The 57671-nt window shown below is 34.9% G+C and carries 51 protein-coding genes (1 of these 51 running past the window's edge); 8 read left to right on the top strand and 43 right to left on the bottom strand.

Translation table 11 applies throughout. The features are described 5' to 3' along the window. On the top strand, window positions 1-101 hold the final stretch of the coding sequence (locus tag BMW39_RS14115; RefSeq protein WP_034974384.1) for a response regulator transcription factor. The gene continues 259 nt to the left of window position 1, outside the view; the window shows 101 of its 360 coding nt (coding positions 260-360); its start codon lies beyond the left edge, outside the window; its stop codon occupies window positions 99-101. Window positions 102-201: 100 nt separating this feature from the next. Here the strand turns inward: BMW39_RS14115 and BMW39_RS14110 are convergent, their stop codons facing one another. The 10 genes from BMW39_RS14110 to BMW39_RS14065 form a co-directional block, all read right to left on the bottom strand. Further along, window positions 202-546 (bottom strand): helix-turn-helix transcriptional regulator, encoded by a 345-nt coding sequence (locus BMW39_RS14110; RefSeq protein WP_034974383.1) that lies wholly within the window; start codon window positions 544-546, stop codon window positions 202-204. Window positions 547-742: 196 nt separating this feature from the next. Continuing rightward, window positions 743-1969, bottom strand: a complete 1227-nt coding sequence (locus BMW39_RS14105) for an McrC family protein (RefSeq protein WP_034974382.1) — start codon at window positions 1967-1969, stop codon at window positions 743-745. 1 nt (window position 1970) lies between these two features. Continuing rightward, the gene (locus BMW39_RS14100; RefSeq protein WP_051879869.1) at window positions 1971-3485 is read right to left on the bottom strand and encodes an McrB family protein; all 1515 of its coding nucleotides are present in this window, start codon (window positions 3483-3485) and stop codon (window positions 1971-1973) included. Between the two features lie 147 nt (window positions 3486-3632). Beyond that, window positions 3633-4214, bottom strand: a complete 582-nt coding sequence (locus tag BMW39_RS14095; protein ID WP_034974381.1) for a hypothetical protein — start codon at window positions 4212-4214, stop codon at window positions 3633-3635. 2 nt (window positions 4215-4216) lie between these two features. Then, window positions 4217-7360 carry a type I restriction endonuclease subunit R gene (locus BMW39_RS14090; RefSeq protein ID WP_034974379.1) on the bottom strand — a complete coding sequence of 1048 codons (3144 nt, stop codon included), beginning with the start codon at window positions 7358-7360 and terminating at the stop codon, window positions 4217-4219. Window positions 7361-7368: 8 nt separating this feature from the next. Next, window positions 7369-9078 carry a DUF262 domain-containing protein gene (locus BMW39_RS14085; RefSeq protein ID WP_034974377.1) on the bottom strand — a complete coding sequence of 570 codons (1710 nt, stop codon included), beginning with the start codon at window positions 9076-9078 and terminating at the stop codon, window positions 7369-7371. 27 nt (window positions 9079-9105) lie between these two features. After that, window positions 9106-11541, bottom strand: a complete 2436-nt coding sequence (locus tag BMW39_RS14080) for an AAA family ATPase (RefSeq protein WP_034974376.1) — start codon at window positions 11539-11541, stop codon at window positions 9106-9108. A 37-nt stretch (window positions 11542-11578) separates the two neighbouring features. After that, on the bottom strand, window positions 11579-12802 hold the full coding sequence (locus BMW39_RS14075) for a restriction endonuclease subunit S (RefSeq protein ID WP_074719354.1): 1224 nt from the start codon (window positions 12800-12802) through the stop codon (window positions 11579-11581). Beyond that, window positions 12792-14357 (bottom strand): type I restriction-modification system subunit M, encoded by a 1566-nt coding sequence (locus BMW39_RS14070; RefSeq protein WP_034974374.1) that lies wholly within the window; start codon window positions 14355-14357, stop codon window positions 12792-12794. The genes BMW39_RS14075 and BMW39_RS14070 overlap by 11 nt, the downstream gene beginning before the upstream one ends. Before the next feature lie 213 nt (window positions 14358-14570). Then, window positions 14571-14804 carry a helix-turn-helix domain-containing protein gene (locus tag BMW39_RS14065; RefSeq protein ID WP_034974373.1) on the bottom strand — a complete coding sequence of 78 codons (234 nt, stop codon included), beginning with the start codon at window positions 14802-14804 and terminating at the stop codon, window positions 14571-14573. A 380-nt stretch (window positions 14805-15184) separates the two neighbouring features. On the opposite strand from BMW39_RS14065, the gene BMW39_RS14060 reads away from it, so the two are divergent. Beyond that, on the top strand, window positions 15185-16000 hold the full coding sequence (locus tag BMW39_RS14060; RefSeq protein WP_051879868.1) for an RNA polymerase sigma factor: 816 nt from the start codon (window positions 15185-15187) through the stop codon (window positions 15998-16000). Between the two features lies 1 nt (window position 16001). Further along, window positions 16002-17096, top strand: a complete 1095-nt coding sequence (locus BMW39_RS14055) for a hypothetical protein (RefSeq protein WP_034974827.1) — start codon at window positions 16002-16004, stop codon at window positions 17094-17096. Window positions 17097-17441: 345 nt separating this feature from the next. Here BMW39_RS14055 and BMW39_RS14050 read toward each other — a convergent pair whose 3' ends face one another. The 14 genes from BMW39_RS14050 to BMW39_RS13985 form a co-directional block, all read right to left on the bottom strand. Next, complete coding sequence (locus BMW39_RS14050; protein WP_074719353.1) at window positions 17442-18545, bottom strand: Fic family protein; 1104 nt, start codon at window positions 18543-18545, stop codon at window positions 17442-17444. Window positions 18546-18704: 159 nt separating this feature from the next. Next, on the bottom strand, window positions 18705-19271 hold the full coding sequence (locus tag BMW39_RS14045; protein ID WP_034980125.1) for a hypothetical protein: 567 nt from the start codon (window positions 19269-19271) through the stop codon (window positions 18705-18707). Window positions 19272-19294: 23 nt separating this feature from the next. Then, complete coding sequence (locus tag BMW39_RS14040) at window positions 19295-20443, bottom strand: relaxase/mobilization nuclease domain-containing protein (protein WP_074719352.1); 1149 nt, start codon at window positions 20441-20443, stop codon at window positions 19295-19297. After that, a complete protein-coding gene (locus BMW39_RS14035; RefSeq protein ID WP_034980123.1) occupies window positions 20436-20885 on the bottom strand; it encodes a plasmid mobilization protein in 450 nt (149 codons plus the stop codon). The genes BMW39_RS14040 and BMW39_RS14035 overlap by 8 nt, the downstream gene beginning before the upstream one ends. Window positions 20886-21032: 147 nt before the next feature. Further along, window positions 21033-21911, bottom strand: a complete 879-nt coding sequence (locus BMW39_RS14030; RefSeq protein ID WP_051880116.1) for a toprim domain-containing protein — start codon at window positions 21909-21911, stop codon at window positions 21033-21035. A gap of 221 nt (window positions 21912-22132) precedes the next feature. Beyond that, window positions 22133-23362 (bottom strand): primase-helicase family protein, encoded by a 1230-nt coding sequence (locus tag BMW39_RS14025; RefSeq protein WP_034980143.1) that lies wholly within the window; start codon window positions 23360-23362, stop codon window positions 22133-22135. Further along, window positions 23359-23736, bottom strand: a complete 378-nt coding sequence (locus BMW39_RS14020; protein ID WP_034980145.1) for a helix-turn-helix domain-containing protein — start codon at window positions 23734-23736, stop codon at window positions 23359-23361. The genes BMW39_RS14025 and BMW39_RS14020 overlap by 4 nt, the downstream gene beginning before the upstream one ends. Before the next feature lie 112 nt (window positions 23737-23848). Further along, window positions 23849-24640: a DUF2214 family protein gene (locus BMW39_RS14015; protein ID WP_034980146.1), complete on the bottom strand. Its 792-nt coding sequence runs from the start codon at window positions 24638-24640 to the stop codon at window positions 23849-23851. 2 nt (window positions 24641-24642) lie between these two features. Beyond that, complete coding sequence (locus tag BMW39_RS14010) at window positions 24643-25884, bottom strand: site-specific integrase (RefSeq protein ID WP_074719351.1); 1242 nt, start codon at window positions 25882-25884, stop codon at window positions 24643-24645. Next, entirely contained in the window at window positions 25881-26450 is a 570-nt protein-coding gene (locus BMW39_RS14005) for a helix-turn-helix transcriptional regulator (protein WP_034979916.1), read from the bottom strand. The genes BMW39_RS14010 and BMW39_RS14005 overlap by 4 nt, the downstream gene beginning before the upstream one ends. Before the next feature lie 131 nt (window positions 26451-26581). Beyond that, on the bottom strand, window positions 26582-27802 hold the full coding sequence (locus tag BMW39_RS14000; RefSeq protein ID WP_034979919.1) for a tetratricopeptide repeat protein: 1221 nt from the start codon (window positions 27800-27802) through the stop codon (window positions 26582-26584). A 138-nt stretch (window positions 27803-27940) separates the two neighbouring features. After that, window positions 27941-28510, bottom strand: coding sequence for a hypothetical protein (locus BMW39_RS13995; RefSeq protein WP_034979922.1), 570 nt, complete (start codon window positions 28508-28510; stop codon window positions 27941-27943). 68 nt (window positions 28511-28578) lie between these two features. After that, window positions 28579-31047 (bottom strand): GEVED domain-containing protein, encoded by a 2469-nt coding sequence (locus tag BMW39_RS19415; RefSeq protein ID WP_221406063.1) that lies wholly within the window; start codon window positions 31045-31047, stop codon window positions 28579-28581. 109 nt (window positions 31048-31156) lie between these two features. Continuing rightward, window positions 31157-31777, bottom strand: coding sequence for a hypothetical protein (locus BMW39_RS13985; RefSeq protein ID WP_034979928.1), 621 nt, complete (start codon window positions 31775-31777; stop codon window positions 31157-31159). 1031 nt (window positions 31778-32808) lie between these two features. Between BMW39_RS13985 and BMW39_RS13980 the strand changes: the two genes are divergently transcribed. Next, window positions 32809-33432 (top strand): DUF421 domain-containing protein, encoded by a 624-nt coding sequence (locus tag BMW39_RS13980; RefSeq protein ID WP_245750492.1) that lies wholly within the window; start codon window positions 32809-32811, stop codon window positions 33430-33432. A gap of 77 nt (window positions 33433-33509) precedes the next feature. On the opposite strand, the gene BMW39_RS13975 is transcribed toward BMW39_RS13980, so the two are convergent. Then, the gene (locus tag BMW39_RS13975; RefSeq protein WP_131474377.1) at window positions 33510-33923 is read right to left on the bottom strand and encodes a hypothetical protein; all 414 of its coding nucleotides are present in this window, start codon (window positions 33921-33923) and stop codon (window positions 33510-33512) included. Between the two features lie 343 nt (window positions 33924-34266). On the opposite strand from BMW39_RS13975, the gene BMW39_RS13970 reads away from it, so the two are divergent. Continuing rightward, the gene (locus BMW39_RS13970) at window positions 34267-35454 is read left to right on the top strand and encodes a glycosyltransferase (protein WP_051880107.1); all 1188 of its coding nucleotides are present in this window, start codon (window positions 34267-34269) and stop codon (window positions 35452-35454) included. On the opposite strand, the gene BMW39_RS13965 is transcribed toward BMW39_RS13970, so the two are convergent. The 5 genes from BMW39_RS13965 to BMW39_RS13945 all read right to left on the bottom strand — a co-directional run bounded on the left by BMW39_RS13965 (window position 35427) and on the right by BMW39_RS13945 (window position 40628). Continuing rightward, the gene (locus BMW39_RS13965) at window positions 35427-36008 is read right to left on the bottom strand and encodes a class I SAM-dependent DNA methyltransferase (RefSeq protein WP_034979935.1); all 582 of its coding nucleotides are present in this window, start codon (window positions 36006-36008) and stop codon (window positions 35427-35429) included. The two genes, BMW39_RS13970 and BMW39_RS13965, sit on opposite strands and share 28 nt — an antisense overlap. Next, window positions 36008-36733, bottom strand: a complete 726-nt coding sequence (locus tag BMW39_RS13960) for a PIG-L deacetylase family protein (RefSeq protein ID WP_034979938.1) — start codon at window positions 36731-36733, stop codon at window positions 36008-36010. Before BMW39_RS13960 ends, BMW39_RS13965 begins: the two co-directional genes overlap by 1 nt. An 18-nt stretch (window positions 36734-36751) precedes the next feature. Further along, entirely contained in the window at window positions 36752-37915 is a 1164-nt protein-coding gene (locus BMW39_RS13955) for an acyl-CoA dehydrogenase family protein (RefSeq protein ID WP_034979941.1), read from the bottom strand. 258 nt (window positions 37916-38173) lie between these two features. Continuing rightward, window positions 38174-39271 carry a slipin family protein gene (locus BMW39_RS13950; protein WP_034979943.1) on the bottom strand — a complete coding sequence of 366 codons (1098 nt, stop codon included), beginning with the start codon at window positions 39269-39271 and terminating at the stop codon, window positions 38174-38176. Between the two features lie 793 nt (window positions 39272-40064). Further along, window positions 40065-40628: a metallophosphoesterase family protein gene (locus tag BMW39_RS13945; RefSeq protein WP_034979979.1), complete on the bottom strand. Its 564-nt coding sequence runs from the start codon at window positions 40626-40628 to the stop codon at window positions 40065-40067. A gap of 1298 nt (window positions 40629-41926) precedes the next feature. Between BMW39_RS13945 and BMW39_RS13935 the strand changes: the two genes are divergently transcribed. The 3 genes from BMW39_RS13935 to BMW39_RS13925 all read left to right on the top strand — a co-directional run bounded on the left by BMW39_RS13935 (window position 41927) and on the right by BMW39_RS13925 (window position 43719). After that, entirely contained in the window at window positions 41927-42226 is a 300-nt protein-coding gene (locus BMW39_RS13935; RefSeq protein ID WP_051880108.1) for a hypothetical protein, read from the top strand. 352 nt (window positions 42227-42578) lie between these two features. Next, window positions 42579-43106, top strand: coding sequence for a helix-turn-helix domain-containing protein (locus tag BMW39_RS13930; protein WP_083391933.1), 528 nt, complete (start codon window positions 42579-42581; stop codon window positions 43104-43106). A 73-nt stretch (window positions 43107-43179) separates the two neighbouring features. Further along, entirely contained in the window at window positions 43180-43719 is a 540-nt protein-coding gene (locus BMW39_RS13925) for a dihydrofolate reductase family protein (RefSeq protein WP_034979949.1), read from the top strand. Window positions 43720-44010: 291 nt separating this feature from the next. Here BMW39_RS13925 and BMW39_RS13920 read toward each other — a convergent pair whose 3' ends face one another. From BMW39_RS13920 to BMW39_RS19620, 13 genes are all read right to left on the bottom strand, one after another. Then, on the bottom strand, window positions 44011-46233 hold the full coding sequence (locus tag BMW39_RS13920) for an outer membrane beta-barrel family protein (RefSeq protein WP_051880109.1): 2223 nt from the start codon (window positions 46231-46233) through the stop codon (window positions 44011-44013). Between the two features lie 97 nt (window positions 46234-46330). After that, complete coding sequence (locus tag BMW39_RS13915; RefSeq protein ID WP_034979987.1) at window positions 46331-46747, bottom strand: EamA family transporter; 417 nt, start codon at window positions 46745-46747, stop codon at window positions 46331-46333. Window positions 46748-46768: 21 nt separating this feature from the next. Beyond that, on the bottom strand, window positions 46769-47563 hold the full coding sequence (locus tag BMW39_RS13910) for a phosphatase PAP2 family protein (RefSeq protein ID WP_034979952.1): 795 nt from the start codon (window positions 47561-47563) through the stop codon (window positions 46769-46771). Window positions 47564-47590: 27 nt separating this feature from the next. After that, window positions 47591-48172 (bottom strand): HD domain-containing protein, encoded by a 582-nt coding sequence (locus tag BMW39_RS13905; protein ID WP_051880110.1) that lies wholly within the window; start codon window positions 48170-48172, stop codon window positions 47591-47593. Window positions 48173-48252: 80 nt separating this feature from the next. Continuing rightward, window positions 48253-49290 carry a sulfite exporter TauE/SafE family protein gene (locus tag BMW39_RS13900; RefSeq protein WP_034979955.1) on the bottom strand — a complete coding sequence of 346 codons (1038 nt, stop codon included), beginning with the start codon at window positions 49288-49290 and terminating at the stop codon, window positions 48253-48255. Between the two features lie 80 nt (window positions 49291-49370). Beyond that, a complete protein-coding gene (locus BMW39_RS13895) occupies window positions 49371-50036 on the bottom strand; it encodes a phosphatase PAP2 family protein (RefSeq protein ID WP_034979958.1) in 666 nt (221 codons plus the stop codon). Window positions 50037-50196: 160 nt separating this feature from the next. Next, a complete protein-coding gene (locus BMW39_RS13890) occupies window positions 50197-52158 on the bottom strand; it encodes an LTA synthase family protein (protein ID WP_034979961.1) in 1962 nt (653 codons plus the stop codon). Continuing rightward, complete coding sequence (locus BMW39_RS13885; RefSeq protein ID WP_034979964.1) at window positions 52155-52523, bottom strand: diacylglycerol kinase family protein; 369 nt, start codon at window positions 52521-52523, stop codon at window positions 52155-52157. The genes BMW39_RS13890 and BMW39_RS13885 overlap by 4 nt, the downstream gene beginning before the upstream one ends. Window positions 52524-52651: 128 nt before the next feature. Next, entirely contained in the window at window positions 52652-53938 is a 1287-nt protein-coding gene (locus tag BMW39_RS13880; RefSeq protein WP_034979967.1) for a sensor histidine kinase, read from the bottom strand. Between the two features lie 6 nt (window positions 53939-53944). After that, window positions 53945-54622, bottom strand: a complete 678-nt coding sequence (locus BMW39_RS13875) for a response regulator transcription factor (RefSeq protein ID WP_034979970.1) — start codon at window positions 54620-54622, stop codon at window positions 53945-53947. 313 nt (window positions 54623-54935) lie between these two features. Further along, the gene (locus tag BMW39_RS13870) at window positions 54936-56477 is read right to left on the bottom strand and encodes a recombinase family protein (RefSeq protein WP_074719349.1); all 1542 of its coding nucleotides are present in this window, start codon (window positions 56475-56477) and stop codon (window positions 54936-54938) included. 18 nt (window positions 56478-56495) lie between these two features. Then, entirely contained in the window at window positions 56496-56657 is a 162-nt protein-coding gene (locus BMW39_RS19170) for a DUF2624 family protein (RefSeq protein WP_117590505.1), read from the bottom strand. Window positions 56658-56745: 88 nt separating this feature from the next. Next, on the bottom strand, window positions 56746-57636 hold the full coding sequence (locus BMW39_RS19620) for a Fic family protein (RefSeq protein ID WP_034979996.1): 891 nt from the start codon (window positions 57634-57636) through the stop codon (window positions 56746-56748). Between the last annotated feature and the right edge of the window lie 35 nt (window positions 57637-57671).

Below are 57671 nucleotides of genomic sequence, written 5' to 3'. Positions count from 1 at the left end.
TTGACCAAATGAAAAATCTCTGTGATCCTGATGATTTCATATCAAAACCTTTTGATATCGATATGATGCTTGATAGGATCAGATTGGCAATTCCAGTCTAATTTATTTTCGATCTCTAGAATTTTTTAATCTTTTGATCAATCTAATGAAACAATGGCTTCTGCTTGCAATTAATAGCATTCCTTAAAATAAATACTGTTCTCAGAGATTTTTAAACCAAAGGTCAAAACTCTCATCGGTCGGAACATTGAGTTTGTTTCTTAGATTTTGTCTGCGATTTCTCACCGTGTGCACAGATTTGAAAGTGTACAGAGCCACATCTTTTGGCGTAAATCCGAGAAAGAAGTAAGCGCATAAGGTCAGCTCCGTCACCCTGAGTTGAGGATCTATTTGTAGAATTTTTGTTACCACATGAGGATACACTTCTTTGAAACGGGTAAAAAACTCCGGGCTGTTGTCTTTTGCCAATTGCACCACTTCTTCGAAAGATTCATTTACTTTTTGCTTTAGATTCTGGTTTTCTTCGTCCTTTTGAGAAAGCAACATTTCTTTTTCTATGAGAAGTTCTCGATTTTTATCAGAAGTTATTTTTCTTTTTCAAAAATAACTACTACTGATAATGAATTAGTTATGATTTAATGGTACAAATAAGGTATTAATAAAAGACCGTGAACATCTTCTGCTTTTCAAATAACTATTGTTCAACCCCAAAAAAACTTACTAACCTTCAATTTTTTTCATTCTAAACTAAATTAAGTATACTTTGTGCAATATTAGAATCCAAATCCCCTAATTTATTGATAACTGTAATTTTACCTAAAGAACATGAATGTATTTTATCATCAAACAAAACGAAAGATTCATTATTTAACTCAGCATTTTGAGAAGGATATAAAAGTAAAGATCTTGAAGAATCCCAATAGTCGTTATAAACATACATCTGCCTTAGATCTTGTGTTGATGGTTTTGAATTGTCTATATTTTTCCACTTCGTATCAATAATCAAAACAACCTTACTATTTTTTTTCAAAATAATGTCTGGACGAATGGTAATGCTGTTCCAGAAAGGTTTAGAATTTTGACCGTAAACTGTAATATCATTATCCTGACAAGCTTGTTTTAATCTTACCAAAACATATTCCTCCCATAGACTGTTCATATCAAAAAGCAAAGCCAACATTTTTTCTGAACCACTTGAAATATTCGGAGCATAGTTGAGAATAATCAGTCTGGCAATCGCTAACGCATTTTCATAAGGTGCCGTCTTTCTCGATTTGGGAACTTTCGTAAAAGTATTTTCATTGGCTTTGATGGATTTTACTTCAGGAAAATCCAGCTGTACCGTTTTACATTTGCTGTAGAGATAATTCCCTTTAGATAAGGTGGATATAATTTCCAAAGCCTGTCCCAGAATCTGATGAATCAAGTGGTCTTTGTCATAAACTTGATGCGTGGTGTAGAATCTTTCTTTGTGAACAAGATTTTTTTGAATATGTCCCGCAAACTCCAATTTTCCTTTCAACGCTTTTACGTTTCCAGTTTCTTTGTAATATTGTTTGATTAAACCTTGATGAATTAGCAATTGCACTTCATTCAGAAACCATTCGAAATAAATATCGAGGAGATGGATGGATTGTTTGGTGACATTTGCCTGACCAACCTGTTGAATTTTCAGTTTTTTGGTCACACGCAACATTTCTATCAGAACTTTCTGCCACTTTGTTTTATTGTCCTTATTTTCATTTTCATAACGGTCAATCTTCGGCAGAATTTCTATCGTAAGATTATCCACTTGAATGACTCCTACAAATTGCTTAAACACTACTCCATTATGTTTTAAATCAAAATATTGATAATCGTGTAAAGCGTTGAGCTTCGACAACGCTACGAAATGACGTTGCTCAAAACCTCCTTTCTCAATGGGTAAAAAGCTATGTTCGAAAACTTGTATTGTGTCTTTTTTAAGCATCTTAAGCAAGTAACAAGTCTAAAGCATTTTCAAAATCTATTTCCTCGAAAGGAATCAATTCGTATGATTTGATGACTTCAATTTCATTTCTTGTATCAAAATCAGCAAATATTGTTTGATGGTTAACTTTCGAAATTTCTTTCTCTCTTACAAAACCTCTTCCTAAAATCAATCCGATTTTACCACAGTCATTGTAGAAATATTCCTGCAACAGAGGAATAATCTCATTTTTAAAAGAAGTCTTAAAATCATTTTTAATAAAATAAGAATGTCCCAAAGTATAATTTCTGTCCAACAGCAATTCAATTCTCTGATTGATTTTTTTCATAATCGCAACTCTCTGATGATCTGTAAAATCACCTTCTTCAACAATACTTGAATCCGGCATCATTTCTACAAAACTGAATCTGCGTCGCAATGCTGTATCCAATGCTTCCACACTTCGGTCTGCTGTATTCATTGTGCCAATAATGTAAAGGTTTGAAGGAACACCGAATTTCTTTTTGCTGTAAGGAAGTGTAACCTGTAATTCTTCTGAATTTCCTAATCGCTTACTTTCTTCAATTAATGTAATGAGTTCGCCGAATATTTGTGAGACATTTCCGCGATTTATTTCGTCAATGATTAAAACGTAATTCCTTTCTTTGCTCGCATTTTGTTTTTTGTCGTTATTTTCTCTGTAGTCAGATAACTGTAAATTTGCCTTCATATAATTGACAACATCTTCCATATCTTTCTGAAAAGCACCAGAAGGTCTTGCTTGCTTATTCTGATAAGTGTCCAGAATATTTTGCTTTGTTATTGTAAAAGTATATTGAGATGGAGAATTTAATGATGAATATTTTAGGGATTCCTTTGTTGAAAGTCCATACTCCCACGATCCAATTTTAACAAGTTTATCGTCAGCTATATTTTCTTTAACTACCTCGATAAGTTTTCCCCAACTATCTTCAAAATTATCAACAACTGTAATTTCGTTTACCTGTGAAGCCGTTTTACAAATTTCTTTGAAGATTCCATCTTGAATTTCATAATTTACTTCACCCTCATCTTCTGTCATAACTGGTTTTATTCCTTCAATAAAATCTTCATAAGACATACTTTGATGAAAAGTGGTAAACACAATTTGTTCCGCTTCTACCAATCGGTCATATTCTTTCTTTAAGATTTCCCTATGTTCATTTAAATTAAACTCAGGATTGGCAATGCTGATAGCTTTATTAATGGTGTTAAATGTTTTTCCGGTTCCTGGTGGACCGTAAAGTATTTGATTAAGCGGCTTATTTTGCATTGTACTTTTTATTTTTTCTTCTTCAATACTTTTTTCTTTGGAATAAAAATCTCTAACTATTTGTCCAAATTTTTCTTCTATCTTAGTAATTCCACTTTCCAGTTTGGGAAATAATTCTGCATCATTGAAATCCATATTTTTTTTCAATGCTAAGCTCAATTCCTCTCCGTGTTCGCTATTCCAAAATAAATCATCATCTAACAAATAATTGAGATTTTTTTTCATTTCTTTTTTTAATCTCTTATCAAAATGAAGTTCTATCCAAATTTTTTCAGGATATTTATCTCTAGTTATTAATTCATAGTGACAAAAACTACTTTGTCCAATTATTCTCTCTGCATCTGAAATCCATACATATTTTTGATAAATCTTTTAAATTTCAAAATTATTTAATTTTGAATCCTCACTTTTAATATACTCCTTAAAATCAATTATTATCTGTTGAAACTTTGAATAGCTTTCTATAGGATCCATTAAATATTTGTCTAATAATTCGCTCTTTGTTGCAATGTTAAAAAGCTCTGGCATATGATGTTTTCGATATTGAGATCTTTGCTGGCTTGGCAGATATTCTTTACAGCTTTTTAACCAATATTTTGTAATCAAATCTCTATTTTCAACCACTTCATCGAAAGAGAAAGTTACAAGAAATGCAGCAGGCTCGTATTTTTCGAAAGATTCCTTTTTTGTAATAGTAATATTTTCAAAATTTTTCCAATCCTCTTGATCAATCATAAAACCGAACTCATATCCACCATTAATGTAAAGAATCATACGACTATTTAAATTAACAGAAAACCTCTTTCTATTATCATTCCTTACATTTAAGACGAATCTTTCATCAGTTTCAGAGATAACATTGTTTTTAATAAATTGATTGATTAAAGCAAAAAATAATTTAATTGCTTCGGGGTGCGCAATAGAATCAATGCGTTTCTTAATATCTAAATTCATATTTACCTATTCCTCTTAAAATTCTCCGCCTGCTCCAGCACATTCTTATAAACCTCATCCTGCGTAATCGGTGGATAACCGAACTGATGAAGCTTGACGATAATTTCCATTTTCAACTGAGCTTTGATATCATCTCTATCGCTCCAGTCCGGAAATTTGGCGGTGTCGTCTACTATCTTTTTGATTTCTCTGGCTAGTTCCAGCATTTTGTCTTTGTCAAATTCAAAACCGTATTGCTTACAGATCATATCCAGAATATCGTAGAAAGCTTTCTCTTCGTAGTTAATGCCGAGATCTTCAAACGATGCCATTTCGGTACGAAGTTTTAAGATCAGGTCGAGAATCTGTTCCGAAGTATCAGCTTGGATGCCGTCGTAATCCAGCAGGTCGGCTTCACTTCGCTCGTTGTAGCTGTTGATGATTTTTTGAAGCCTTTCAGAAAACTCAATGCCTTTTACCTTGTTTACTTTTTTAAAATCAGAGATGGCTTGTTTCAGCAGTCTCTCAAGGATTTTGATTTTTGTATTCGGCAGTTCCAGGGCATCTATTTTCTCCAAAAACTTATCATTAAACAAATCAATTGCATTGGCTTTGTTGTCGTCCAGTTTAAAAATTTCTTCCACACCTTCTGAAACGATGGCATCTTCCACCATTTTGCTCACTTTCGCATTCATCTGTGCGGTATCAGGAGCATCGCCTTTGGTCAGTTTTACAACAATTGATTTAATGGCAAAGTAGAAATGAATCTCATCGGTTTCTTTTTCATTAAAGATTTCAGAACCGCAAGTGAGATTGTAGGCTGCTTTCAGTTTCTTGGTCACATCTACAAAGAACTTTTCAGACTTTTCTGTCATCAACACAACTTCAGAAGCGCGGTTCAGGCAATTTAACTGTTCAATTGGCGAACCTGTAAAATAATCTGTCGTATCGAACTGGTAGAAAAACTGTCGCAAAAGTTCCAGTTGATCTTTTACGATTATCACAGCTTTGTCAATTTCTTCAAAATCATCGGCTGCTGTTGTGTTGTTAAACATTCCCAAAGCGTGGTTCAGGTTTTTCTTGATGCCGATATAATCTACCACCAAACCTTTGTCTTTCCCTTCAAACTTTCTGTTCACTCGGGAAATCGTCTGAATCAAATTATGCGTCTGCAAAGGTTTATCAATGTAAATCGTGTCGAGAAACGGAACATCAAAACCTGTGAGCCACATATCCACCACAATGGCTATTTTGAAGTTGGAGTGCATCTGTTTAAACTGTCTGTCCAGTTCCTTTCGGTCTTCTTTTGTTCCGAGAAGATTCCACAGACTTTCTTCATCATCTTTGCTTCTGGTCATCACCATTTTGATGCGTTCGATGGGTTTTATTTCCTTTTGTTCTTTCTCGCTCAGATGTTCCGCAATGGCTTGCTCATTCCATTCCGGTCTTAGTTTGATGATTTCTTTGAATAATTTATAAGCAATCTCCCGCGAAGCACAGACAAACATCACTTTTCCGGCTACGGTCGCTTTCTCCTCGATTCTTTTTTCATAGTGGCCAATAAAATCCTGTGCAATGGCTTCAATTCTTCCTGGGTCACCCAGAATCACTTCCATTTTGGCAATCGCTTTTTGGCTGGCTTCCACGTGGTATTCCGAAGCGCCTTCTGCAACCGCATTTTGATAATACTGTTCAATTTCCACCACTTTAGAATGGTTTAGATTTACTTTTGCAGCACGACCTTCATAAACTAAACGAACTGTGATTTCATCTACCACAGATTCAAACATCGTGTAAGAATCTACCACCGGACCAAAAACATCCAGTGTTTTATCAATCGGTGTTCCTGTAAATCCTACATACGTTGCGTTGGGAAGCGAATCGTGAAGGTATTTGGCAAAACCATAGGATTTTTTCACGCCGTCTTCATCGATGCGGACTTTCAAATCCAGATTGACCTGCGAACGGTGCGCTTCATCGGAAATACAGATGATATTGGTGCGGTCGCTCAAAATCTCGCTGTCTTCTGCAAATTTCTGAACAGTCGTCAGAAAAACACCACCACTTTCTCTGCCCCGCAATCTTGTGCGAAGATCGGTTCTTGATTCTATATTAATGATGTTTTCATCGCCAATAAAATCTTTGGCGTTGGTAAAATCTCTTGATAACTGATCGTCCAGATCGGTACGGTCAGAAATAATAATGATCGTCGGACTTGCCAATTGCGTAGACCGCATCAACAGTCTGGAAAGGTAAAGCATTGTGTAACTCTTTCCGCAACCTGTAGCTCCAAAATAAGTTCCGCCTTTTCCGTCGCCTTCCGGTTTGCGGTGCTTTTGAATATTGTCAAACAGCTTGTTGGCAGCATAGTACTGCGGATAGCGGCACAGGATTTTTTCTTCTTTTTTAGTCGTATCGGGAAACCAAATGAAGTGATGCAGAATGTCACAAAGCCTTTGCTTGTTCAGCATTCCGTGGACGATGGAGGTGGCGGTATGAATTCCCGTCAGTGCTTTCTTTTCTTCGCCTGTTATTTTATGCCAACCGTAGAAAAAGTCGTAAGGTGCAAATATAGAACCAGCTTTGTTGTTCACGCCGTCGCTGATGATGCAGAACGCATTGTATTTCATCAGTTCTGGAATATCTCTTCGGTAGCGGATACTCAGTTGTTTGTAAGCATCATAAATCGTAACCTCTTCTTCTATCGTTGTTTTAAACTCAAAAACCACCACCGGAATCCCATTGATATACAGAATCAAATCCGGAATCCGTAATTCTTTTCCCTGAATCTCCAGCTGGTTCACAATCTTAAAGCGATTGGTTTTTAAAAGACTGGTTGAATCTATATCGATGTAGCGGATGTGCAAATCTTTTTTAGCCGGATTGTTTCTCTTAAAAATCAGACCGTCTGCCAAGAGTTTGCCAATGTATTTATTGCTGTCATACAGATTGGATGCAGGTTGGTACGCCAATTCATTGATAAGGGTTTCCAGTTCTATCGTTTCCAAATCGGGATAACGTGACAACAGAAAATCACTCAGGTCTTCCCGAATCAAAACCTCCTGATGCGATGCCCGAACTACATCTTTGCCATTCACATACACATAACCTTCTTCTTTCAAAAGATGGATGAATGATTTTTCTAATTGGGATTCGTTGTATTTCATTTTTCTGTCTATATTGCCCAAACTTTTTCTGCTATCTCATAAAGGTCTTTTGCTCTAGTATTTATAGCATTCTCATCCCAGATGCTTAGTGTTAAATACTTGTTCATCGTTTCAAGACCTGACGCGTAGTCCTCTAATCCTTTTTTATCACCTTTTCCTTCTTTTTTTGTTTGCCAATCTGAATCCCGTATTGACGAATTTAAGGACTGCGTGATGATCGTTAAGTTACCGAGTGTCAACAATTTTCGACTCCTTTTGATGGTATCATCTTGGGTTGGTAATATTCCCCAGTTTTTAGACCAGTTTTTTGGCATTAAGTGCTCTAAACTGTATTTGTTAATTCCTAACAAAGCTGTAGAATGCAGATGAGATTTTCGATGCTTAGATTCTAATAAATATAAAATTCCCGCAGACTGTTTATTGATTAAAATTGATTTATTAAAGCCTTCTAAAACTTCTTCATTTGTCGGAATAAACGTAGATGTATCTGTACTTTTTTCAATAAATTCTTTAATACCTTGAACAGTCAGAATCTTGTTACCTATGAATCTTTCCGTAAATAACTGATTATAATTTTTATTCGTTGTATGTGCAACCATCCTTCTCATTATGTATGACTCTAGAAACTGGAATATATCATCTTGTTCTACGGTATTTGATACATTTTTTAAAACATAGAGTACATACGAAATCAATGTGCTGTTATCTAGTCCGAAAATTATAGCATTTAATCTTTCTATATGGTTGCTTGAAGATATCTCTCTATTAATGATTTCGTAATCAAAGTTTTTTGCAAATATTTCCGCATACTCTTTAATTTCATTTAGTAATATATTATTGTTTCCATCGAGATAATTTTTAATGAAGTCTTTATATGATTCAAACAAATGTTCGCCACGAGCATAAGCAATTTTATCTTCAGTTTTTACGCCGAAACTTTTGTCTTGTATCTTGATTTGAAGGAATGCATCAAAAAATAAATCTATAAATGTTCTCTTTACTCGACCAGCTGTTATCTCACGATCCCAATATTTTTTTACATCTTCATCCTTTTCAAAAAGGTTTTTCCAGTACTTTTCGTAAAGTTTAATATCACGGTTGAAAAAATAATTTTTCAAAAGCTCAGCAGTTGTCAATGTTACCCCCAAAGAATTAATTGTGTCAAATATTTGTTGTTCATCTTCATTTGGATCTAAGTCGATTCCAACAAATAATATATTTGCAAGTATTTTTTGAAAATCTAAATTGTCAACATTGATTGACTTTTTAAAATAGCCATAGCATTTAGTAATATTATCTTCTCCAGGCAAATCAACTAAATCATTTACAGACAAAACTTCGGTAAACTTATCTATATCATTATGACTGTGTGATAAGGCTAATTCATCGGTCATTAATCTGAAAGTCCTATCAAACATTGCATTTTTACCACTTTTCAAACACAGAACTTTAAAAAAAATATTTAATGTTGTTAACCTTTGTTGACCATCGATTAAAGTTCGAATATCGCCAACTTTACTTGCTGACGAGGTTTGTTGTTGTTTAAGAATTACGGAACCTAAAAAATAAGGTTTGTTCGTTTTTGAAACTGCTTCCATATCTTCTAAGAGTCTCTCCCATTGTTTTTCACCCCAAACGTAAGCTCTCTGAAAAAAGGGAATTTCTAAAATACGGTTACCGTTAAAAATATCATTGATTGTTTTTTTTGATGCGTCCATTATTGGTTCTTTCTTTTAATTCTTACTTTAATTTAAATTTGGATTTACGGTCACTTGTTCAATCACTTGAGCTATACCTATACTTTCCAAAAGAGCGTTATATTGTTCTTCATCTTTTAGTCTAATAGATGATAAAATAAATTCCGCAACTGTTTTCATTTCAGGCACATCTATTGGTTGCGTACTTCTACCAGAGTTTTCTTCTAAGTGCGAGAATTCATTTGTTATTCTTTCAATTAACAAAACAGTTTGGTTTTCACCAAAAAATTTAATTAATCTTTTATTATTGCTCGAATTACCATCCGAACTATTTAGCTTACTTGGATATTTGTAGAATAAATATACCTCCAAAAATTTTCTCAAATTATTACCAAAATTATAGAATACATCAAGATTTAGATCTGAAACTGTATCGTGTTTAGCACACTTATATATTTGATGAAATAAATAATTGAATTCAGTTACATAATCTTTTAAATACGAAGGCATTAAACTAATATTGCATTTGTTTTCAAATCTATTGACTAAAAAATACTCGCTTTGTGTCTGCCTATCAACTTTTGAAAATTTCAACATTTTTAAATATTTAAAAAATTCCAAATTATGTGTAGAAATAAAAATTTGTTCAAAACGTTTTTTTACAAATAGTTCATTATTTATAAGGCTATAAACGTAAAAAATATGATTTGAGTCTAAACTTGATATAGGATCATCAATCAATATTATGGGTTTTTCACCAGCAGTATGAATATCATCTAATTTAGCCATAAAGTAGCAAAATGAAATAATGCTACATTCCCCTTCGCTCAAGTGATAGGCAATATTACCATCCCGTACTATGTTAAACCTAATCTTTTTATCCGAATCTACTTCTTCTTCAATTGCTTGTAATTCCAAGTTTTGATGACCAAAATAATTTTGTAGATAATCATTTACTTTTCTTGCTCCTTCTTCTTCATTATTCAATTGACGTGATAATTCAATAATTTCTTTCTCTTTTAATTTTATATAATCATCTACTTCTTTTCTTTCTGTTTCTTTACTTGTATATTCTGTTTCTTTACTTGAAATATTTTGTAATTGGGTGCTATATTGAATAGTATTTACAAAACGTTTAACCTCTAAGAGTCTAAGCTCTTTTTTTGCTTCAGAAATTTTTCCTGATAATTCAGTTGAATATGTGTTGTTGCGATTCTTAATATCATCATAAAGTTCTATTGTAGCTGAAAAATCGGTTTGCGAAAAAGTTGTAGTGTAGTCATATATAATTGGAATATGAATTGAAAGTAAACGTTCATCAATTTTAGAAAGTAAGAACTCTAAATCTGCTTTATAATTTAAAATTTGAGTATTAAATGATTCTGAACATTCATTAAGTTCATTATGAAAACTAATATAGAAGAGCTCTTTATTTGCTAATTTAATATTACTAAGAGAATCTATTTCTCTTGCAATTTTTTCTTTAAAAACGTTTAAAGTTTCTTCAAGCTTTTTTGACTCTTCATCAAAATGATTATCTAATTCTGTCCAACGAGATTCTGATATAAGATTACCACAAAACTTACAAGTACAATTTCTATCTTCTGAATGAATATCATATCCTTTTTTAACCCACTCATTTATACTAGAATTTGCTAATAGTTCCGCAATTTTATTATTATCTAATAAAGTTTGTTCTAAAGCTATTTTTATTTCTGGTAACTCACTTTCATAAGCATTTATAAAATTGACAGAGTGTGCAACACTTATTTTTTCTATTTCATTAATCTGCTCAAGATTTGTAGTTTCTTTATTTGCATCAATAGATGTAAATGCTGGTAAAAGAACTTCATTAATTTCGTGTAGTAGTTTCGTTTTATTATAATTGATGTCACCAAACTTTAAATGCTGTTGTTTTATACTATCGGTATTTCCAGTTGCTTTATTTGTCAATTGAGTGTCTAACGTTCTTTTTAACCCTATCAAATCTGTATTATGCGTGCTAGCCAATTCAGACAAATCAGCTAATTCTTTGTATTTTATAGTTTTAGAATCTTCATTACTGTCGCCCAATTCATTTTTAATAGCTTCTATTTGTGCTTCTATTTCGCTATTTTCTCCAAGAATAGCGAATGGTTTAATCTCTGAATCAGGATTAATAATAAAACTTAAATTTTCCTTTATAAAGTCCTCATTAAAACATCTTACGTTTAATGTATTCTCATGAAAATTAGATTGATCAATCGTTGAATTATCAGTTAGTATAATTTCAAATTCTGGATTAAGGTATTTTGGCGATAGTTCTTTGGTTTCTAAAGCTCTAATTATTCTTGACAGAGTAGTTTTTCCGGAATAATTTCTTCCATAAAGAATGTTTTCTTTATTCAATGGGATAATATTATTGCCAGGATTACTTCGAATTGCAACATCCCATTGAAAATTTTTAAATAATCCAAGATTATTAATATTAATTTTCTTGATCATATTTTAGTTTTTATAGTTATCAGTTTTTGTTTTTTATTTACGCACTCACTTCCTCTCCAACCGCCAACCGCGACAACAACAAACTTTGCAGTTGTGTGAGTTTTTGGGTTTGGATATCTAAAATTTCTTTAAAATGTACTACTGGTAAAATTTCTTCATTGAATTTTTCATACTCTTCACTGGTAGCAACTAAGCAATCCATTTTTGTAAGAATGTTTGCATTTGCTTGTGGTTGTGCAGAGCCTTCTGAATTTGATAAAACAAAATCTTTATAGAATTTGCTTATAATTAAACAATATAGATATGAAATATAGACAGTGGATTTTGGTTTAAGTCTAACAAGAAATGACGCAAAGACAGCCAAGGGCGTATGTTTTCCAATCATTTTTCCATACCCAACATTTGCACCAGTTCGGCTAATCAAGAAATCTCCAAATTCAACAGAATATTTATAAATATCTTTTGTTAGTATATTACAATAAGGAACATCATCCCATTTTATATAATTTCCCACTATATCAGTGATTCTTAAAAACTTTGCAGTACCTTTAGATGGATGTGCACTATCAGTAAATCCATATTGAGTATCAACTAAATCTCCAATAGTTCCAACTTCCCATCCCTCCGGAATCTCCTTCCCAAGCTCTTCATTCCAAACCATTTGTCCACCAGAAGATTTATACGGTTTTCCCTCTTCATTTGGAAACTCAAAATCTACAAACCAATTTTTATACAAGGCCTGCGCAGTCGCTTCCAGTTTTTCGCAAATCTGCTCGTTGACTTTTATTTTGTTAGCTATGCTTTGGTATTGCGCAACAATTTGTCGCTGTTCTTCGATGGAAGGAACTTTTATTTCAATAGACTTTAATGCATCCAAATGAAGTCCTCCTCTTACATCCGCATCGGTGTAGAACCAACATTGTCTGTCAAATTCTTTACGTCTAAACCATAACATCAGATATTCTGGCAAAACATTAGAAGAAATTACTTCAAAAACATCATAAGCTGGAGAAACTATAAAATCATAATCAAAAGTTGACATCGAAATAGGCAGTCTTTCATCACGACCAACGTGCATTCGGTTGCAAGCAAATTGATATTTTTTTACAACTTTATATTTTTTTAAATCAACACCAATAATATTTGCCACAGATGGCATAAAAAATTTATCAATATTAATCCCAAATAATATTGTTGCGTTTCCATCAGTATTTTTGTTACTGATAAATTTGACAAGATCGCCCAACTTTCTATAACTCATAACCTAAAGTTTTAAAAACATTATAAACTTCATTTTTCAATTGGTTTTCCTGTTCAAATAAATCTTTCAAATCTGTCTGCAAACTTTGCATCTGCTCGTTATAATCCAGACTTTCATCACGGTTGACGAATTCAATATATTTACTGGGTACTAAAGAATAATCTTTATTGCGGATGTCTTCCAGAGTCGCACTGTAAGAATATTCAGGAATATCCTGATAGGTTACTTTCCAGTCTTGCTGTTGCCAGTTATGATAATGGGTAGCAATAGCCGTAATCTCTTCTTCGCCAAACTGAATAAATTTCTTTTCAAATGGTTCTCCTTTCTGTCGCAGATCCATAAACAGCACTTCGCCTTTTCGGTTACGGTAATTTTTTACACCATCGTTCACTTCAAAAGTTCGCTCATTTTTATTGCGGTTCAGAATCCAGAGTGTTACCGAAATATCGGTAGAATAAAACATACTTTGAGGTAAAATCACAACGGCTTCCACCAAATCATTTTCGATAATCTGTTTCCTTATTTTATATTCTTCGCCACCGCCACTCAAAGCACCGTTGGCCAAGATAAATCCGGCAACGCCATTCTGAGAGAGTTTAGAAATCATATTCAGAATCCACGCATAGTTGGCATTGGATTTTGGGGGTACTTCATAACCTGCCCATCTTGGGTCGGTAGTCAGTTCGTTTTCTGCACGCCAGTCTTTTAAATTAAAAGGCGGGTTTGCCATGATGTAGTCGGCTTTCAGATCTTTGTGCTGGTCGTCGCCAAAAGTATCTGCCGCTTTGTTCCCCAGATTAGAAGAAATTCCACGGATGGCGAGGTTCATCTTAGCCAATTTGTAGGTGGTATTGGTAAGCTCCTGACCGTAGATAGAAATATCTTTTTTGTTTCCTTTATGCTTCTCAATAAACTTCAGCGACTGTACAAACATACCACCTGAACCACAGGAAGGATCATAGATTTTCCCTTTGTAAGGCTCTATCATTTCTGCAATCAGATTAACAATCGATTTCGGGGTATAAAATTCTCCTTTTCCTTTCCCTTCAGCAATGGCAAATTTGCTCAGGAAATATTCGTACACACGTCCTACAATATCGTGGGCTTCATCTTTCAGGGTATCAATATTGTTAATGGTATCCAACAAAGCAGAGAATTTAGATTGATCCAGTCCAAGACGGGAAAAATAATTATCGGGTAACGCACCTTCCAGAGATTTGTTGGTACGTTCAATGGTTTTCAGGGCGGAATCTACTATCAATGTGATATTTTCCTGCTTGGCATTTTCCATAATGAAAGTCCAACGGGATTCTTCAGGAAGATAAAACACGTTTTCCGCCTGATAAAATTCGGGAATATCTAAGAAGGCTTGTTTACCTTCTGCAATCAATTCTTCTCTACGTTTGATGAATTTATCACTCGCAAATTTTAAGAAGATTAAACTCAGTACAACATGCTTGTATTCTGAAGGTTCTACAGAACCACGTAATTTATTTGCGGAATCCCAAAGGATTTCTTCTGTGCTTTTTGTTTTTGCAGCTGTTTTCGTTGCCATTATATCTTTTCTGATCAGGTTATTTTAATTAATCGTTAAATATAACTAAAGGACAACAAAAGAAAAAACGGGAATCCGCATATTGATTATTTTTTTGCATTTCTATCTCAAAAAACACTCTGCTGGTTGTAATTGAAGATACATCCTTGGTAAAGGATTATATAAAACACCCACACATTTTCTTATAAAAAAATACCAACTCTCGTCGGTATTTTATTCATTTATAAGTTTAAAAAATTCTTCAAGAGTTATTTTTCTCGCTTTGCAAATCCTGTAAAGTGTTTCAACTGGAATTCTATAAGTATTATCACTTTTTATTTTTCGTATAGTACTTTCTTCAACATCGTGATTTTTAGCAAACGAGTTCTGCGACTTATTTTCTTTAAGCCACGGAATTAGCCAGTTTATAGTTATATAAGAGCAAACTTTCTCGTTAATGTCAATCATATAACAAAAGAAATATTTTGTTATTAAAAAATTACGGTCGAACGACCGTAATTAAATTATTTTTATTATATTTGTAAGACAAGTTACAAGGATGTAATTTTGCGATAGTTCAAAAAAACATAGAAGCTATTGCTTAGATTCTCGATTGGAAAACTGGCACTTTTCAAAAAGCAACGAGTTGATAAGTAAATGTGCCCACGACTTCGGCGTGGGCTCGCTTATCGTTGCTTGGTATGCCAGTACCACTAGTCGGTAAGTTGAGTTCCACGCTTTTTCTTTTGTGCTAAACTAAAAGAAATAAGGTTCAGATGTAAGTAGAATTCTTCTTAACAGATATAAGCAGTTCCTTCCAGCAATAATTTTGCTAATACAGATTGCTTATGAAAAGAACAAACTCTTTGCCCCGAAAGTTGACCAATCTTCAGTTATATGAACTGCTGAAAAAGGGCAACCCGATCGCTCTGGAACACATTCATCTGCGCTACAAAAGACTTCTTTTCTGGGTCGGAGGGCAGGTGTTGAAAGATGATTTCGTAGTGGACACGATTGTTCAGGATACCTTCCTCAAACTGTGGCTGCACCGCGACACCATTGAATCGCCTGATCACATTACAGGCTTTCTACGCTTTGTGATGAAGAGGGATTGCATCGCCTATGTAACTGCGCCCAGAAATAAATTCACCCGACTTATGGCATCTCTTGACAGTTTTGAGAATTATCAGGAATATCTTGCAGGTTACGATCCCTTGAAAGATAAAGAGTATTTACATAGCCAGGAATCCGATCAAAATAAATTCGATGAAATCACAAAGGTGTTACCCGTTCTGAATTCCAAAAGAAAACACCTGATAGAACTTTGCCTTGAATATGGATTCCAGTACAAACCCATCGCGGAGGCTATGGGAAGCAGCGTGACAGGAATCAGCACGGAGGTAAGCAAAGCCATAGATGAGCTTCGGAAAATTCTTAAAGTCACCTCGTTTGAGCATCCGGAGGAAAAACCTTCACTTAAAAAAGAGAAGTCAGAACAACTCAGTAGCCAGCAGCTCGAGATCATCAAAAGACGGTTTGAACACAAATCTTCGTTTGCGCTGATTGCACAAGAGCTCAAACTACCGGAAAAAGAAGTCCATCGGGAATTTCTGTATGCATATCAACATTTACAAAATCAAAACACTTCTGAAATACCTCTTTGAAATGGAAAAATCCACGATGACATTGACCCGAAGAATTCAGCTGCTGATCGATCTTCCTGCAAATGAACAAAAAGAGATGTGGGAAAAACTCTATCGGTATCAAAACCGCTGTTTCCGGGCAGCTAATTTAATTGTTTCTCATCTATATGTTCAGGAAATGATCAAAGATTTCTTTTACCTCACAGAAGATGTCCAATACAAACTAGCGGATGTAAAGAAAGATGAAATGGGAATATTTACAAGATCAAAAACACACACAACTGCACGTATGGTTTTTGATCGCTTCAAAGGAGAGATTCCTACTGACATTTTGGGAAGTCTGAACAATACGATTCAATCAACCTTTTCCAAAAACAAAGTAGATTACTGGCAGGGATCAAAATCGTTGCGAAACTTTAAGAAAGATATTCCAATTCCGCTTCCTGTTAAATGCACTACTAAAATGAGATATGATGTCGAAAAGAAAGCATTTTGCTTCAATATGTTCGCGATTCCTGTTAAAACGTATTTAGGAAAAGACTTCTCAGATAAGCGGTTGATAATGGAACGCCTATTAAGAAAAGAGATCAAGGTTTGCACATCGCAAATCCAACTGAAAGGTGGAAAAATCTATTGGCTTGCCGTATTTGAATTTGAAAAAGAAGACCACCTTTTAAAACCTGAAATCATTGCTGAAGCTTCTTTGTCTCTGGAACATCCGATCGTGGTAAAAGCCAACAATGCGCGAATGAATATTGGCTCGAAAGAGGAATTCCTCTACCGCAGACTGGCGATCCAGGCCAGTAATAAAAGGATTCGAGCCGGAGTCGCTTATTCCCGTTCCGGACACGGAACCAAACGGAAACAGAAGGCACTGCACAAAACTGAGAATCTGGAAAACCGTTTTGTGAGTCATCATCTTCATCTTTACAGTCGGCAGCTGATTGATTTCTGCATCCGGCAACAGGCGGGAACGCTCATTCTTAAAGATCAGGAAGACAAAATAGGGATTGCAAAAGAACAAGAGTTTGTACTTCGCAACTGGAGCTATTATGAATTGCAGACCAAAATAAAATACAAAGCAGAAAAAGCCGGTATCGAATTGATTATCGGATAGCTAAAAAAATGAGGGTGCTTGTAAACCCGTAGGGTGAGGTTTTGAACACTCACTAAATACTGGAAACTAAATAATTTCTGGTATATACAATGGCGTGGGTTTCTTTTTTCACCAAAACTTTAGCACTAAAGTGTTGAACATCCAATGTCTGTTCTTTCAAAAACCTGTAAGTCTGTGAGTCTTACTCACCTTCTTGCGAGCTTATAATTTTTTCCTATTTGCTGTAACAGTTGTTTGAACTTCGGAAGGTTTATCTGTGGTTTAATAATACGAATGATTGCTATTTCATACAAAAACATCTATTTTGATTGACATAACGAACATCCCGAAATAACACTTGATTATTTACAAATTCAATTGATAAGAAATGGAACGGCCACCACCCGATTTTAGAAAAACTCCAATTTCGGAAAGATGTTGTAAATCTCTGGTTGCAGTAGCTTTAGAAATTTTGTTGATAGACATATACTTTTTCGCATTCATTCCGCCAACAAAAGAATTTTCTCCCATTTCTGTCATTTTCTGAATAGCCTTCAATTCTCTTTCATTAAGTTGGCTTTTAAATTGATCGAAAAACAAAGTTTTCTTCAAAGTAAAAAGTGCTTGATTTTTAGAATCGAGTAAAGCATCCTGCAATATTGAGCAAAAATAAAGCATCCAGCTGTTTACGTCAAGATTTCGCTGAGCTCGCTTTAATTCTTCGTAGTAACGGTTTTTGTCCTTTTCAATAGATTTTGAAATGCTAATAAAAACAGGTGTTTCAAGTTTCTCGGACAAAGCTTTTTCCGCTAAAGCACGTCCTATTCTCCCATTTCCATCTTCAAAAGGATGCAGCGTCTCAAAATATAGATGCGCTAATGCCGAAAGCACGACACCTTCTCCGATTTTCCCAATGTCGTTCATTTCAAAGTCATTATACCATTTCAAAAATTGCGGTACCATCAGTGGCAAATCCTCAGAAGGTGGTGCTTCATAATGGATGACGAAATCACCAAATTTACCAGAGACCACTTGCATAGGCTCTATTCCTGTTCGAAATTGTCCTGCATTAATTCCTTTTTCATTATCCATCAAGATATGGTGCCAGTCCAAAAGTATTTTTTCGGAAATTGGCTTGTGATAGCTGTTTTGAACTTCTATCATCAAATGCGCAATGGCATTTGCCTTTTTGTTCCGGTTGCTTTGATGGTAATCTTTGATGCCTAAATTGGCTTTCAGTGAGGACATCACATCTTCCCGACTAAAATATTCGCCTTCAATTTCTGATGTTTTTAGTGCTTCAGAAAGCATAATTTCAGAAAATAAATCTCGTTTATTTTCTTCAGAAAAGCCCATCACAATTCCAGATATTTCGCCCAAATCGTGCGCAAACTGTTGAATCAGCGGAACGATTTCTGGCTTATTAAATACGAATGTCGGGAAATCTTCTGATTGCCAAATATATTCCATGAGCTGATTAAATAATTTATTTGGCTCAAATATACTAAAAAATATGAGCCGATTAGCGTTTTTAATCGGCTCACTATTTTGCTTTTTTTGAAAGAATCAGCATTTTTAGAACTATATCTCTTGAGATTTATTTGGATTCGTTATCCACTTTTTATTAATTTATTTTGATTTCATACTCGCTTCATACCCATCTTTAAACCTCAGGAAATCTTCTGCTTTTTTAGGATTATTCTTGATCCACAATTGCATTACTTGAGTATTTTCGTTCAAGATTTTAATCTCTTTTTCATCGTAGATATTTTTTCCTTCATTAGCAATTTCTTTTAAAATATCTTGGCGTAGTTCACTTTTGGCTTTGATGCTTTCTTTGTACCAATTGGTGGCGAAAGTGATGGAAAGCATAAAAGTGAAAATCCCTAAGATAAAAACTCCTAATCCACTCCATGTAAACTTCTCCTTCATTTTCATTTTCTTATAAAAATCCTCATAAAAATCGCTGGTTTCTTGTGAAAGGACTATTTCTATTTTGTTGGGAATTTCTTTTACGGCTTCAAAGTCTAATTGCAGTTGACCAATTGCGAATACCAAATCTTTAATATTGGCTTTAACTTCAGCATTAGATTCCTTATTCTCCAAATTTGAAGCAATATTTCTTTCATTTGATTTTACAACATTTTCCAAAAGCTCCATCCCGTTACTTTTAGATTCTTGATTTTCATTTTCCATATTGATTTTTTTTAAATTTCTGATTATCGTCTTAATTTTCGCTTCTTTTTCCAGAGTTCATCTTCGTGCTGAGAAACATAGGTTGGATTAAGAAAGTCACCTAGTAAACCGCCTGCAATTTCTATTAAGCTTTCATTTGTTTCTGATCTCAGATGATTACTTGCATCATTTATAACACTATTTTGATTCAATGATTTTATCGTAGTATCAAGATCAGTATCTATTGCCGACAGAGAGAATCCGACATTTTTCCGAAAAAAGAATCCGTTTTTCTCTTGACGATCATCAATTTTATTTATCCAGAAATCTCGAATTTCATTTTTTTGACCGGCTTTAAATTCTCCTTTGTATTGGATCTTTACTGAAAATCCCTTTTGTTGTAGATTTTCCCGAAATTCCTTTACATTGTCAGCGTGTTTTTGCGCTGCCCTGATCGCTTTTTTTATTTCAAATACAGATTTTATTTCAGAAATTTTCAATTGATTAGAGATCTCAGATAACTTGTAACCAGCTTTATAGATCCTTTCGGTTTGAAAATTTTTGTCTTTTTCCATCACAATTCGCATTCCCGAAATCCCATCTTTGACATTTGAAGACAATTGAATTTCGTAACCTTTTTTCTTCATTTCTGAGATGAGATCATCAAAATTATCTTCTGACCTAATGGCTTCGGTCAAGCTTTTCAGCATCTCAGCTTTTTTCTGAATTCCAATTTCAACATCGGTCAACAGTCCTTTTTCTTTGCAGACTTCTCTGACAGCTTCACCAAATCTCTTTCCGATATCGTGTGCTTTCAGAGTGCACTTTCCCGAAATATCAATTCTATTGACGACAAAGTGAATATGCTTATGTTTCGTGCTGTTGTGAATATCCAATCGGTACTGATTTTTATTTGTCACACCAATTTTTTCTAAAGCTTTGGTGGCGATTTCTGCGAATTCATCATCCTTCAATTTTCTTCCAATTTCGTCCGGTTGAGAAATGTAGCCTGTCAATGCCCATTTCTTCACTTTGGTATTTCTTTCAGCTACGGTTTTCATTTCGTTAAACTGACCTTCAGAAGTATCGCTTAGAAGATAATTCGAAGCCACCATTTCTGCTGTTCCTTTATCGTTTGCATTGTATTCCAAAGCAATTTTTGTGATTGCTCTTGTGGTTGCAGAATTATTCATCTTTCTGCATTTTTGAATATAAATATTGATGAATCAATTCGATTAGATTTTCAATTCTTAACAAAATTTCCTTCTTATTTTCAAAAACATTCCATTCCCGATTTCGCAAAAGATTGCTTATTTTTTTGAAATGATTTCCATATTTGAGTAATACTTCATCTGTTTGAAACTCATTAATTTTGAGTTCTTTTTCGAACAAAACATTCCGGATATAAGTGGACAATTTTAGCGGATATTTATCTTGTTTTTGAACGAGGGTTTCATATTCGGAATTGGTCATTCTGATTGAAATAACTTTGTCCAATTTTTTATTTTCTTTAGTTTTAAAACCACCTTTTCTGCCTAATTCCTGGAAATATTTTTTTCTTTTTTCCTGAGCAATTTTTGCTTCATTTTCCTTGGTGGCTTGCTGTATGAATTCTTGTAAAAAGTCTTTTTCCATTGTGTAAATTTTATTGCATTTAAAAACATTTCTGACGATAGGAAGAAATCAAAAATCCCAATTTTGCAATCAGCGGCTACGCTTATTGTAAACTTTGGGTACTTTTTGCACTAACATAACACCATATTTTACCTGTATTTATTTTACTCACCTTCGCCTTTGCTTCACTTGCCTTTCAGGTGATGGATTTTTGTGAATTATCCAATCATTTAAGTCTTTAAAATTTGAATATAAAATCCGACAATCTTCTGCGTTTTTGTTTTCATTTTTAATCATTTCAACCGCACGATTTCCGGCTTCGTCATTGTCAAAATAAAGCTCAATATTTTCATAATTATCGAGTGATTTTTTAATTTTTGAAATCATCGAAACGGAATTCAAAATGAGATAATCGACAGGTTCTTTTTCTAAAAAATTCTCTACATTTTTAAAGGAAAGAAAATCGAAAAAGCCCTCGAAAATCCGAAGCGATTCTGATCCGTTTTTTATGGAAGAAACATCTTTTTTGCCCAAACAAATTTTTGAATATTTATTGCGAATTTCACAACCGCCAGAATCGTTCTTGAAACCAATTCCGAAATAGTTTTTATCATTCATTTGGTAATGAATTTCGTGTAAGAACTGAGTTTGATTTCCAACTTTTCTTTCTCTTAAATATTCCATAAGTGCAGGATGCCGGACTTCATTCACGTCAAGTATCTCATAATTTTTACTTTGGTTTTCGAACTTCTGATCAGGAATATTTTGATTTTGAAAAGAAGAAAAGTTCTGATCTTCTGCCCAAATTAAAACTTCACTAGTAGTCTTATTCAGATATTTTTTCAATAGGTCAACGTTATTTCCACCGATTCCTTCTGAAAATAAGTACCACTTGTTTAGACTTTTATTGATTTTAAAAGATGCTTGGGCTTCGCTGGCAAAGGGGTTGAGATACCAAGCTTCTTTTTCATTTTGTTTCGTGGGAAGGTGTCCGATAGAAAGGAGGACTTCTTCCAACGGGATTGTATTAAATTGTTTGCAATTCATAGTTGTAAATTTTCCGTGTTTTGAGTGAGATATTTTCTGTTGAATTGTTGAGAAAACCCTGTAACGTATTGATTAAGTAATGTTTAAACCCTCAATAAATGCTCAACAATTCAACAAACTAGTGGTTTTACCCTCAACAAACATTCAACAAAAAGTGAAGTTTAAAAGTTTGTTGAGGATTTTGTTGAGTTTAAAGTGTCTGATTTTCTATTCATTATCAATCAATTCAACATTTCAACACGTTTATTAAGAATAAAATCCTTTTTTATGGTGAAATAGCGACCAACTGAATTGTTTTGGTAAAATATTCCTGCAAAATCAAGGTCGTATCTGATGTAAGTCAAACCATTATTTTGTGGATTCAATTTCCAAGTTTCCTTTAAAAGATTTCGGATATCATTTCTTGTCCAGTAAGTTGGGCGAAACATCCTATTCATCATATTCAGCAAGTCTTGCGGAACGACATTTATCTCTTCATCATTGTTGCTTTCAAAAAACTCGTACAGCAATTCAATGATCTTAGATTCCAGTTTATTGTTGTTTTTGAAAACCAATTTTTGAAGTGCTTTCGTTCTGATTTCATCGGCTGAAAACCACATTCTTGTCTTCCTTTCCGTTGAAAATGGTCTTTCAATTAAAAACTGAAGAAAATAGGGGATTTCGGAAATGAGGTTATTCAAAAACTCGGTGTTTTCCGTTTTGATCGGATTGATTTTCAGAATCCAAAATCGAATTTCATTTTCATCGATTTGAATAAAATTCTCTTCGTTATTGGAACAAAGAATAAACTTGGCGAAAAAATCGATTTCCTCTCTATCTTTTCCTTTGGCTTCCAACTTATCTTTATTGGTTGTAGATAGATATTTGAGCCTTTCTGTAATTTCCTTTTTATCAAAGAAAACTTCGTCGATTGCTACCAACAACATTGCTGCCCAATCGGAATTGAATTGACTTCCGAACGAATCGCCTTTAATGTAAGTCATATTCAATCCGAAAATCTCTCTCAGCCACTTTATAAAAGTTGACTTCCCGGTTGCTCTTTCTTTGGACACCAAACATAAAATAGGTAGAATTTGCGTAGGAAATTGTAAGAGAATTTTTAAATAATCCAGACCCATTTCCAGTTGTTCACCGAAAATGTGCGCTACAAAATTTAGGGAAAATGGAATTTTAGATTTCAAATCTTCCTTTTCTGATGAAGGAGCAAATGGAATTTCATTGTAAATATTATAGAAACCTTGAACGATTTGTTGATAATTTAAATGCTCCGGAATGCAACAGAAACCGTCAAATTTTGGCACAGTTGAAACATACGTTTTTCCGTGATCGCTCACGATTGTTTCTCGATTCCAGCGAACCAAAACAGAAGTTTTATCGCCCGAAATTAATGGCTTTTCTATTACCTTATAATAGGTGGTTCCAACTCGGATATAGGGAATTTTTTGGCTCATCTTTGTAGATTTTGGTTAGAATCTACATTTGCCTTTCTTGAATTTTTTCTGAAACTAGCTTCCGCTTCAGATTGGATTTCTTGTAGGGTTTTCTTCTTACCTTTAGAAATCCATTCCAATAATTCGTCTTCAAAGAAGTAAAGTTTCTTGCCATTTTTGTAACAAGGAATCAATCTTTTCCGCACTAGAGTATAAACTGTAGGTTTAGCCTTACCTATAATTTGGCAAGCTTCTACAATATCAATCGGAATTCTTTTTACGGGAATTATCGGAGGTTCTTTTCTTTCTACCAGAAATTTAATTTCGGCTATTTCGCTAACCAGATGCGCAACTGCTCTTGGCAGATTTTCAAATGAAATGTCATTGCTATCCATAACTATTGTTTTTGATTGTTATGGTGCAAAGAAAAAAAGTGATTCCTCTGTGATCGCTATAAACACGCAATCACAGAGGAATCACTAAACATACACTTCATTTTGTGATTTTTTATGTTCGTTGATAGCCTGTCAAGTCTTCTTGAATTTTGATATTACCTTTTTGAGGTTCATCTTTCAAATGTGACTTGATACTATCTAAATCAATATCATCAAGCGAAACGAAAACAGTTTTTAATAATTTTGAAATTTCTTCCTGTTTTATTGGTCTGAAATAATTCCAAATATTCCAACCGAAATGATAAAGGTCTAGATTAGTTAGTCCTTTTGTGTGGACAGAAATATCGTTAGAAATCCCTTCTTTTTTTGAGTATAAACTTACGGCATTACAAAGTGCGTTAAGATCTTCATCTGTTATATACAATGCAAATTGATTCCGAGTGTAATTCAGAGCGATTTGTAGTTTTACACTTTCATTCTTATGCTTTTGCTGGAGTTGAGTTTTTCTTATAGATTCTACATTTACGGATTCAGTAGTTTGATTCACACTGTTTTCCTCCGAATTTTCGACTAAATAGATTGGTGTATTTTCATCAATTATATGCTTTTGCTTTTCCCCTACATTCTCTAGATTTTCAGATGAAATAAAATCCTCATTAACATTTTTAGAACTGCCTTTTTTAGGAAAAACCTTTCTAAATAAGACAATTATACCATCGAGAAATAAAATAATAAGTGCATAAAATAATATACTTAATGCTGTGATTGACCAAAATACAATATTTGCGGTATATTCATCACCACCTTTACCAAGAAAAGAAATTCTTGCTAATGTTCCTCCTACTACACATACTAATAGAACGGAAAGGTAGATGACAATATATTCAAAATATTTAAAGTGCATTTTTATAAGTTTTTTAGTTGAATAGCGGTCGAAGCTTTATTTTTCTTTTCATCAACAACTTTTGCGTAAACCTGAGTAGTTTTTACGTTCGTATGACCAAGCATTTTACTCACTGTGTAAATATCAGTTCCACTCGAAAGTTGAAGCGTTGCAAAAGTGTGTCTAAAATTATGGAAAGTTATTTTTTTGGTAATTCCTGCACTTTCAATCCACTTCTTGAGTGGTCGGGAAATCCAAGCCGGATTAGTCAGATTTTTAAAAATCAAATCAGTTGGAAGACCTACTTCACCACAAAGTTGTAATGCTTGTTTAGACATCGGCATATATTCTACACCTTTTGTCTTTTTTTGAGTAAAATTTATTTTTGCCTGATCGTTTTCAATACTTATTTCGTTCCACGTCAGTTTCTGAATATCGGAATGTCGTAGACCTGTTAAAGCTGAAAAAAGTGCTGCACGTTTAAGAACTTCAAGTTCGCAAGGCGTTTCAACTAAAATATTAAGTTCATCAAGTGTTAAATATTCTCGTCTTGATTCTGCGTGCGGAATCGCTTTAATTTTAGCAGAAATATCAGTCGTAAAATATCCATCAATAAAAGCTTGTTTTAATGCAGCTTTGAATACAGAAAAATAAGTTGAAGCCGTATTTTGAGAAATAATCTCTTCCTTGTTACTACCACTTTTCGCAGTCAACAAATATGATTTAAAGTGTTCACAGAATTTTGTGTTGATCTGGGAAAACATAATTTTTTCGCCTCCAAAATCTTTTAGAAATTCTATCGAGCGATACCAATTTACTTGAATAGATTCGGAATTGTTTTTATGTCTTTTATTAACCAGCAAATCAAAATATTTCACAAAATTCTCCTGCGATTTTTCTTTTTGCTCTACTTGAATTTTGTCGAGTTCGCTGTAAAGTTCAATATTGTCATATTCTCTCTGACGTAATTTACGCATAGAATCTGCATAGAACATTGTCTCGCGGTCGTTTTCGCTTTTGCATACGATTATACCATTGTCATCTCTTTTAGGTTTATATGAAACGGATTCTTGGGTTGTTCTTGCAGGTCTTTTCTTATCAAAATCAACGGTTGTGACGCTTCTGTTCAAATATTCCCGGATTCTCTGAACTTTATCTTTACCAGGAATCATCACAGGATAACTCTCCAAATAAATAAACCATTCTTTTCGGAATTCAGATTTTCGCAATCGTACGGTAACTTTGGTTTTTAATAACTCTTTCATTTTCCGTCAAAAATTTTATCAATTAAATTTTTAGGAACATACACGAAACTTCCAACTTTCTTTGTCGGAATTTTGTTTCTTTTAATTAGGTTTGTTACAGTTCCTGGATCAGCGTAGAATTTTGAACTAATTTCGGAAATTGTATAACAATTACCAACTTCAAAATTGGGTTTTTCAGGAATTTCCTTCGACTTTTCCGGCATTTCAACTGCTGAAAATAAGTCTTCCAAATCTGATCGCTTAACGCGAGTTAATCTTGAGCCTAGATTAATTCCAGTAATAATTCCTCTTTTTATATATCTGTGCACTGTATCTCTTGAAAGCCCAAACATAACAGTAGCTTCAGCAACTGAAATAAATTCTCTACTCTGAACTTCGACAATCTTGTTCTTATATTTTTGTAAAAGAGTATCTTTTTCTACTTTATCTTTTTCAAGTTTCTTCCTTGCTTTTAATGCTTTATTGTTACAAGAAGTAGAGCAAAAACGACTTGTAACTGTCTTTGCTTCAAAGGGTTTCGAACACTGCTCGCACACCCTTGGTATTTTTAATTTACTAAATCCCATTCTGAAATAACATCCTGAACATTTTCTGTTTTTTGGCTTCTAAAATAAAATAAGGCGCATAAGACGCACATTACATCCAAATAACACGCGGTACAAGTGTGATACAAAATTACAACAAAAATCGATTAAAATCAACTATTAATAAAAAATACAAAAACAAAAAAAATCGCTGTAAACAATACGTTTACAGCGATTTGCTTATTTATTTCAATCGATATTAATCGATGATAATTGCTACTTACTTGACTTCTTCTGAAATAGACGAAAATTAAAATCCCACTTACTGAAAGTACAATACATATGATAATCAATAAAGTGGTATAGCTCTTCCTAAGACCGGAATTTTCTTCTGCTTTCCTATCCATCATCACACTTACCGCTTCATCTGTACTTTGTTTTTGGGTAACTTTTACGCTGTCGTTAAACTGTTTATATTTTTTTAAGTAATAGGTCTGCTTTTCCGTATCGTTCAGTGCTTCATAGACCTTGGTTAGTACTTGATTAATATCATTGTTCTCATTAAATTCAGCATTCTTTTCTTTCACATTTTTTTCAGCTTTCAAATAATATTCTAAAGCTTTCTTATAGTCACCTTCCAAAAAACTACATTCACCCAAACCTAAATATTCACGGTCCAGATAGCGGTCATTGTGTTTTTTTCTTAGTACAAGAGCCTTTTGAAAATAAGATCTGGCAGAATCGGGCTGTTTCTTTTGTTCTAAAAAAAGATATCCTTTAAGGCTGTAGATCGTGGCTTTACTGATGAAGGTTTCTTTTTCCGGAAATTTTCTGAGAATCTCTTCCTGTTTATTAAAGTAATAGAAAGAAGAATCCGTAATTTCTTGTGAGTAATAGTGAAATGCTATGTTTTCATAGGTTTGGGCCAGATATTTTAATCCCGCCTTATCTTCAATGTTTTTAAGTAAAAGAACATTTTTTCTGTTGTAATCCAACGCCTGTTTTCCTAAACCAAGTTCCAAATAATTCCATGAGTAAATGTGGTTCATTCTCGCTTCGAATTCTTTTGGTTTTTTATCGAAATCAAGCGTCATTATTTTGTTGAGATATGTGATGCTTTCTTTTTGAAACTCCAGACATGCAAAACCATCCGCCAACTCTAAATAAATGTAAGGCAGTTTCTGTGTATTTTTGGTCGTTAACGCTACAGTTTCGGCTTCTTTCGCATACTTTACCATTCCCAGATAATCCAGATCATCAAATTCCTTTTTTGATTTTACAAGAAGGGCATCTATTTTTTTATCGCTCTCATTTGGAGAATCACTGCACGAAATGCAGAGTATAAATACAAAAAGTAATAATGCTTTGACAGAAAAGTTTTTTTTCAAGATCATGTGATTATTTGTCGGATAGTTTCTCGTAGATTATGATACGCCCAGACACAACAAATATAATAAATTCAGTAAAAATATTTTATAACAAAAAAGCGGATAGATTTACAACCTACCCGCCTTATAACTTATTTTATTTTTCTAAGGTTTCCAGAATGTCCATTTCTGACCGTTGAAGATGATCAGTCGATGGTCAGATGCTGCAGGTCCCTGCAAAAAGGCCATCATGCCTGGCGAAGGATTTTTGATAGCTGCATAATTGGAAACGATTGGTAAGACCATCGCCTTATCGGGAGAATCCAAGACCAGGACACCGTCGGTTGTAGAATTGGCGTCGCCAATGATCGCTTTACCACTTGCCTGGTCGGCCAAAGGTGAGGCTTGAGGAACTTTTACAACGCTTTCGACAGCTTGGGAATATCCCGAGATCCCACTGAGATCCTTCCAGCCGGTATTTTCATTTTTGATTTTCACTTTGTACTCCGTGTTGGCCGAGACATCGAAGATGATGGTGCCGCCTTTGGCATTGTTGGCACCCGTTGGTACTGTCTCCACATAAGGGAGGATCAGACCTTTGTCGCCTTCGCTCCCGAATTCCAGTAACACGGAATTATTGCTAACGTTTGATACTGAATTGGTCGCTCCGATCCTTACTTGCGAAAACGCAGAAGCAGAAAGAAAGACGGATAATATGATCGCTATTTTATTCATGATTTTTTCTTTTTAATTAAACCTTCAAAGTTTCAAAACGAGCTCTGAAGGTTTTAGGTTAACTATTTTTAATTGGTGATCGTCGGGCAACCTTGCGTGTTGAAACATTTCCATCCTTCTCCTGCGCCTGCACCGGTGTAGATCTTCATACAACCTGCGCCCGCATTTTCATCCGTATCGAAGACCATCATGCCGACCACCGGAATTGCGATCGTTGTTTCCGGACTGCTGTTTCTGGTGATCACAAAACCTTTGGTCTTACTTTCCAATGCAGTGTACGCGGAGTTTCTCATGGTTGGCCACTCTGTCGTGTTTCCGCCTGCTCTCCCAAGGATGGTAATACCATGTTTCACAGGATAGGTTTCTCCTGGAACCAGAGTAGGGTCTTCGTAGCAAACTCCCTGAATCGTCATTTTCCCATCCTCCACTTCTCCTCCAAAGACAGAACCTGTAGGCAGTGTAATATCGGCTGCATTTTTTGCTATTCTTAATCGGTAATAAGTATCTCCTGCCGTCAACCCTGACAATCCTGTCCAGGTAAGTGAGGCACTCGTTGCACCATTTGGAACTGTTACCGTAGCAGATTCTGAGGAATCAAAAATTCCGTTTTTATTAAAATCTATCCAGCCTCTAAGAGTTGCGTTACCTCCTGTCGTATTTACTACAGGAACAACAGCGGTGTAAGAAGTAGAATTGATAAATAATGTTGTGATTGAGATGCTGTTTTCATCATTGATATTACTCAAATCATCGCCATTGGCATTGGTATTCGGAGTTGCATCAGTTTCCAGATCTATTTTGCTTCCGATCATCAGTGATGCTGTATTGGTCGTTGCATCATATTGAGAAGCAGTATGTCTCGGTCCATCCGATGTAAGCAGTGTTTTATAGGTGTCGGGCGCGTCACCGAAATCGGAGACAGCAAAAGGGCTTACCGGAAATGCACAACTTCCCAGATCTCCACCTCCACCAGGAGATGCTGTGCCAATAGGAGAAATAGTGAAGTCGCCATTCATTCTGAACAAAGTGGTGACATTGGTAATATACAATTGTCCGGTAGGACTGAAAGCAATACCATTGGGGCTGCTTCCGATATCCTGCTTTACGATCTGCTCTAAAACCAAAGGTGTTGACCCTATATTTGTAGTAGGAACTGTACTTTTAACTCGGAAAACATAAGCTGTTGGACTGGCTCCCTGACCGCCCAGGATCCACAGGTCTCCGTTACCGTCCATAGCAATGTCTCCACCAGCGTAGCTGTTAAGAAGTGCGTTCAGGCTAGCTCCGTTTTGATCGACGTAATTGCTGGTTATGTTTGTCCATGTATTATTTGTGATGCTATAATACTTTAAAATATTATTGCTTGTTATGGCGTAATAGCCTGCACCATCATTTGTCACTGTACCCCTGAAGATGGTTCCTGTTGTTCCTGCAAGCGTTTGGTACGCATCGGTTGCCGGGTCATAACTTATAAAAGTATTATTTCCACCACCTACTGCCTGAACTTGAATGTAATAGAACTTCTTGGTCAGATTGCTATATCCCATAGCGTTTGCATTACTAGTGTTAGTAGGGTAATTAGTTGTATTTACAATTGTTCCCAAAGTACCTGAGGTCGCAGGATCTGTAAATGCACTTATCTTACCTGTACCATTTAGGCTGTAGATTTTTCCTATACAGTCAAATGGAGGCGGGTTTACAGTGATCGTAACGACATTAGAAGTGGAAGTACAATCACTAGTCGTTACTACTGCTCTATAATATCTTGTTGCCGTCAACGCTCCGGGCGAAAAGCTCGCTGAAGTACCGCCACTTGCAACATTGGTAAAAGTTACATTATCTGTGGACATCTGCCATTGGATATTTCCTGTTGCACCTGTTAAAGTCAACGCAGTTGGTGCATTTCCAGATGTAATCGTTTGATTTGAGCCTGCGGTACCTGCAGCGCAACTAGGAACAATACTTGACGAACAAAATCCCATCACAGAACCGTTTTGTCCTCCAGCTCCATTAATGGTGAGAGAAGTGAAACTAGAAGGTGCACTAATTCTAAAACGACCACCACCAGTGTTAGGTGATCCGTTTCCGTTTCCGGAAAGAATTTCATTTCCATTGATTGTGGAAAAACAACTGCTTGGAGAATCAGAATAAATCGAGACCGCTCCACCATTGGAATTAAAAATAAAATTTTCATTGGCAGTGTTACCAGTACCACCCAAGAGCAGAACTACGTTGTTTATCGGCTTATCAAAATTTAAGGTAAGCGACCATGGCAAATTTTGTCCTATCCACAATGAATTACTATTAATGACATCTGATGAACAAGTGGTATATGCACCCAAAGTATAAGTTTTTACATCACCAGTATAAGAAGACGTGATTGTCACGCCATTTACAGTAAATGTTCCACTTGGTGGTATATTTGCAGTTCCTGAGCAAGAGAGGGCTTGCGCAAAGGCAAGATTACTCATCATCAGCAAAAACGCCGTGAGAATCATAAGATGGGCTCGCCAGAAAGTTGGTTTAAATTTATTCATTTATTTTATGTTTTTAAGTTAATATTGAGAGGTAAGTCTAGTTTTTGGATACATTCTGTTTCCCTGCTAAAAAGAAGCAGAGGACAATGTTTTCAGAAAAAAAAAATTTTTATAATAATGCCGGAGGTGGCCTCACAGAATAAGAATCTGCATCGATCTCTCCACAGAAGTGGACAAGAGCATTAGGCGTTTTTGCCTGAGTTGCATCTAGAGCAACAATATGAAAATAGGAAAAACCAGTTCTGATAAAATGCTTCAGAGTTGGATTTTGTGTTTGAGCAACAGCAGAATAATACTGTTTCTTAATAGAAAAAAAATGATCATTTTCCAATCCAGTCGCAAACAGGCCTTCTTCTATTGGAAGGATCTGAGACACATATTGCTTTACAGCCTCTTCTTCTAACTTTTTAAAGATGAGTTTTTTAGTGGGATTTTTTTTGGTAACGTAGGATTTCTTAGAATCTTTGATTTTTACAATCTCGAAATCATCATCTGAAGACCCTAAAATTGATGTGCCAGCGGTAACATAGATTTTGCTTTTTCCAAAATCCTCAATCTCGTTATCCGCAGTACTTTCATTGTTATGAAATTCCTGAATAGAATTTTCATCAGAAACATCCTGAGCATTCGTGAAATTAAATAAGCATAAAAAGAAAACACCAAAAACCTTTATCCAGATAGATAAAGATTTTGAGAATCTGTTCTCAGTATATCCGTTATTAGTTTTCATATTTGGCTCCAGAATAAGCTTACAAATTTATTCCAAAACTTACAAAAACTAAAAAAAAGGATATATCATCCTTATACTATTTTGTTATAATTTATTGATTTTAAGAATATTAAAATCACTTGTACTTATTTCATTATTAGGTAGTAGTTTTATAAAGAGAAGAATATTTTCGTCATTAGCAAAAAAAACTATTTGGAAAAGACGATAGATTTCCTTCTTTTTTCCTAATTGCTAACACCAAAAATTTTGATAGCGTTACTGATTCTTTAAAGAATTATTGGTATTAAGATTAGCAGAAAATTCACTTCTGTTACTACAAGTGGAGTTTTAGGAAATTTAAACATGTATAGCTAATTCATCTGCATCATAATGCAATCTCTGCCAGAGAAAAACCACTGCTGTATTCCCGGAACCGAGGATGAAAAGTTATCCTAAACCAAGTTCCGCTCAAAATCTATTTCGTTCAAAGCTTTGAAAAGTTCTGCCCAATTGACTGTTCCTTCGCCTAACATTCCTCGGTGAGATTCCGTAATATGAATGTATTTTACTTTCTCTCCTGCTAAAATTATCGGACCGGAGAGATTATTCTTTTAAATATTCATATGTTCCGAGGACTTTGTGATGGCCTTTTACCTCAAAAAATAGAGTTATTCAACAAGAAAAATAGTACTTGAACAAGCTACAATACGAGAAAATATTTATTTTCAACAAAAAAATATTACTTCGAGAAAGTACATTATTTTAGTTTTTTTTTCTCATTTTAAAATAAATGGAAAATCGGCTTTAGATGTAAAAATTTATGGAAAACTTTCACTGACCTCTTAGGAAAATATCTAGTGGAATAAAGTCTAAATCTGCGCATTTTTTCTCGTCCGGATGTTTTGACCTTATGAGAAGGCGTGCTGTTTTACGAATGGTAATGGCGGGAAATTTGCAATTACAGTCAATTATTGATAAAAAAAATAAACATGGACCAGGATTGGAGCAAAATTTTCGTTGGTGACCTAGATTTCAGCTTTGCGCTGGAGATAGTGGTACGGACACTTATCATGTTCAGTTTGGTATTGCTGATTTTAAGGTTATCTGGAAAGAAAGGCGTGCGACAATTGTCACTGTTCGAGGTCGCCATCATCATTGCACTCGGTTCTGCAGCAGGAGACCCGATGTTTAGCAAGGAAACCCCGATCCTTCCATCCGTCATCGTATTCACTTCAATCATCGCACTGTATCGGGCCATCACCTATTTTGCGATGAAGAGTGAAAGGTTTGAAAACATTATCGAAGGAGAACCTATCTATGTCATAGAAGATGGAGAGTTTGTGTTGGGAATAAGGAAAGACCATACATTCGCAAAGGATGAGTTCTTTTCGGAGATGAGACAGGAATCGATAGAACATGTCGGACAGGTGAAGACCGCTATCCTGGAGACCACAGGCAACATTAGCTTCTATTATTATGAGGACCAAGACGTGAGGTATGGACTGCCTATACTTCCAAAATCATATAACGACAAACACTTTAAGATTGACACCTCCAACATTTATGCATGTGGATATTGCGGTCATGCGGAGAAACTTGAACCTGGTGACCACGACTGTTCCCGTTGCGGAAAAAAAGAATGGGTAATCGCAATTAATTCCTTGAGAATAACGTAAATCAATGATTCGAAAACCATCCACAATTTTTTAATATTCCTCGGTTCAAGTATGCTATATAATCCCATATCAAGTGTCTATATTTCTCTGAACTTACGCTGGTTCCATTTCCTTCTGTAAGCTTTACCATCTTCGAATCTGTAAAAGAAAGTTTCTTTCTCCCATTCACCTGGTCTTATCAGAGTGAAACATTCGCCTTCGGGAAGTTCTATGATCTCGTGTATTGTATGAGCAGGCACAAAATGCGAGGTGCCTTCTTTCCGGTGATGTTCTGATGATCTGTAGGTGCCGTCCTCAAAAACCTCGTAAATCCTTTCAACATAACTACCCTTCAAAATGTGTGTCGTAAAACTGAAAGGATGGTCGTGAACATGTTCGTTTTCATCTTTTTCGCTGAAATGATGGATCACCGCATCGAAAGGCAATCCTTTCAAATGGTGTTTCATAAAAACGGCATTCATCTTTTCACGTCTGACCTTGATGTTCATCATATCTCTTTATTTTTTAAATAGTCCAATAGGTCGCTTTAACAATTGAATTTACTGACATTACTCCAGTGCGTCCAGATGTCATTCTGACCCAATCTAACCTTGAAACTTTTTAAATGTACTGAAAATTAGGGAATAAAGTTTATAAAAAAATCATAATTGATTGTTTAATGCGCTCATCCATATCTTAACTTTTTGAAATGATTGGTATTAGAATTGCAAATCACCTGATATCTTAAATTTAAAGTCTCAAATAGACTTTTTTGTATATCTAACCACTTCATACATTCAACTTCTAAAATTTAAGTTTTAATTAAAAAATGTGCATACTTTAAAATTTTAGTTAATGACAGAGCCAGTAGAAAATTCGCAGACCCCTTTTTTTTCTCAGTACGAAATATTACCAAGCATACGCTTCAGTATCATCATTCCTGTAAAGGATGAAGAAGAATATATCTTAAAGACCCTTTCCTCTTTTGCGGATCAGGTCGATATCTACGGAGAAGCTATCGATCGTAACCTATTCGAGATTTTGGTATTTGCTAACAATTGTTCTGATAATTCTGGACAACTCATCAAAAAGTTCCAGTTGGATAATCCCGATTTAAATGTCTATTTGGAAGAAAGAACATTGATCAAAGCGCAGGCAAACATTGGATATGTCAGGAGAAAATTAATGGAGTGTGCGTATGGACGGCTTATTAAAAATGGTGGCGGAATCATTATGACCACGGACGGCGACACCTCTGTTGCACCAGATTGGTTACACCAGACGAGTTTGGAAATTGAAAAGGGAGCTGACGCAGTGGGTGGAAGAATACTACTCCATGATGATGAATTTGAAAGTATGGACGAGTCAATCCGTTTACATCATTTGAAGGATGAAAAATATCATTTATTGATCGCCGAATTGGAAGCGAAGATCTCGAATTGCAATTTTGACCCAGTACCAAGGCACCACCAACATTTCAATGGCAGTTTCGCCATCACTACGGATTGTTATCAGAGATCTGGAGGTGTTCCTATTGTAGAACAGTTAGAGGATTGTGCTTTTTTCGAAAGATTAAAGACGATTGATGCAAAGGTCCGTCATAGTTGCAATGTGACCGTTCACACTTCTGCAAGATGTGTAGGCCGAACCAAGGTTGGACTATCATACCAATTGGGCATTTGGAAAGATCTTGGTGAAAGTGTTGACGATTATTTGGTTGAATCTTGCGATGCGATCACAATGCGCCTCACTCAAAAAAAGAGCCTGATGAAACTATGGAAAATGAAGAATGATATCAACGAGGCAAATTTTAATCGAGAAATAAGGGGAATTCTATTACCTGCTTTTTTTGACCGAACCATCTATAAATCATTTTTAAGATCATCTTACTTTGGTCAATGGTATGAAGAACTGGTCAATAAAAAATGTTTAATTCAAGCAGATAAATTTTCTGCTCAAACGATTGACAAAGCTATTGCCAATCTCCAAATGAAAGTTCAGGAATATTCAGATCACTATCTTTCCCAAACATCGATCCTGTAACTCTCTGCCCTACTGCTAAAGATATTTTTCATCTTACCTTCCACTGATCTTTCAAAACGCTGATGCACTTCGTCACCAGTCTGTGGATAATCATGGACTTCTGGTAGCCAGTGGACCAATACGATTTGTCCATTGGAATCCAGTATGTCATATAATTTTTCTGAAACGACTTCCCAATCATCTGGTGAAAGATAGTAGGCGACCTCGGACACCATTATAAGGTCATAGTGGTCATCTGGAAGTTCTTTCTGAAAATTAAGCTTTTTAAACGACACATTTTTTAAATCATTACAGCGTTCAGCCGCAAGACCTAAAGCTTTTTCGGAAATATCAGTCGCTAGAAGAAGTTTGCTTTTCTGCGCCAGAAGCTTAGTGAGAACACCGATGGAACAACCAATCTCCAAAACATTATCATAAATTTCTTTTGGAAGCGCTGCAATCGTGGCTGCATATTTTGCGGCCTCATATTCACTGGTTTCAAAATTCCAAGGATCTTCATTGGCATCATACACATCTTTGAAATATTCGGAGCTTAAGGATTGTTTCTTTTCCATTATTTTGAAATATAAAAAGTTTCATAAGGTACATTGAATCGATCAAGCATCTGCTTTGATAATCGAAAGCCTTCAGGGTCATCGTTGATAAGGTCTGTGATCTGCGATCGGTGTTTTGAGATCGCTTCCTGCTTTTGCGCAAGCACACTGTCGATATTCAATCGGAAAGGCATTGATTCTTCTGGAAGAGGTCCATCGCCTTCTTTCCCTAATTCTTCAAGCCATATTGGATACTCATATATTTTAGCATTGACCGTTTCAGCGGAATCCAACAATTGAAAAGCTGCCTGATGGTCTGGATGCGGGTCTCTTCGCCAAGGGACAAAAATACTTTGAGGCTTGATGATACCTAACATTTTCGAAATGACCTTCACCGAAACCTCAAATTTTTCATCACCTTCCTTAGGAACATTTCTGTCCGGAAATCTACAGAAAATGATATTTTCTTCCGCAACACCAAGGACCGCAGATGCTTCAACAAGTTCTTTTTCGCGAAGGTCCATCAGCCTTTCGGCAGGATATTCTTTGCTGCTTGGATGGGACAAGGTACCGTCGCTTAGCAATAAAATATAGACAGGCTGTCCATATTTGCGCAGGAGCGAAATGACACCACCGCATCCCAAACTTTCATCATCCGCGTGTGGGGCAACAATCAAGGTTGTTCCAAATCCAGTGACGCATTGCTCTGGCGCCATCGGAATATTATCGTAATTTATTGAATTCATTTCTTTTTTTTTTTAATTTTAAATCAAAGTTTCACTCGCAGAAGCATTGGAATTAAGAATAAAGCTTCCAACATCTGCCAATACCGCATCAGGAGCTGGCTGTCTTAAATAGGTGCTCAAATCCCTGATGATCCGTTCAAAATGGTAAGGTTTATTAAGCCCACGAGCTCCAACACATTTCTGACAAAGCGACATCACCTCTGTACAGATTTGCTCGATTGCGGTACGCATCATATTGGCAAAAATGATAAGTTTTTCGCCTTCGATCTTCGTGGGCGTTTCCATGTAATCATCTAATTTTGAAGCCGCACCTTTGAGCCATTGATTGCCTGATTCCACAGCAATGGCCATTTGACCTATTCGCATTTTTTGAAAAGCATCCTGGGTTCTGTTTAGAGTTACCAGATATTTTTTTGTTTCATTTAAAAGTTGCTCGGCAGCTCCCAACTGCACGGCTGCAAATCTTATGGCACCACCACTGAACTCAGGTTGCTGATAGTAATCTCCTCCTGACCCCAACAAATTGACCTTTTCGATATGTGATTTCAAAAATGTGATCTTAAAGCTTCTGCTGGACCGCATTCCCATTGGTTCCCACCAGCTTGCATCACTCTTTACATCGGCCTGGTCAACTGGAACTACACACATCTGCCATGAACCATCTTTCATTGCCGCAGTGACAATAGGTCGCGTGACGTAATTGGTTCCTGTGGCAAATATCTTCGAACCAGTCAATTGATAAGTATCTTTTTTGATTTTTTTGAGAACGGTTCCATCGGCCGCCTGGGTGTTCCAGACGCCAAATAGTTTACCATCCATTGCATCTTGTGCAAATAGTTTTTTCTGCTTTTCGGAACCAAATCTATTGATGAGTATCTGTGCATTGATATGACCCTCTAACACTCGTCCCATCACCAAATTCCCTTTACCAATATTTTTCAAGATGATCAGCAAAGCAAGGTTTGTTCCTGGGACTAGACCTAGATTACGGCCGCCATATTTTTCTGGGATGCTCGCTGTCAAAAATCCGCCTACTTTCAATTTTGCCAAAGTTTTTTCAGGAAAAGCCTTTATATTATCGGTTTTCGTAGCTTCAACAAGGGATGACTCTACTATAAGTTGTGAGGAAGTGATCAGATCTGATAATTTTGTTGTAGTGGTCTTATTGCGAATTTGTTTCATATTTTTACCTCAAGCATTAATCTTGGTATGTGTCAGATCATCATAAAATTTGACTTGGAATCAATTAAGCAAAAACAGACCCAAAGATCCTTAATAAATAAAGACCGTAAAAACGGTCTTTATTCTTGTACAATAATTAAACAATCAATTGTTGATCCATGCTGGATTATTTCGCTTCATTTCCAAATCCAACACTCTGTGATTTGCTACAGCTTTTATCACTGGAGAGTCGGTGTTTATGAATTACAAATCTTTAATTTATCTCGCAAAAATCTCCTTCAACTGAGACACAATATTGCTGTTTCCGGAAACTGTGATGTCACCGATTTTATCGGCAATTTTCTCCATATATTCCATTTCTTTTAATTTCCACAACGTATCGTTTTCCTCCATCAACTTTGCGGTGTTGAGCAAACTTCTTGTGGAAGCCGTTTCTTCACGACGCATAATGCTGTTGGCCTGCGCTTTTTTCTCAGCAATCAAAACCTGATTCATGATTTCTTTCATTTCGCCAGTCAAAATCACATCTCGAATTCCCGCATCAGAAGCTTTCAGACCTAAGTCGTCGGCTTTTGCACCCAAATTTTCCAAAATTTCCTTGCCGACAGAATCCTTCTTCACCAACAACTCATCCAAAGTCAAGGATCCAACGAATTCACGCAACGCCAACTGCATCAAAATGTACAATTGCTTGTCGTATTCCTTGTTGTTCATCAATGCTTTAACGATGTTTTCCACTTGGTAACGCACGTAAAAATTGATTCGCAACATCGCTTTATCTTTCGTCAAAAGTTCTTGTCCGGCAATTTCCATTTGTTGCATTCTCGTATCAATGGCTTTCACTTCGACAGAAGTTTCATTGTTCCAGAAGTAGTAAGTTCCGGAATCCAAAACTTGGTTCAATTTACCATCAATCAACAACAAACCTTTGTATTGATTGGTGATGACAAACTTTCTGACAAATGTTTTCAACTTGATATTTTCCAAAATTGTTTTAGAAATATTCTCCGTGATCTCCACTTTCGTCAAATCCACTTTTTGAAATCCTCTGTTCACAACTCCTTTCCAGAAAGCATATTGACCGACATTCAAAACGTCTTTGAAAATTCCGTTTTCGTAAACTAAAACGATTTCGCCGTCTTTCACTTCTACTACTTCAATCATTGAAGCCAAGTTTTCATTTTTCAACAAAAGATTAAAATCTTCTCCTGCTTTAAACTGAGTTTTCATCTCGAAAATCTCCACAGATTTGTTTCCGAAAATCCAGTAGTTACCTTCTTTTAAAATCTCGGTTAAGTTTCGATTTTTAAAAACCAAACCGACTTGGTATGCTTTAATTTGTACATTTTTAATCATAATTATTTATTTTTAAGTGTTATTAATTTGTATTAAAAAAGGAAATTCTGAAATTCTCTCATCCAAAAAATGGCGGAAGAAAAGCGGTTCACAAAAACTTCATTTGCTTCAAAACTTTGATAATGAATTTGATTTCTAACGCTTAGATTTTTGGTGTTAACTTTATTAATGCAAAAGCAGAAAAAGAGTTATTCACTTTAAAATCTCAGTTTAAAAATATAGATTCAACAATCGAATGTTCATCTAACTAAACTTCGTCTTTCCAAAATCATCTTTTCTTGCAAGCTTCTTCAAATCGTTGATTGAACAACCGAAAAAACTTCAGAACTTTCCTCTGGTAAATGTTTTTATTAATGAGAAAACATTTAAAAACTCGACTGTCGGATACAGATTTTGAGTCTATTTCCAAAAACCTACGTTAAAAGCGTAGTGCTCTGACCAACTGAGCTATCTCAAACCTAAATTGAGAGAGGGAATCGAACCCTCGCATAAAAATCTATTGCTATACCGTTTAGCTACTGTTCAAAAACAGGAAGGATTCGAACCTCCATACATAGAAAATGGAAAGTTTTTTGGCAAACTTCAAAACCTTCAAATCAAGCTGAACAGAAAGCGATAATGTTTCTCAACAAACCTTTCTGCAATGGCGATATACCGAAACGCTCAACATGACCTGTCTGATATTTTGACTAAAATCCGTTGCTGAATTTAGTATTATTTCTAATTGATGATGCAAAGTAAAAGCGGTAGTGCGCAATCAATTTGCGTAGATGAGATTATTTTAAATATTTAATTAATCCCTCGGCGCAAATGGCGGAGTCCACCTTTTACGTTTCATAATTTCCTTGATTTCTGCGTAAGAAACCGGATAAAAATTATGGCAATCAACGCCGACATCGATACTCAAACTTAATTCATCATCTGGCAAAGTCCCGTGCGAATGGCCGTAGAGCTGCCAAGTTCCGTGATGTGAGCCATTCCAGGTCCGCATTGCATAATGCAAAAGCGTAATTTTTTGCTTGCCTAGATTTACATCTTCATCTTCGACATACAACTCGTGATAATCCTTGATCCATTCGAATCTATCAGGAACGCGAAGTGCGGCATATTCGTGATTGCCTTTTATCAGATGGATTTTTCCATTGAGTTGATTCAGAATCTCCTTAGTGAAATCTGGTTTTCCCAAACTCACATCGCCCAAATGATAGACGGTGTCATCTTTACCGATTTTCTCATTCCATCTTTTGATGAGTTCTTCATTCATTTGCTCAATCGACTCAAAAGGCCTTTCGGAGAATTTTATAATATTGGCGTGACCGAAATGATGGTCTGCCGTAAAAAATATATTTGTTTTCATTGTTTTGCTTTTAATTAATTTAAATTCTGAATAAATATTAATGGAATTTCCGCGAACTAATTCCATTAAAATTGATGAAGAAAAACTAAGTCTATCTGTATTTTTGTTTTAAATAAAGAACTTCTGCGCTGGACAGACTTTTGTTTTTTCTTCGTAACTCATCTCATTTGAGTTATTTGATTTGCCGAAATCCGCCAAAAGAAGAGAGCTAGTTTTTAACCATAAAAAAAGCACCTCTTTTTGGGAGGCGCTGGATATATTTTGACGTGTCAGTTCATTAGCTGACCCATTGATATAAGCACCTTTTCTCCACAATTCCGTTCGCAAGAAAACATTCGCATCCTTTCGGATCTTGTCCGTGTAGTCCTGAAAACCTATCAGATATGTGTTGTGAATATTTCATTTTTTTATTCTTGTTTTAATTATGTTTTTGTTGAATCTTAAAAACCAGTTGCTTTTAATTTTCGGTTGCAAAGTAAATATGATTTTTTTGAACTCGCAAATTTATTTATATTTAAGTATTTGATAATTAGTGCTTTATGTTTTAAATTTGGAACAAAGAATTCCTGTCCGTAATATTTTTACAGATACTTTAATTCCCTAAATGACTGTCTATCATTGGCTTTCCTATCACGCTTTATTTTCTACTTATTGATTCATCGTTGATTAAATTATTTTCATTTTTGTAGTTATTTTTTTTTTTCTAAATAATTTTGTTTTAAAAACACAAAAAAACGCCTCGATGATCGAGGCGTTTCTGTAGTATTTGGATAAAATTTTTACAAATTTACAGTAAGAAATCTCCAAAGGATGTACATTTCGCCTCTTTGACTTTCATCATTTCATATCCGAACAGTCCCTTTGCCGAAGGGCTATCGCATAGATTTAGGTTGATATGTACTCTTTGTATTGTCATTTTTTACTGGCGCAAAGATAAACGTTTTTGACAAATGGTCTATAAATTGAAAATATCACAATTAGATTTACACCATTAAAAGTCCTCTTATTTTTTTAATTTTACTCTAATCATAATCCAATTTTCTTGACCATGCTAAATCGTTATTCCATTGTAATTCACCCTGGTGACCCTGATATTATCCGTTTTAATTTTACAAAGACGAACTATTCAATAAAATAGGAAATTATGGAAGTCGAAATTCGAAGGCGCATATTACTATCCTAGAGTTTGACGCCACCGAAAAGGACTGGTAAGTATTGTTGAAAAACTAAATAAAATCGCTCGAGAAGAAATGCCTTTTGATGCCATATTTGATTAGGTTGTTTATTCAAAAACATTATTGGTTTTACCTGATGAAGATGGAGATGAACGTTTTAAAAAATTATTACAAAAAGTAAGAGCAAGAATTAAAGGCAAAAATAATAATTCATCAGCTCACCTGAGTATTGGTAGAGAATTGACTCCAGAACAAATAGAAAATTCACAAAATCTCTTTCCTGATGTCAATTTTAAGTTTCATTGTAATCAACTTGCTTTGAGAAAACGTAATGGAAAAGTTGGGCAATATGATATCGTACAAACTTTTCTTTTTTCAGGAGTTGCTACCAAGGAGGAATCTATACAATTATCTTTGTTCTAGAACGATCTATTTTACAGTCATTCACTTTCGTCCTTTTTTTAATAATGTTTCTAAGAAACAAAAAAAACGCCAACAAAATTGTTGACGTTTGTGACCCCAGAGGTACAATTTTCGAACACTTTTGTAGAAGATTTGAATGAAATTGCAAAATTATCATCAATCAATTATTTGGAAAAAGAATCTGATTACACAAATTAACAAAATGGATAAAAAATAAATTTCAACATGTAGTAAATTGATATATATGGCATTAAAATGAATTCATTCCAGGTGGTCAATTTAAACCGAAATTACCTGGTCACTTTGAATTGAAATTGGGTGGTCAATATCACTGGAATTTACAGTCGGTGCAATGAATTCTTTTAAAGATAGCTTAATTGAAATCGATACACATTTGTTAGGTGCGTGCCTAAAACCGGCAACTTTTGCTAATTTCTATACCCACGCTTCACAAAATGAGTTGACAAATAATACTATCGCATTAGAAAAAGCGAATTCATTTAGTGTCGATAAAACACTTGAAAATCCATTCTCTTATTTTAACCATTTTTATTCGGATCGGATCAAAAGCAAAAATTGCCTGCTACAATCCGAACTCAATGATATACATTCAACAAACGGAACCATCAGCATTTATGATCTGGCAAAAAAGAATTTTACAACCGTAAGACAGCTGGAGCGGAATTTTAAAAAGCTAATTGGGTTATCGCCAAAAGAATATTCGAACATTATCCGTTTTCAGAATGCTCTGAATTTAATCAAAAATCCGAAGCTAAACCGCAGTTTATTAGATATTGCATTTGAATGTGGATACTACGATCATTCACATCTTAGCAATGAGTTCAAACGCAATACGGGGCTTTCACCATCATCATTTTAATTTTGTCGCATTTTTACAAAGTGTAGTTCGCAACGTAAAAGTAATTTTGCTGAAACATTAAAATTCAAAACAAATGCGAAAAATATCACTTTTTATTGCAATGAGTTTGGACGGATACATTGCAAAATCAAACGATGATCTGAGTTTCTTGAAACTTGTAGAAAAAGCAGGAGAAGATTATGGGTATGAGGAATTTACCTCCCAAATTGACACCATAATTATCGGAAGGAAGACATATGATTATGTCCTTAGCGAAATTGGGGCGTCTCATTATGACAACGGACAACGAGATGTATATGTCATAACAAGAACTGAGAGACCGCAAGTAGGTAGAACGATTTTCTATACAGGCAGCTTAACAGAATTAATTGACCGTTTGAAATCAGAAAATGGTAAAAATATCTATTGTGATGGTGGCGCAGAAGTAATCAATGACCTATTGAAGCAGGGCTTAATAGATGAATTTACAATCTCGGTAATTCCAGTTTTGTTGGGTGACGGAAAAAGGCTTTTTAAAGATGGAAGACCCGAACAGGCACTTAAATTCATTACAGCAAAAACATTTGAAACTGGTTTGACGCAACTACATTATAAGCGCAATAGCAAACAATAAGCAACAGGTTATATTTACGCTGCTTTATTATAAAAAATTCACTTTAACAGAATTAAAAAATTCATCTATTCTAAATTTGACGATCTAGTAATGCAATCTATACGACGCTAATATTACGAATCGAAGACACAGCTATAATTTATAAAACCACGCTTTAATTAAAATTATTTATTCTCATACGGTTGGAAAAATACAGATAATTTCCTACTATCGCTCATATTTTGAATGCATAATTATTTTCAAAGTCATAACAAATAACAAATTAATATCATTAAGTCCAGATATTTTTTCCTAATTTCCTTGAGAAGCCGCATTCAAATAATCATCACTGATATCTTTTTCCTTTTTAAAATCTTTTCCAAACTTATAACTGAAACTGATCCCGAAAGAACGGAGTGGTAAATAACGGACAGAAGATGAGCTGTAATCACCTGTCTCAACAGTTGTCGCCTGTTTGATATACTTGTTGAAAGGATTGGTTGTTGTAATTCCAATACTTGCTTTTTTATTCCAGAACTGTTTTCTCGCCGCAATACTATAAGTGATCGACTGTGGATTTTTACCCTGAATATTTTTCGCCGCAGAATTAAAATTCCCAAATGCTTCTACGATAAAATCTGTTGGAAATAAGTAATTCAGATTTAAATTCAGGCGGTAACGCATTCCCATATCAACGTTCCCAAAATAATTACTGACAATATATCGGTGAAAAACCATCATATTACCACGAAGATTTAATTTATTATTTAAAAAAGCAACAGAACCTGACAATATTCCACCAGAATTATATTCCTTGCCGATGTTATCTCTTCTGGTTACTGAAACATTTGTATAATCTGTCCCGCTTACCGTATAAATTGGGTAAAAAGTAGTGATTTGTTTCAGATCCTGACTGTTGATCCTTTCTGTAAGGGTGAATGAAAGGTTAGCGCCGTTTTCAAAATTCTTATTGTAACCTAATTCCATATTATCCCCTATTTCCGGCTTTAGTGCAGGATTTCCTGTTGTGATATTATGAGGATCGCTGAAATTTAAGAATGGGTTCAATTCAGCATATTCCGGTCTTTCAACTCTTCTTGTATAGGCTAATTTTATCGTTTCGCCACTGTCAAATTTATGAGACAAAATGAATGACGGCACCAGCAAACTGTATGATGGAATATTGGTATTCTGATAATCTATTTTTACCGTCGTATATTCGTAACGTGCCCCTGCTCTTACATCCAGCCAGTTATTAAATAATTTTAATGAAGAGGAAACATATGCGGCATAAACTCCCATATCATATTTCAAACGGTAAGACTGGAAAGGATCAAATTCATATTGTCTTGAAAAAGCATCCAAAACATTCACATCCGTATTTGTTGTAATGTGCTGGAAAATTGCTTTTGTACCCATTTCCAATGTAATTTGGTCATTGATCGGCTGCACATAATCGACCGACAAATTATGACTGGTATCCGTTCCCGGATTTCTCCCCGAAATACCATCATAAGGAGATAAAGCTGCTGCAAGACTTTGAGTTTGTAAATAATTACTTTTAGGTGATCCGTAGCTTACAACGAAATCTGCTGTCAATTCCTGTCCTTCTCTTTGGAATATTTTTCGATAGCTCAAATTTCCATCAATAGAATTTACCGAAGAACGGTTGTCTGAAGCTCTGTAACCAATGATCGACTGGTCAGTTGAATTAGAAAAATCAGCAATATATTGTTGCTGATTAATGAAACCGATGCTTTTGTTGGCAAAATCGTTGTAAGAAATGGAACCGCTTAATGTGTTCGTTTTGTTGATTGTCCAGTCAAAGCCCAATCCTGTACGATAACCGTGTCTCTGAAAATCGGTGTAGCCGTCCTGCAATAATCGGGTTTGAGTGGTAGCTGTATGAGAAATCCTGTCTTGTGAAAAAGGTGTTCTGGATTTCAACTGTGCATTTCCGCTGAAAAAGGTATTTAAGCTGAAATTATTATTTCTGAAGTTCAGATTTAATGAGCCCGTTTCAAAACGTGTTCCCGCAGACGCAGTGATCAATCCGTTGATGCCTTTTACTTTGCTTTCGTTCAGAACAATATTGATGATTCCGCCAGTTCCCTGCGCATCGTATTTTGATCCGGGACTAGTTATTGCTTCAATACTTTTGATCTGACTTGCAGGAATAGAAGCCAGCGCATCGGCAAGACTATTCCCAAATATGCTTGAAGGTTTTCCGTTGATCAGGAATCTGACATTCGGATTTCCCTGTAACTCCACAATTCCGTCTGCATCCACCGTTACCTGTGGAACCTTTCTCAAAACATCAATTGCAGCTCCACTTTGTGAGGTTACGTCATTGGCAACATTGTAGACTATTTTATCAACTTTATTTTCGACAATAGGTTTTTTTCCATTGATAATAACTTCCTGAATGGTTTTAACCTGATGGTCTTTTAAAGTGTCAGATGATTTTTTGTCTATAGTTTGAGCACAGACTAACGTTGTCGATATTAAAGCGAAAAGAATTGATAGTTTTTTCAAAGCGATGTTTATGATGAGGCAAAAATGAAATTCAATTCTGAAAACATTTTGAATTCGACTAAAAAATCAAAATATTTTATAGATGACCGGATCTTTATTATTTAAACGCAAGTAAAATAGTTCCGCCGATAATCAACAAAGCCCCGATCGCAGTTTTCAATGTTAATGTTTCTTTAAAAAAGAAGATTGATAAAATAATAGCAATAGCTACACTTAATTTATCTACCGCCGCGACTTGCGAAACTTTGCCTATCTGTAAAGCCTTAAAATAAAACAGCCAGGATAACCCAGTTGCGACACCGGAAAGGACAAGAAAAATAAGATTGAATTTTGATAATGATCCAATATCGTTAGACTCGCCTTTTATAAAAACAATGCTCCAGACCAATACCAAAATAATTACTGTTCTAATTCCAGTTGCTAAATTAGAATTGATATTGGATACTCCCATTTTTGCAAAAATTGCTGTGAATGCAGCAAAAACAGCTGAAAGCAAGGCATAATAGAACCACATATTTTTATTTTTTGACATCAATTAAAAGGTTTTAACAAAACCAATCCCTACACTTTTATTCTGATAAAAAGGCATTACCATAGTGGCTGAATTTTGATTTTTCCCTCCTATCAAATGATTGATTTTAGGATATAACCAATAAGCCAGTTCCGTGGAAAGAATACCGAATCCGGCTCCGCCAACGACATCTCCAACCCAATGCTTATCATTCAACATTCTGTAAACTCCCGTAAAAACAGCGATTGAATATCCAGAAATTCCGAGCCAGAAATTGGTGTCCTTGTACTCTCGGAACATAAACTGTGCAGAGGCAAACGCAATCGCTGTATGACCTGAAGGGAAAGAAAGATTATTGGATTGATCCGGTCTTTCTTCCTTTACCATATGCTTTAATGGAACTACAAACGCTGATGTAATCAACATCGAAGTTCCGTAAATGATACTTCTGTCACGGAAATTATGTTTTCCTTCTACCCCAAAAGCATTTAATCCATAGACCAAAGCGGCAGGTGCGAATTGGGTGTAATTATCCAGTCTGATGTGATCCGGTTTGTGTTCATTGATCTCATCTCTAGTAGAGAAATTCAATTGTTTAATCCCTTTTACTGACAAACTTGCAACGCCGTAGCCTATTAAGGCCGCAGGAACAATCAATCTTTTATAATTAAGATGATCTGTTTCTGTATTCAGTTCAACGATGCTATCTTGCTTTGTTTCCTGAACCTGAATGGTATCATTACTTTGGGCAGAAATTTTTCCAAATGTTGAAAATAATATGAAAATGCTAAAAACTGTTTTTTGAGTGAATTTTGACATCTTATGTTTATTAATTTGATTTAAAATTTATTTAGGACAATGCATCTGAATGTTGGTCTCTTTAAACTTCGAAAGAACTTCTTGACCAAAATCTGTGTAATAGGTATGTTCTGAGAGAAACCAACAGTTCTTTTTGAGCCATTCCTCGTCAGTGTAGATCAGTTTTAGAAATATTTCAAATTCCCTTCTCAATGCCTTTTCATACTTTGGATAATTCGCTCTTGTCAAATGATACAGATCAGCATCACATAACACTTTTTCGATTAGTGAAGAAGGTTTGGGCGGATATTTTGTGGATTCAATGCAGTTTAAAACTGAACTGATAAAACCGTTCTCGCATCCATAGTTTTCTAAAAAATCCTTGGCTATTTTCTTACTTTCGTTTTCGTGACCGAGATATGTGTTTGCATACCCACAATCGTGGAACCAGGCAGCAACTTCTAAAGCAAGAGTTTCATTGTCAGAAAGATCGCATTGAGAGCCAATTTCTCTCGCCGCAGCAACAACTTCATAGGTATGGTTGATGTTATGAAAAACAAGCTCATTCGAAAGATTTTCTGAAAGAAACAATATCACATAATCACGTACAGCTTCTACTAAACTATTCATTAGCGGTTTTCATTATATATTTACAAAAGATGTTTTGTTGATTGGCAAAAGATGAGTTCTGATTTTGTAGAAATTTTGAATCATTTCATCTCTAGCTTTGTCACTAGATTATTTCTGAAACAATAGAATTCGTAACTCGGCTCTTTTCTAAAAATAAAAACCTTCTCAATATGAATCGTGTCAAACTTGTTTTTAAGCTGGTTGTATTTTTCCATAAGTCGATCCGGTAACTCTTCGGGAAGAATAGGCCTTTCTATTTCTAAACCTTCGTCATAAGTATATTCCAAAACCAAGTCAGTATTCCTCCAGGAAATGATAGATTCTTTTTGGTTATTTTTTTGAACAGCCGCAAAAGTAATTTTGTCTTGTTTGATAATTCTATTGGAGGTCCCAGCAAATAATGTCACTCCCGCAATAACCATTGCACTGTAACCAATTTTTCTGAAAATGTTTTCGCTTAAATACGGAAGGATATATTTTACGGTATATGAAGAAATTATTGTAGCTACAGCAATCGTCAAACCCAACCACAACGCCGTATTTGAATATAATCCCAGTTCTATATAAATTATCAACTTGATTAGATGCATAAAGATTTCATTGGCCGCTCTCGTTGCAACTATTTCTTCTTTTTTGAGTCCAAATTTTAAATAAAACCGATTAAACAAAAGTCCGATTGCACCAGTCATTCCGGATACAAAACCTGCCAGAAAGCCAACAATTGCCAAAACATATTCCGGATATGGCTTTTCCTCTTTCTCAGCAGTATTTTTAGATTTGAACAATTGAGGTAAATTGGCGATAAGAAACATAGCAACAATGAGCTGTAAATAATTGGGATTTATATATTTAATGAGATAAGCTCCGATTAAAACCGCAGGGATTGAAAATGGAACAAACCAGAAAAATATCTTCCAGTTGATGTGCTTTTTGAACACCGCAATTCTTGATGCAGAACTTGTAAAAGTCCCAATTGTTAATGAAAAAGGTACGACAGAGGTGGGAAGCAACAGGTTTAGAATCGGAACTAATATGAGACTTGCTCCGCCACCACATATAGCGCTCAGCCAAAAAGCGAGAATAGTTCCCGAAAATAAAAGGACAATTTTTAAAATCATATTTCTAAATAAAAGATTACACTACGTCGTATTTTAAGTACAAAAATGCAATCTGATTTAGAATAAATTTTGAATTTTAGTTACGCTTTTGGAATGTTTTTGTCATTTTTGACGTAGAAATATCCAATAATCAAGACGCAAAAAACGCCTAGTATAAATCCACCCAAAACATCTGTAAACCAATGCGCGCCGAGATAAACCCGAGAAACCGCTCCCAAGAAAATCATCGAAAGACAAATGATAATCAGAAATAATTTGACCTTATACTTAATCTTTTTTAAATGAAGAATGATCAATATCAATGCACCGAAAAAAACTGTGTAAAACAAAACGTGACCGCTAGGGAAGCTCTGATATTTTGTTTCTTCCAAAAGGACAACCAGATCTTTGGAAGGACGTGGTCTGTTGATCAGCATTTTTAGTCCTAACCCTAAAATTCCGGAAAAAAGTGTAGAAACCATCAAAACAGCTTCTTTTTTTAATCTTAAAATAAAAAAGATAAGTGAAGTTATACCGACCATTACAACCGAAACTGATGTTCTGCCAAACCAGCTCAGCCAAATCATCAGTGTATTAAGGTTAGGAGTTTGTTTTTCCTGTATTTCTTCTGAAATATGGATGTCCAAATATTCCAATGGCAGAAAGAAAACAATACAGCTTAATATTACAAATGCAATCAAAAGCGAACCAGCCGTGGCTCGAAATAAAAGCCTTTTGTTGTTTTGCAGAAAAGTTATCAATCTCATAATTCTGGAATTATCTGACACAAATTAATATCCTAATTCTGAATTAATTTTGAATCTCAGGTTTTAAAAATTGATTAAAATCCAAATATTGTACCCTATTAACAATCAAAAGATCGATGATATCACCAATCTTTTGGAAGGTTTTACATCTCAGAATATTCTATTTTACTTTCATCTTTCCATTTTTGAATCTTACACTTGCTGTCTGATAATAAGAAATGGTTTGAGAGGCCAATTCCTGATTTTCTGCTTTTATTTCTGATAAAGTCTGTTTTTCATTTCCTGAAACCCCAAACTGTTTTAACCTTTTTCTATCGTCAATCTGTGTGAAAATATTTCCTTTCAGCATTCCCAATGTTCTGTAATTGCCTATAAAAGCTCTTTCATCTCCAACTTTTGTTTGATTGATGTCTTTTCCATACAAACTTGTGTTGTAATTCCAATCGAGATATCCGAATAAAGTCGGCATCAAATCGATCTGTGAAGTTAAACGATCAATTCTTGTTGGTTGTTGCTGTGGAAGATTATAAATAATTGCAGGAATGTGATGTCTGTCGATATTGATCTCCCACTTCCCGGCACTGCTTGCACAATGGTCTGCAACTATAACGAATACGGTATTTTTAAACCAGGGTTTTGTCTTCGCATCCGCAATGAACTTTCCTAAAGCATAATCTGTATATTTCACGGCAGCATTTCTATCACCTTGCGGAAGGTCGATCTTTCCTGCTGGGAAAGTGTAAGGTTTGTGGTTGGAAGTGGTCATTACAAACTGAAAAAACGGTTTGTTTGCTTTAGCGCTTTTATCAGCGTATTTGATAGATTGATTATAAAGATCTTCATCACAGATTCCCCAGGCATTTTCAAATTTCACTTCGTTATCAGGAATTGCAAATCTTTGTGTTTTAATCTCGTCCGCTAAAGGATTACCTCTGTTTCTGTCAACAATATCAAATCCCTGTCCACCAAAAAAGGTATTCATATTATCAAAATAACCATCGCCGCCATAAATAAAATAGGGCTGATAATCTTTTGATTTTACAATTGTAGAAATGGAAAATAAATTCTGATTATTAGGTCTTCTTACGATGCTATTTCCCGGTGTTGGCGGAACAGATAATGTTAAAGCTTCCATCCCGCGAACGGTTCTTGTTCCTGTTGCATACAGGTTTGTAAAGAAAATACTTTCATTCGACAACTTTTCATAGTTGGGCGTAAGATGATCTTTATTGCCAAATTCTGTCAGAAAATCTGCGCTGAAACTTTCTATGGCAATAAGGATGATATTAGGTTTTTGTTCATTATTTCCTGTGGTAAGCCTTGATATATCATCATATTTTGCGGTTGTATATTTTTGATTTTCCTGTAAAAGATTCTTCTTAACTATTGAATAAGCTTCTTTTTCCGGAAGTTTCGGGTAGAAGGTTTCATAATCAAGCTCGTTTGATTTGAAGGCAGTTACAAAAGAAAAAGCACCGTTTTTCCCCAATTCATTTACCACCAAATTATTACTGAAATCCGCCTGCTTGTTTTTCATCACCAAGCCTAAAATAATGGCAATTGCCAAAACCGGAAGTGAATAAAATAAACGATTACTGATAGAATTCTTATCAGAAAAAGTCTTTTTGAAGATATTCAGTTTTTTAAATAAAACAAATGTAAGGACGATCAATCCTACCAAAACAACTCCAATCACAGGTAAAGGATAAGACTGATTGATATTTTCGACAACTTCATAAGTGTAAATAAGATAATCTACAGCAATGAAATTGAACCTCACGCCAAACTCATCCCAAAAAGGTATTTCTGCCAAAAGGCTAAAATAAATAATAATGAAAATCAAGCTAAGATAAAAATAGGTGAAGATTTTATCGAACAAAGATCCAATCCATCTTTTCGTAAAGATCAAAAGATAAAAGGCGTAAAATGCCAAAAATAAGGAACCCATCGTCAGGTCAAAAACGAACCCTGTGAAAAAAGCCCGCAAAATATGTAGGAAATTAAGCTCAAGATCTTTTAAAGACCAGATCAGTAGTATTATCCTAATTACAAATGCTAAAAAAACATATAAACTCAGAACGCCAAACAGTGTTGAAAATCTGCCATTGAATAACTTTTTCATAAGTAAGGATAATAGATAAGAGTGAGTAATATTAAAACTGAGATCACAGCAAATGTCATCGCTCCGGAAGCAATGTCTTTTATAAAACCAATTTTTTTATGGTATTCAGGATGAACGAAATCGCAGAGTTTTTCCACTGCAGTATTAAGGCTTTCTGCCGTGAGAATAAGTCCAAAGCCAAATATCTGAAACATCCACTCAACTTTTGTGATTTTAAAATAGAAGCCTAAAGCGACGAAAATAACCCCGATGAAAGACTGTGTCATTATCGAATGTTCTGTTTTCAGCAACAGAAATGCGCCGTTAAATGTGTATTTAAGGCTTTTTGCTCTTCCTTTCAAAAAACTGTCATTAATATTTTTCATATCAATGATTTGAATTTAAAAGGCTTATTCTATGGAATTTAGCTTTTAGGCTATAGAAATAAAAGGACGATTGCATAAATTGAATTATGCAGCAAAACTAAAATTGAATTTTGAAGAAATTTTGAATTTTATAGTTTTACAGAAAAAATGTGCAAATTATTTTCAAATTTATAATTGATTGTCCAGTGGTGGAATTTGCAAATCTCACTGATGATGGCTAGTCCTAAACCACTTCCGCTATTGTCAGCAGAAAGCTTCGAAAATCTTTTGAATAATAGATCTGTATTTAATTTTTCAGTTCCGGAATTGGCAACTTCAAATACTGAATTTGTCAACTTCACCGATATTGCTCCGTCACGTGAAGTATGACGGATAGCATTCAAAATTAGGTTATTGATAAGAACTTCAGTCAGCCCGCTGTTTCCATTTACTTTAATGCCTGAAGAAATATTTTCTGTAACAGAAATATTCTTTTGTTCAAAATGTTCATTAAAGACATCAAGACTTTGGTGCAATAGATCGTCCAGCTTAATGATTTCAGAATTATCGAATTGGCTGTTATCTATTTTTGCTAATAACAAAAGGTTCTTATTAATTCTTGAACTTCTTGTTAGAGCCCGGTTCATTTCTTCTGCAATATCATATTGCCTTTCGGTAAGGTTTACATCTTGTAACAAAAGATCAAGCTTATTTTTCAAGATGGCCAACGGAGTCTGCAACTCGTGAGACGCGTTTTCTGTAAACTCTTTCTGCGATTTATAAACGGATACGTTATGAGTAATTAATTTTCGTAATGACTGATTTAATTCTTCAAATTCTGTAGTGTCTGTCTTGTCAAATTCAATCTGCGTCTGTGTGTTTAAATTAAAATTCTTCAGTTTGTCAAGTGTGTTTCTAAAAGGTTTCCAGATTGTTTTGGACAATCTCCTGTTAAGTATAAACAACCCTGTCACGATCAAAAGAAAAAAGAAAAATGTAATGAGACCAATGATCATTACAGTGCCTTCCGTTTCCTCAATATTGGTCTCTATGGTAAAAAGATAAGGTTGTTTTTTTATATAAATGACCTTTTTAAGACATCTGTAGCGTTCGATCGTCGGATCCGCAGAAAAAGGTTTGTATTTTTCAGCTGTAAAAAGTGAGTCTTTCCTTAAATGATTGGAAGTTATTTTTTCAATATTGGTTCCTGGTTGGATATGATTCCACAAGGTAATACTGCTTTGTATTTCTTCTATGGAAGCATTCATTTTGTTAAATTCATAGCCTGTTTTTTCTGCAACGATCTCGTTGTGCTCGTCAAGTTCATCCTGCCATATTGCATCGACTACGAAATAATATACTGGGATACTGAAAACCAGAACAATCATAACAAAAATTAAAAACGGTCTGGTAGTTTTACTTAATAGTGGCTTCATAATTAATTACATATTTTCCCATCTATATCCCGTTCCATAAACTGTTTTCAGATAATGATCACAGCCAGCTTCATATAATTTCTTTTTAAGATTTTTGACGTGCGCATAGACAAAGTCGTGGTTATCCAGCATATCCGCAAAATCACCGGAAAGATGTTCTGCTAAGGTGCTTTTAGAAATAACTTTATTCTTGTTTCCAATAAAGTAAATAAGAAGGTCAAATTCTTTTTTTGTAAGGATAATCGTTTGATTATTAATAGTAACAGTTTTGGCTAAAAGATCGATCTCTAATTCATTCTGCTTTACAACATTCGAATTATTAAATTGTTTTCTTCTTATAATTGAATAGATCCTTGCCATTAATTCTGAAAGATGAAAAGGTTTTGTAAGATAATCGTCTGCCCCTAGCTTCAATCCTTTTATTTTATCATCCAGAGCATTCTTCGCCGAAATAATAATGACCCCATCCTGTTTATTCTGTCTTTTTAATTCTTCTAAAATTGACAGACCACTACCGTCTGGAAGCATAATATCTAATAAGATACAGTCATACTGGAAAGTTTCAACCTTATCCATTGCTTCACTGAAAGTAGGTGCAAATTCACAGACATAATTTTCTCCCGAAAGATATTCGGAAATACTTTTTGCAAGCTCTGTTTCGTCTTCTATGATCAGGATTTTCATTTTGCTAATTTATAATTGCAATTTTGAATAAATTTCGAATTTATACAATTTTCTATATGTAGATATTGAGGAATTTTTGAAATCATAAAAATAATATTCGTAATCAATGTTAAGATTTTAAAACTCTATATGAAGATAGTAATCTCAAAAGCGAAAATTTTAAAACAGAAAGCAATCAACGATATTGGAAATAAAAAAATCAAGGATAATAAATTTTGTAGATCAAGGTAATATAAAAATGTAAAAATATTTAATATTTCATTCTTGATAATTCTGTGATTCTTTCTAAATCTTCCACCAAATATTTCGATATTTATTCGGTTATGGGTACAAGACCGGAAAGAGGTGATAATTCACTATTTTTCCGGTTTTTTTTAGCTCGTAAATCATTGTTAATCTGATAGATATAGGACAGCAAAACGTTGGGTCTAATAGTTCGATAATGATTTTCAAAAAATTCCAATTTTTCAGGGAATATCGAACTAATTATTTGACGTTTTAATGTGATATCCCCACTACTAAAGACTTTAGCAAGATCTACAACGTTCGATAATGCATGGTCAAGTAGTTTCGGAAAATCTATTTTGTTTTTATCTTTTACTTTGGTCAGGTTGCTTTCTAACTTTTCAATTTTGTCCTTGCAATCAGTTTTAATTTCCAAGTATTCCTCATTATCAATGATCTCTTCCAGTAGTTTGTTTCTTGCCGACTTTAACCTGTTATTCAATCCATCTATTTCCATTAATATCTTTTTTCTTTGATGTTGAGGATTATCGATAAACTTCTCAAAATTTTGTTTCAAGACCTTTCTCAAATATTTTTTAATGGACTCCCTCATCTCTAATGCTTGCAGTAATTCCAGGAATTTATTGTTGATGATTTCTGCTCTATAACGATATCCGCATGGTGACTGACAGTGATAGTAATAATATTTCTTGGAGTGTCCTGTAGATGCACTGCCTGTAATTAAATGTCCACATTCCGGGCATAGAAGGAATCCTCTCAGTGGAAGATTATCGTCAGACAGTACTTTAACATTGGGTCTGGCAAGATTTGCATTGCCATTCATTATATTCTGCACTTTGTCGAATAACTCCTCACTGATCAAAGGTTCATGGATACTTGGAACATAATGGGCCTCTTCGTCATTGTATTGTTCTACATAAATTTTTCCGCAATATGCAGTATTCCTCAAGCCAGCAAGAAAAGAACTAACTTTTACAGTTTTCCCTTCCCTCCTATTCATCATATCCATGATCTGGCTGGCAGAATAAACACCTTTCGCCATTTCATTGAATGCCCATTTCATATTGGAAGCTTCAGGTTCCTTTTGAGTGACATACTTCTTCCCGTTTTCCGTGATCTTATTCACATATCCATAGGGCGCCCTTCCCATTAATCTTCCTTCTTTTCTGGCACGACGCATTCCATAGTAGGTATTCAAGGCACGCCTGTCATTTTCAACTTCCGGTGCTGCAAGATAGATAGCCAGCATCATCTTGTTCTCGGGAATTGAAAGATCTAAAGGTTGTTCAATGGCTTGCGGATCAACTTTGAGCTTTTTCAGGATATTGATCATTTGATAGGCATCACCAGCGTTTCTGCTAAAACGGTCCCATTTGGTAAACAACAATAAATTGGTTTTGGAGCTCTTTTTCTTAAGAGTATCAAGCAGCTTAAGCCATTCAGGCCTGTTAAAGGTTTTGGCGGAATAATCTTCATAAATGACCTGTCCCACTACGATACTATTATTCTCACAGTATCGCCTCAGTCTTTCTTCCTGGTCTCTTTGGGAATAACCTTTATCTGCCTGCTCATCGGTTGACACACGAATATATAAATCGGCTTTTTTCATTTCTACAATCTTAAAATATTATTCATCTAAAAACTCCCTTATTGTGACTGTCAATAGCATTTTTAGAAATTCTACAATTTGTTCAGCTTCCTCAATAGTTAACTCAATTTCCTCCTCTTCTTTGAGAATTTTGATAATCTCTTCAGTGCTTATATTTTTAATTTCAATGTTCTTTTCCATAACCGAAATCTTTTAAATAAAAATATTCGGCTAATCCAACAACTATTAATTAATGTATTTAATTGATACACTTGGCTTAGATGTGCTTTTACTCTTGAATTTCAAAATATTTCAGAATGGCATTGTAGTTATCTTGGGCAGTTAGGCAGGTATCAAGAAGATAACCTCTAATATTTTCCCATTCCTGTAATCCTCTGTAATAAAATAGCTTTAGCTCTTCATCAATAATAAATGGAATAACGTTGTTAGCTAAGCATTCTTTAAACATAATCAATCTGCCAACACGACCATTTCCGTCTTGAAAAGGGTGAATAATTTCGAACTGATAGTGAAAGGCAATAATGTCCTCAATGGTTTTATTTTCAATATCGTTGTATTCAGATAAAATCTCTTTCATTCTAGTTGCTACTTTGCCCGGTGCTGTAGTTTCATTACCTCCAACTTCATTCGGCAATTTCTTGTATTCCCCAACATTAAACCAGTCTTTAGCACTATCAGATGTTCCGGACTTTAGTAAGAAATGAAGCTCTTTTATTAATGATTCAGTTAATTTTGATTTAGCCTTATCAATTATGAGATCAATAGCTCTAAAGTGATTTGTAGTTTCTATGATGTCATCTACATTGATACTTTCCTTCGAAACCCCGACCGTATTTGTTTCAAAAATATATCTTGTCTGATCTAATGTTAGCCTACTTCCTTCTATTCTATTTGAGTTGTACGTCAGATCGATCTGGGTTCTGTGATAAATGCCGCCCTTGAGCTTCATTTCTTTCTCTTCCTTCAGTTTGTTCAGCAAAGGATTTTTACTAAACTTCTTTTTACTTTCTTTTGAAGGAGGAAGCGCATCCTCTGGAATATTATAGGTTTTACCAGTTAAGAACGAACCGTTAATCCTGCCATGCGCACAGTAATTCCTGACAGTTCTTTCAGGTATGTTCCATTTTTTGGAAAATTCTGCTACTGATATATATTTCATAAGATTCTAGATAGCCTTCATCGGCAAAAATTACA

This window comes from Epilithonimonas lactis, from assembly GCF_900110605.1.
GTDB lineage: Bacteria > Bacteroidota > Bacteroidia > Flavobacteriales > Weeksellaceae > Epilithonimonas > Epilithonimonas lactis.
Note: the sequence above shows the minus strand (reverse complement) of the source record. Positions and strands in the feature narration are given on the sequence as shown.

Bases quoted from the DNA above. Each gene is read 5' to 3' on its own strand.
- BMW39_RS13955 (WP_034979941.1), bottom strand. From the start codon at position 37,915: ATGAAACAAATTCGCAATAAGACCACTACAACAAAATTATCAGATCTG.
- BMW39_RS13945 (WP_034979979.1), bottom strand. From the start codon at position 40,628: ATGAAAACAAATATATTTTTTACGGCAGACCATCATTTCGGTCACGCC.
- BMW39_RS14005 (WP_034979916.1), bottom strand. From the start codon at position 26,450: ATGGGATTTAGTAAATTAAAAATACCAAGGGTGTGCGAGCAGTGTTCG.
- BMW39_RS14080 (WP_034974376.1), bottom strand. From the start codon at position 11,541: ATGATCAAGAAAATTAATATTAATAATCTTGGATTATTTAAAAATTTT.
- BMW39_RS13930 (WP_083391933.1), top strand. From the start codon at position 42,579: ATGAATTCTTTTAAAGATAGCTTAATTGAAATCGATACACATTTGTTA.
- BMW39_RS14045 (WP_034980125.1), bottom strand. From the start codon at position 19,271: ATGGAAAATGAAAATCAAGAATCTAAAAGTAACGGGATGGAGCTTTTG.
- BMW39_RS13915 (WP_034979987.1), bottom strand. From the start codon at position 46,747: ATGTGGTTCTATTATGCCTTGCTTTCAGCTGTTTTTGCTGCATTCACA.
- BMW39_RS13950 (WP_034979943.1), bottom strand. From the start codon at position 39,271: ATGATTAAAAATGTACAAATTAAAGCATACCAAGTCGGTTTGGTTTTT.
- BMW39_RS13885 (WP_034979964.1), bottom strand. From the start codon at position 52,523: ATGAAAAATATTAATGACAGTTTTTTGAAAGGAAGAGCAAAAAGCCTT.
- BMW39_RS14020 (WP_034980145.1), bottom strand. From the start codon at position 23,736: ATGGATAGCAATGACATTTCATTTGAAAATCTGCCAAGAGCAGTTGCG.
- BMW39_RS13960 (WP_034979938.1), bottom strand. From the start codon at position 36,733: ATGAATTCAATAAATTACGATAATATTCCGATGGCGCCAGAGCAATGC.
- BMW39_RS13975 (WP_131474377.1), bottom strand. From the start codon at position 33,923: ATGATGAACATCAAGGTCAGACGTGAAAAGATGAATGCCGTTTTTATG.
- BMW39_RS14105 (WP_034974382.1), bottom strand. From the start codon at position 1,969: ATGCTTAAAAAAGACACAATACAAGTTTTCGAACATAGCTTTTTACCC.
- BMW39_RS14070 (WP_034974374.1), bottom strand. From the start codon at position 14,357: ATGGCAACGAAAACAGCTGCAAAAACAAAAAGCACAGAAGAAATCCTT.
- BMW39_RS13995 (WP_034979922.1), bottom strand. From the start codon at position 28,510: ATGAATAAAATAGCGATCATATTATCCGTCTTTCTTTCTGCTTCTGCG.
- BMW39_RS19620 (WP_034979996.1), bottom strand. From the start codon at position 57,636: ATGAAATATATATCAGTAGCAGAATTTTCCAAAAAATGGAACATACCT.
- BMW39_RS13965 (WP_034979935.1), bottom strand. From the start codon at position 36,008: ATGGAAAAGAAACAATCCTTAAGCTCCGAATATTTCAAAGATGTGTAT.
- BMW39_RS14060 (WP_051879868.1), top strand. From the start codon at position 15,185: ATGAAAAGAACAAACTCTTTGCCCCGAAAGTTGACCAATCTTCAGTTA.
- BMW39_RS14100 (WP_051879869.1), bottom strand. From the start codon at position 3,485: ATGAAAAAAAATCTCAATTATTTGTTAGATGATGATTTATTTTGGAAT.
- BMW39_RS13895 (WP_034979958.1), bottom strand. From the start codon at position 50,036: ATGAGATTGATAACTTTTCTGCAAAACAACAAAAGGCTTTTATTTCGA.
- BMW39_RS14055 (WP_034974827.1), top strand. From the start codon at position 16,002: ATGGAAAAATCCACGATGACATTGACCCGAAGAATTCAGCTGCTGATC.
- BMW39_RS14015 (WP_034980146.1), bottom strand. From the start codon at position 24,640: ATGCACTTTAAATATTTTGAATATATTGTCATCTACCTTTCCGTTCTA.
- BMW39_RS19170 (WP_117590505.1), bottom strand. From the start codon at position 56,657: ATGGAAAAGAACATTGAAATTAAAAATATAAGCACTGAAGAGATTATC.
- BMW39_RS13880 (WP_034979967.1), bottom strand. From the start codon at position 53,938: ATGAAGCCACTATTAAGTAAAACTACCAGACCGTTTTTAATTTTTGTT.
- BMW39_RS14030 (WP_051880116.1), bottom strand. From the start codon at position 21,911: ATGAATTGCAAACAATTTAATACAATCCCGTTGGAAGAAGTCCTCCTT.
- BMW39_RS13985 (WP_034979928.1), bottom strand. From the start codon at position 31,777: ATGAAAACTAATAACGGATATACTGAGAACAGATTCTCAAAATCTTTA.
- BMW39_RS13875 (WP_034979970.1), bottom strand. From the start codon at position 54,622: ATGAAAATCCTGATCATAGAAGACGAAACAGAGCTTGCAAAAAGTATT.
- BMW39_RS13925 (WP_034979949.1), top strand. From the start codon at position 43,180: ATGCGAAAAATATCACTTTTTATTGCAATGAGTTTGGACGGATACATT.
- BMW39_RS13890 (WP_034979961.1), bottom strand. From the start codon at position 52,158: ATGAAAAAGTTATTCAATGGCAGATTTTCAACACTGTTTGGCGTTCTG.
- BMW39_RS13870 (WP_074719349.1), bottom strand. From the start codon at position 56,477: ATGAAAAAAGCCGATTTATATATTCGTGTGTCAACCGATGAGCAGGCA.
- BMW39_RS14025 (WP_034980143.1), bottom strand. From the start codon at position 23,362: ATGAGCCAAAAAATTCCCTATATCCGAGTTGGAACCACCTATTATAAG.
- BMW39_RS14000 (WP_034979919.1), bottom strand. From the start codon at position 27,802: ATGATCTTGAAAAAAAACTTTTCTGTCAAAGCATTATTACTTTTTGTA.
- BMW39_RS14110 (WP_034974383.1), bottom strand. From the start codon at position 546: ATGTTGCTTTCTCAAAAGGACGAAGAAAACCAGAATCTAAAGCAAAAA.
- BMW39_RS14065 (WP_034974373.1), bottom strand. From the start codon at position 14,804: ATGATTGACATTAACGAGAAAGTTTGCTCTTATATAACTATAAACTGG.
- BMW39_RS14095 (WP_034974381.1), bottom strand. From the start codon at position 4,214: ATGAATTTAGATATTAAGAAACGCATTGATTCTATTGCGCACCCCGAA.
- BMW39_RS14035 (WP_034980123.1), bottom strand. From the start codon at position 20,885: ATGGAAAAAGACTTTTTACAAGAATTCATACAGCAAGCCACCAAGGAA.
- BMW39_RS14010 (WP_074719351.1), bottom strand. From the start codon at position 25,884: ATGAAAGAGTTATTAAAAACCAAAGTTACCGTACGATTGCGAAAATCT.
- BMW39_RS14090 (WP_034974379.1), bottom strand. From the start codon at position 7,360: ATGAAATACAACGAATCCCAATTAGAAAAATCATTCATCCATCTTTTG.
- BMW39_RS13905 (WP_051880110.1), bottom strand. From the start codon at position 48,172: ATGAATAGTTTAGTAGAAGCTGTACGTGATTATGTGATATTGTTTCTT.
- BMW39_RS14075 (WP_074719354.1), bottom strand. From the start codon at position 12,802: ATGAGTTATAGAAAGTTGGGCGATCTTGTCAAATTTATCAGTAACAAA.
- BMW39_RS13910 (WP_034979952.1), bottom strand. From the start codon at position 47,563: ATGTCAAAATTCACTCAAAAAACAGTTTTTAGCATTTTCATATTATTT.
- BMW39_RS19415 (WP_221406063.1), bottom strand. From the start codon at position 31,047: ATGAATAAATTTAAACCAACTTTCTGGCGAGCCCATCTTATGATTCTC.
- BMW39_RS13900 (WP_034979955.1), bottom strand. From the start codon at position 49,290: ATGATTTTAAAAATTGTCCTTTTATTTTCGGGAACTATTCTCGCTTTT.
- BMW39_RS13970 (WP_051880107.1), top strand. From the start codon at position 34,267: ATGACAGAGCCAGTAGAAAATTCGCAGACCCCTTTTTTTTCTCAGTAC.
- BMW39_RS14085 (WP_034974377.1), bottom strand. From the start codon at position 9,078: ATGGACGCATCAAAAAAAACAATCAATGATATTTTTAACGGTAACCGT.
- BMW39_RS14040 (WP_074719352.1), bottom strand. From the start codon at position 20,443: ATGAATAATTCTGCAACCACAAGAGCAATCACAAAAATTGCTTTGGAA.
- BMW39_RS14050 (WP_074719353.1), bottom strand. From the start codon at position 18,545: ATGGAATATATTTGGCAATCAGAAGATTTCCCGACATTCGTATTTAAT.